Origin of the sequence: Acinetobacter sp. ANC 4910 (genome assembly GCF_004331035.1) — a bacterium.
Taxonomy (GTDB): domain Bacteria; phylum Pseudomonadota; class Gammaproteobacteria; order Pseudomonadales; family Moraxellaceae; genus Acinetobacter.
The window spans coordinates 1-57,671 of the sequence record NZ_SJNT01000018.1 but is presented as its reverse complement, the minus strand read 5'-3'; the positions used below and the strand labels follow the sequence as shown (position 1 = coordinate 57,671).

General features: G+C 40.7%; 57 protein-coding genes (1 of these 57 running past the window's edge). 27 read left to right on the top strand and 30 right to left on the bottom strand.

Going from position 1 to position 57,671, the window contains the following annotated elements:
- Positions 1-27: the 5' portion of a lytic transglycosylase domain-containing protein gene (locus tag E0H82_RS15500; RefSeq protein WP_131265621.1), read on the bottom strand. It extends 465 nt beyond the left edge of the window; only the first 27 of its 492 coding nucleotides appear in the window; the start codon lies at positions 25-27; the stop codon falls past the left edge of the window.
- Positions 28-470: 443 nt separating this feature from the next.
- Here E0H82_RS15500 and E0H82_RS15495 point away from each other — a divergent pair, with 443 nt between their 5' ends.
- Positions 471-992, top strand: coding sequence for a GNAT family N-acetyltransferase (locus tag E0H82_RS15495; RefSeq protein WP_131265618.1), 522 nt, complete (start codon positions 471-473; stop codon positions 990-992).
- 66 nt (positions 993-1,058) lie between these two features.
- On the opposite strand, the gene E0H82_RS15490 is transcribed toward E0H82_RS15495, so the two are convergent.
- Positions 1,059-1,754 carry a TIGR04219 family outer membrane beta-barrel protein gene (locus E0H82_RS15490; RefSeq protein WP_131265617.1) on the bottom strand — a complete coding sequence of 232 codons (696 nt, stop codon included), beginning with the start codon at positions 1,752-1,754 and terminating at the stop codon, positions 1,059-1,061.
- A 780-nt stretch (positions 1,755-2,534) separates the two neighbouring features.
- Here E0H82_RS15490 and E0H82_RS15485 point away from each other — a divergent pair.
- The 3 genes from E0H82_RS15485 to zupT all read left to right on the top strand — a co-directional run bounded on the left by E0H82_RS15485 (position 2,535) and on the right by zupT (position 5,064).
- Positions 2,535-4,013: a sodium-dependent transporter gene (locus E0H82_RS15485; RefSeq protein WP_131265616.1), complete on the top strand. Its 1,479-nt coding sequence runs from the start codon at positions 2,535-2,537 to the stop codon at positions 4,011-4,013.
- A 10-nt stretch (positions 4,014-4,023) separates the two neighbouring features.
- On the top strand, positions 4,024-4,167 hold the full coding sequence (locus E0H82_RS15480; protein WP_131265615.1) for a methionine/alanine import family NSS transporter small subunit: 144 nt from the start codon (positions 4,024-4,026) through the stop codon (positions 4,165-4,167).
- A gap of 87 nt (positions 4,168-4,254) precedes the next feature.
- Positions 4,255-5,064, top strand: a complete 810-nt coding sequence (zupT, locus tag E0H82_RS15475) for a zinc transporter ZupT (RefSeq protein ID WP_131265614.1) — start codon at positions 4,255-4,257, stop codon at positions 5,062-5,064.
- 44 nt (positions 5,065-5,108) lie between these two features.
- Here zupT and rsmB read toward each other — a convergent pair whose 3' ends face one another.
- Together rsmB and fmt are read right to left on the bottom strand one after the other, a co-directional pair.
- Positions 5,109-6,416 (bottom strand): 16S rRNA (cytosine(967)-C(5))-methyltransferase RsmB, encoded by a 1,308-nt coding sequence (gene rsmB, locus E0H82_RS15470; protein WP_131265613.1) that lies wholly within the window; start codon positions 6,414-6,416, stop codon positions 5,109-5,111.
- Positions 6,416-7,375, bottom strand: a complete 960-nt coding sequence (gene fmt, locus E0H82_RS15465) for a methionyl-tRNA formyltransferase (protein WP_131265612.1) — start codon at positions 7,373-7,375, stop codon at positions 6,416-6,418. The genes rsmB and fmt overlap by 1 nt, the downstream gene beginning before the upstream one ends.
- 422 nt (positions 7,376-7,797) lie before the next feature.
- On the opposite strand from fmt, the gene ilvD (E0H82_RS15460) reads away from it, so the two are divergent.
- The 5 genes from ilvD (E0H82_RS15460) to E0H82_RS15440 all read left to right on the top strand — a co-directional run bounded on the left by ilvD (E0H82_RS15460) (position 7,798) and on the right by E0H82_RS15440 (position 14,693).
- Positions 7,798-9,627, top strand: coding sequence for a dihydroxy-acid dehydratase (gene ilvD, locus E0H82_RS15460; RefSeq protein ID WP_131265611.1), 1,830 nt, complete (start codon positions 7,798-7,800; stop codon positions 9,625-9,627).
- Positions 9,628-9,976: 349 nt separating this feature from the next.
- Entirely contained in the window at positions 9,977-11,662 is a 1,686-nt protein-coding gene (ilvD, locus tag E0H82_RS15455; RefSeq protein ID WP_131265610.1) for a dihydroxy-acid dehydratase, read from the top strand.
- A gap of 149 nt (positions 11,663-11,811) precedes the next feature.
- Complete coding sequence (locus tag E0H82_RS15450) at positions 11,812-13,155, top strand: hypothetical protein (RefSeq protein ID WP_131265609.1); 1,344 nt, start codon at positions 11,812-11,814, stop codon at positions 13,153-13,155.
- Positions 13,136-13,423: a chorismate mutase gene (locus E0H82_RS15445; protein WP_131265608.1), complete on the top strand. Its 288-nt coding sequence runs from the start codon at positions 13,136-13,138 to the stop codon at positions 13,421-13,423. Before E0H82_RS15450 ends, E0H82_RS15445 begins: the two co-directional genes overlap by 20 nt.
- Positions 13,424-13,544: 121 nt before the next feature.
- Positions 13,545-14,693 carry a DUF1624 domain-containing protein gene (locus tag E0H82_RS15440; RefSeq protein WP_131265607.1) on the top strand — a complete coding sequence of 383 codons (1,149 nt, stop codon included), beginning with the start codon at positions 13,545-13,547 and terminating at the stop codon, positions 14,691-14,693.
- A 65-nt stretch (positions 14,694-14,758) separates the two neighbouring features.
- On the opposite strand, the gene E0H82_RS15435 is transcribed toward E0H82_RS15440, so the two are convergent.
- The 4 genes from E0H82_RS15435 to ribF all read right to left on the bottom strand — a co-directional run bounded on the left by E0H82_RS15435 (position 14,759) and on the right by ribF (position 19,681).
- Positions 14,759-15,241 (bottom strand): FKBP-type peptidyl-prolyl cis-trans isomerase, encoded by a 483-nt coding sequence (locus E0H82_RS15435; protein ID WP_116763519.1) that lies wholly within the window; start codon positions 15,239-15,241, stop codon positions 14,759-14,761.
- The gene (lspA, locus tag E0H82_RS15430) at positions 15,234-15,776 is read right to left on the bottom strand and encodes a signal peptidase II (RefSeq protein WP_131265606.1); all 543 of its coding nucleotides are present in this window, start codon (positions 15,774-15,776) and stop codon (positions 15,234-15,236) included. The genes E0H82_RS15435 and lspA overlap by 8 nt, the downstream gene beginning before the upstream one ends.
- Positions 15,769-18,615, bottom strand: coding sequence for an isoleucine--tRNA ligase (gene ileS / locus E0H82_RS15425; RefSeq protein WP_131265605.1), 2,847 nt, complete (start codon positions 18,613-18,615; stop codon positions 15,769-15,771). Before ileS ends, lspA begins: the two co-directional genes overlap by 8 nt.
- 64 nt (positions 18,616-18,679) lie before the next feature.
- Entirely contained in the window at positions 18,680-19,681 is a 1,002-nt protein-coding gene (gene ribF / locus E0H82_RS15420) for a bifunctional riboflavin kinase/FAD synthetase (protein ID WP_131265604.1), read from the bottom strand.
- Positions 19,682-19,890: 209 nt separating this feature from the next.
- Between ribF and E0H82_RS15415 the strand changes: the two genes are divergently transcribed.
- Together E0H82_RS15415 and E0H82_RS15410 are read left to right on the top strand one after the other, a co-directional pair.
- The gene (locus E0H82_RS15415; protein ID WP_131265603.1) at positions 19,891-21,021 is read left to right on the top strand and encodes a C4-dicarboxylate ABC transporter; all 1,131 of its coding nucleotides are present in this window, start codon (positions 19,891-19,893) and stop codon (positions 21,019-21,021) included.
- Positions 21,022-21,129: 108 nt separating this feature from the next.
- Positions 21,130-21,699, top strand: coding sequence for a 5'-nucleosidase (locus tag E0H82_RS15410; protein WP_131265602.1), 570 nt, complete (start codon positions 21,130-21,132; stop codon positions 21,697-21,699).
- A 53-nt stretch (positions 21,700-21,752) separates the two neighbouring features.
- Here E0H82_RS15410 and E0H82_RS15405 read toward each other — a convergent pair whose 3' ends face one another.
- The 13 genes from E0H82_RS15405 to ubiG all read right to left on the bottom strand — a co-directional run bounded on the left by E0H82_RS15405 (position 21,753) and on the right by ubiG (position 33,178).
- Entirely contained in the window at positions 21,753-22,376 is a 624-nt protein-coding gene (locus E0H82_RS15405; protein WP_116763198.1) for a TetR/AcrR family transcriptional regulator, read from the bottom strand.
- A 298-nt stretch (positions 22,377-22,674) separates the two neighbouring features.
- The gene (locus E0H82_RS15400; protein WP_131265601.1) at positions 22,675-23,481 is read right to left on the bottom strand and encodes an ABC transporter ATP-binding protein; all 807 of its coding nucleotides are present in this window, start codon (positions 23,479-23,481) and stop codon (positions 22,675-22,677) included.
- Positions 23,482-23,491: 10 nt separating this feature from the next.
- Positions 23,492-24,307 carry an aliphatic sulfonate ABC transporter permease SsuC gene (gene ssuC / locus E0H82_RS15395; protein WP_131265600.1) on the bottom strand — a complete coding sequence of 272 codons (816 nt, stop codon included), beginning with the start codon at positions 24,305-24,307 and terminating at the stop codon, positions 23,492-23,494.
- Complete coding sequence (ssuD, locus tag E0H82_RS15390; RefSeq protein ID WP_131265599.1) at positions 24,307-25,482, bottom strand: FMNH2-dependent alkanesulfonate monooxygenase; 1,176 nt, start codon at positions 25,480-25,482, stop codon at positions 24,307-24,309. The genes ssuC and ssuD overlap by 1 nt, the downstream gene beginning before the upstream one ends.
- A 27-nt stretch (positions 25,483-25,509) precedes the next feature.
- Entirely contained in the window at positions 25,510-26,505 is a 996-nt protein-coding gene (locus tag E0H82_RS15385) for an aliphatic sulfonate ABC transporter substrate-binding protein (protein WP_131265598.1), read from the bottom strand.
- A gap of 17 nt (positions 26,506-26,522) precedes the next feature.
- The gene (locus E0H82_RS15380; RefSeq protein ID WP_131265597.1) at positions 26,523-27,488 is read right to left on the bottom strand and encodes a sulfonate ABC transporter substrate-binding protein; all 966 of its coding nucleotides are present in this window, start codon (positions 27,486-27,488) and stop codon (positions 26,523-26,525) included.
- Positions 27,489-27,923: 435 nt separating this feature from the next.
- Positions 27,924-29,276 (bottom strand): amino-acid N-acetyltransferase, encoded by a 1,353-nt coding sequence (gene argA / locus E0H82_RS15375; protein ID WP_131265596.1) that lies wholly within the window; start codon positions 29,274-29,276, stop codon positions 27,924-27,926.
- Between the two features lie 135 nt (positions 29,277-29,411).
- Positions 29,412-29,774 carry an RcnB family protein gene (locus tag E0H82_RS15370; RefSeq protein ID WP_131265595.1) on the bottom strand — a complete coding sequence of 121 codons (363 nt, stop codon included), beginning with the start codon at positions 29,772-29,774 and terminating at the stop codon, positions 29,412-29,414.
- A gap of 252 nt (positions 29,775-30,026) precedes the next feature.
- Positions 30,027-30,422: an RcnB family protein gene (locus tag E0H82_RS15365; protein ID WP_131265594.1), complete on the bottom strand. Its 396-nt coding sequence runs from the start codon at positions 30,420-30,422 to the stop codon at positions 30,027-30,029.
- A gap of 243 nt (positions 30,423-30,665) precedes the next feature.
- Positions 30,666-30,821 carry a hypothetical protein gene (locus E0H82_RS16580; protein ID WP_165492971.1) on the bottom strand — a complete coding sequence of 52 codons (156 nt, stop codon included), beginning with the start codon at positions 30,819-30,821 and terminating at the stop codon, positions 30,666-30,668.
- A gap of 175 nt (positions 30,822-30,996) precedes the next feature.
- On the bottom strand, positions 30,997-31,743 hold the full coding sequence (locus tag E0H82_RS15360) for a YciK family oxidoreductase (RefSeq protein WP_131265593.1): 747 nt from the start codon (positions 31,741-31,743) through the stop codon (positions 30,997-30,999).
- A 32-nt stretch (positions 31,744-31,775) separates the two neighbouring features.
- Positions 31,776-32,465, bottom strand: a complete 690-nt coding sequence (locus E0H82_RS15355; protein WP_131265592.1) for an HAD family hydrolase — start codon at positions 32,463-32,465, stop codon at positions 31,776-31,778.
- The gene (gene ubiG, locus E0H82_RS15350; RefSeq protein WP_131265591.1) at positions 32,462-33,178 is read right to left on the bottom strand and encodes a bifunctional 2-polyprenyl-6-hydroxyphenol methylase/3-demethylubiquinol 3-O-methyltransferase UbiG; all 717 of its coding nucleotides are present in this window, start codon (positions 33,176-33,178) and stop codon (positions 32,462-32,464) included. The genes E0H82_RS15355 and ubiG overlap by 4 nt, the downstream gene beginning before the upstream one ends.
- Before the next feature lie 177 nt (positions 33,179-33,355).
- On the opposite strand from ubiG, the gene E0H82_RS15345 reads away from it, so the two are divergent.
- Complete coding sequence (locus E0H82_RS15345; protein WP_131265590.1) at positions 33,356-33,973, top strand: thiol:disulfide interchange protein DsbA/DsbL; 618 nt, start codon at positions 33,356-33,358, stop codon at positions 33,971-33,973.
- Between the two features lie 80 nt (positions 33,974-34,053).
- Here the strand turns inward: E0H82_RS15345 and E0H82_RS15340 are convergent, their stop codons facing one another.
- Positions 34,054-34,680 (bottom strand): TetR family transcriptional regulator, encoded by a 627-nt coding sequence (locus E0H82_RS15340; protein WP_131265589.1) that lies wholly within the window; start codon positions 34,678-34,680, stop codon positions 34,054-34,056.
- 193 nt (positions 34,681-34,873) lie between these two features.
- On the opposite strand from E0H82_RS15340, the gene rph reads away from it, so the two are divergent.
- Together rph and E0H82_RS16575 are read left to right on the top strand one after the other, a co-directional pair.
- Entirely contained in the window at positions 34,874-35,590 is a 717-nt protein-coding gene (rph, locus tag E0H82_RS15335; protein WP_131265588.1) for a ribonuclease PH, read from the top strand.
- Between the two features lie 159 nt (positions 35,591-35,749).
- Complete coding sequence (locus tag E0H82_RS16575; protein WP_165492970.1) at positions 35,750-35,911, top strand: hypothetical protein; 162 nt, start codon at positions 35,750-35,752, stop codon at positions 35,909-35,911.
- A gap of 4 nt (positions 35,912-35,915) precedes the next feature.
- On the opposite strand, the gene E0H82_RS15330 is transcribed toward E0H82_RS16575, so the two are convergent.
- Both E0H82_RS15330 and nadC read right to left on the bottom strand, forming a co-directional pair.
- Complete coding sequence (locus tag E0H82_RS15330; RefSeq protein ID WP_131265587.1) at positions 35,916-37,760, bottom strand: LTA synthase family protein; 1,845 nt, start codon at positions 37,758-37,760, stop codon at positions 35,916-35,918.
- 128 nt (positions 37,761-37,888) lie between these two features.
- Positions 37,889-38,734 carry a carboxylating nicotinate-nucleotide diphosphorylase gene (gene nadC, locus E0H82_RS15325; RefSeq protein WP_131265586.1) on the bottom strand — a complete coding sequence of 282 codons (846 nt, stop codon included), beginning with the start codon at positions 38,732-38,734 and terminating at the stop codon, positions 37,889-37,891.
- 148 nt (positions 38,735-38,882) lie between these two features.
- Here nadC and ampD point away from each other — a divergent pair, with 148 nt between their 5' ends.
- Together ampD and murJ are read left to right on the top strand one after the other, a co-directional pair.
- Positions 38,883-39,458: a 1,6-anhydro-N-acetylmuramyl-L-alanine amidase AmpD gene (gene ampD, locus E0H82_RS15320; RefSeq protein WP_131265585.1), complete on the top strand. Its 576-nt coding sequence runs from the start codon at positions 38,883-38,885 to the stop codon at positions 39,456-39,458.
- An 84-nt stretch (positions 39,459-39,542) separates the two neighbouring features.
- Positions 39,543-41,093, top strand: a complete 1,551-nt coding sequence (gene murJ / locus E0H82_RS15315; protein ID WP_171458306.1) for a murein biosynthesis integral membrane protein MurJ — start codon at positions 39,543-39,545, stop codon at positions 41,091-41,093.
- Positions 41,094-41,181: 88 nt separating this feature from the next.
- Here the strand turns inward: murJ and E0H82_RS15310 are convergent, their stop codons facing one another.
- From E0H82_RS15310 to E0H82_RS15290, 5 genes are all read right to left on the bottom strand, one after another.
- Positions 41,182-41,871, bottom strand: a complete 690-nt coding sequence (locus tag E0H82_RS15310; RefSeq protein ID WP_131265583.1) for an FKBP-type peptidyl-prolyl cis-trans isomerase — start codon at positions 41,869-41,871, stop codon at positions 41,182-41,184.
- A gap of 210 nt (positions 41,872-42,081) precedes the next feature.
- Positions 42,082-42,786, bottom strand: coding sequence for an FKBP-type peptidyl-prolyl cis-trans isomerase (locus E0H82_RS15305; RefSeq protein ID WP_131265582.1), 705 nt, complete (start codon positions 42,784-42,786; stop codon positions 42,082-42,084).
- 222 nt (positions 42,787-43,008) lie between these two features.
- Positions 43,009-45,192 (bottom strand): polysaccharide biosynthesis tyrosine autokinase, encoded by a 2,184-nt coding sequence (locus E0H82_RS15300; RefSeq protein WP_131265581.1) that lies wholly within the window; start codon positions 45,190-45,192, stop codon positions 43,009-43,011.
- A gap of 18 nt (positions 45,193-45,210) precedes the next feature.
- Positions 45,211-45,639, bottom strand: coding sequence for a low molecular weight protein-tyrosine-phosphatase (locus E0H82_RS15295; RefSeq protein WP_131265580.1), 429 nt, complete (start codon positions 45,637-45,639; stop codon positions 45,211-45,213).
- A complete protein-coding gene (locus E0H82_RS15290) occupies positions 45,639-46,745 on the bottom strand; it encodes a polysaccharide biosynthesis/export family protein (RefSeq protein WP_131265579.1) in 1,107 nt (368 codons plus the stop codon). Before E0H82_RS15290 ends, E0H82_RS15295 begins: the two co-directional genes overlap by 1 nt.
- A 205-nt stretch (positions 46,746-46,950) precedes the next feature.
- Here E0H82_RS15290 and tviB point away from each other — a divergent pair, with 205 nt between their 5' ends.
- The 11 genes from tviB to E0H82_RS15235 all read left to right on the top strand — a co-directional run bounded on the left by tviB (position 46,951) and on the right by E0H82_RS15235 (position 57,514).
- The gene (gene tviB / locus E0H82_RS15285) at positions 46,951-48,228 is read left to right on the top strand and encodes a Vi polysaccharide biosynthesis UDP-N-acetylglucosamine C-6 dehydrogenase TviB (protein WP_131265578.1); all 1,278 of its coding nucleotides are present in this window, start codon (positions 46,951-46,953) and stop codon (positions 48,226-48,228) included.
- A gap of 43 nt (positions 48,229-48,271) precedes the next feature.
- Positions 48,272-49,270: a UDP-N-acetylglucosamine 4,6-dehydratase (inverting) gene (gene pseB, locus E0H82_RS15280; protein ID WP_016165680.1), complete on the top strand. Its 999-nt coding sequence runs from the start codon at positions 48,272-48,274 to the stop codon at positions 49,268-49,270.
- A gap of 1 nt (position 49,271) precedes the next feature.
- On the top strand, positions 49,272-50,432 hold the full coding sequence (gene pseC, locus E0H82_RS15275; protein WP_131265577.1) for a UDP-4-amino-4,6-dideoxy-N-acetyl-beta-L-altrosamine transaminase: 1,161 nt from the start codon (positions 49,272-49,274) through the stop codon (positions 50,430-50,432).
- A 2-nt stretch (positions 50,433-50,434) separates the two neighbouring features.
- Positions 50,435-51,127, top strand: a complete 693-nt coding sequence (gene pseF, locus E0H82_RS15270; RefSeq protein ID WP_131265576.1) for a pseudaminic acid cytidylyltransferase — start codon at positions 50,435-50,437, stop codon at positions 51,125-51,127.
- Positions 51,127-52,203: a UDP-2,4-diacetamido-2,4,6-trideoxy-beta-L-altropyranose hydrolase gene (gene pseG, locus E0H82_RS15265; RefSeq protein WP_228258674.1), complete on the top strand. Its 1,077-nt coding sequence runs from the start codon at positions 51,127-51,129 to the stop codon at positions 52,201-52,203. The genes pseF and pseG overlap by 1 nt, the downstream gene beginning before the upstream one ends.
- Complete coding sequence (gene pseH, locus E0H82_RS15260) at positions 52,196-53,095, top strand: UDP-4-amino-4,6-dideoxy-N-acetyl-beta-L-altrosamine N-acetyltransferase (protein ID WP_131265574.1); 900 nt, start codon at positions 52,196-52,198, stop codon at positions 53,093-53,095. The genes pseG and pseH overlap by 8 nt, the downstream gene beginning before the upstream one ends.
- Before the next feature lie 23 nt (positions 53,096-53,118).
- Complete coding sequence (gene pseI, locus E0H82_RS15255) at positions 53,119-54,156, top strand: pseudaminic acid synthase (protein WP_131265573.1); 1,038 nt, start codon at positions 53,119-53,121, stop codon at positions 54,154-54,156.
- Between the two features lie 2 nt (positions 54,157-54,158).
- Complete coding sequence (locus E0H82_RS15250; RefSeq protein WP_131265572.1) at positions 54,159-55,361, top strand: oligosaccharide flippase family protein; 1,203 nt, start codon at positions 54,159-54,161, stop codon at positions 55,359-55,361.
- Positions 55,348-56,313, top strand: coding sequence for a glycosyltransferase family 52 (locus E0H82_RS15245; protein ID WP_131265571.1), 966 nt, complete (start codon positions 55,348-55,350; stop codon positions 56,311-56,313). Before E0H82_RS15250 ends, E0H82_RS15245 begins: the two co-directional genes overlap by 14 nt.
- A gap of 465 nt (positions 56,314-56,778) precedes the next feature.
- The gene (locus E0H82_RS15240; protein ID WP_131265570.1) at positions 56,779-57,021 is read left to right on the top strand and encodes a hypothetical protein; all 243 of its coding nucleotides are present in this window, start codon (positions 56,779-56,781) and stop codon (positions 57,019-57,021) included.
- A gap of 67 nt (positions 57,022-57,088) precedes the next feature.
- Complete coding sequence (locus E0H82_RS15235) at positions 57,089-57,514, top strand: DUF6418 domain-containing protein (protein WP_131265569.1); 426 nt, start codon at positions 57,089-57,091, stop codon at positions 57,512-57,514.
- Here E0H82_RS15235 and E0H82_RS15230 read toward each other — a convergent pair.
- Positions 57,494-57,671, bottom strand: a 178-nt coding sequence (locus E0H82_RS15230) for a transposase (protein ID WP_165492968.1), incomplete at its 5' end; no start/stop codon positions are given. The genes E0H82_RS15235 and E0H82_RS15230 overlap by 21 nt on opposite strands.

The following is a 57,671-nucleotide window of genomic DNA, read 5'->3' as shown; positions in this document are numbered from 1 at the left end:
ACCTGAACAGCCTGTGATCATGAACATACTTAATGCAGTAATGCTGAATTTAATTCGGGTTGATTGTTTCAAGGTGGGTAGAGGATTCAGCGATGGTAAGTGCAACAAAATAAAATTCCTGATGTGATTGAAATGTTTAGGATGTTAGGTAGTGCAATATAGGGAGTCAATATGAGTTACTTTAAGGAATAGAAGTATTATGTAATGTTGACCTGATTACGTTTATTCAGATTCTACGGGTTGTATAAAAAGAAAAGCCCCATCATCCTGACAAGGCTTTTCTGTATGAGGTCTTATGTAATTAACTCCTGTCAATTACGATGCTTCCTGCGATTTTTGTTCTTATTTACATCGACTTCCTGTCTCTGCATGTCTTTATATTAATATGACATCTCAGGTGAATATAGGCGAAAATCACGCTGATTGTTGTAAGTTAAAGCCTACATAACAGAATTTTAAAAAGGGATCTTATGCAAAGTAAAAGGCCTGTATGGTCAATTCGAGCTGAGCAGCCTCAAGATATTGACGTCATAGCATACGTGACGATGAGGGCATTCGAATTTGCAGTTTATAGCGATCATCATGAGCAATTTATCGTGCATGCATTACGCCAGTCAGGACAACTCAGTGTTTCTCTAGTTGCCGAATTTGATGGACAGATAATTGCACATGTTGCGATTTCGCCTGTGCAAATTTCATCGGGTACAGATGGTTGGTATGGTTTAGGCCCAGTTTCAGTCTTACCAGCATTTCAGCGGCAAGGTGTTGGCACTGATTTAATCGAAACTGCATTGGCTCAGTTAAAAAAGCAACAGGCAAAAGGGTGTGTGGTGTTAGGAGAGCCTGATTATTATGCACGGTTTGGTTTTCGGGCTCTGAGTCAATTGGTCCTAGAAGGAGTTTCTGCCGAGTATTTTCAAATACTCACATTTGAAAATGAAATTCCACAAGGCAATGTTCAATATCATGCCAGTTTTAATGCCAAGTCTTAACTGGATGGACTGACTAATAAAAAAAGCTGAATGTTTACATTCAGCTTTTGATTGGTACTTCATGAATTAGAAATGTGCATCTAAACCAATATAAGGACCTTTGAAGTCAAGTTTAATGTCATTGTGGTTATAGTCATCTAAATCAACAGTGAAAATTCGATAACCTGCTTTTACACCAACATCGACGAGCATGTTGTCGATAAAATTGTATTGAATTTCTGCCAAAGCATCCGTCAACTGAGCATCGTTAAAGTTACTGTAGGTTAGTTCTGCTTTCGCACTTAAACCTGTAAATGGCAATTTACCACCGACCGTACCATAAAGAATTGGATAGGTTTCATCAATACTGGTACGTTGTCCTGCAAAATTGGTGATATCACCATTCAGAGTGGTCGCACCCGCACCAATATCAAGATCAACTACATTGTCTAAAATTTCGTAATAGAGAATGAAGTCCGCATGATCAAGGTTAACTGCATAATTGGGTTGGCCTACAACGCTACTCTCTGTTTGAGAATCTAAATTGACATAGCGAATTTTGGCATTTGGAATAATTGGAACTGGGTGCTCTAAAGCGACAGAAAATTGGACTGCACCATCATTGTCCAGTTTTTCCTTTGAAAATGGGGCTGTGTTGTTCATTTCGGCATGCCCGTCATATGCCCAATAACTGATATCGCCTTTGAGTGCGACTAAATCTGCTTGAGCTAAGCCACTCAAACCTACGCCTAATGCCAGTAATCCTGCCTGTGCTGCTTTCATGCTTTTTATCCTAATTGTGTTGTGTGTTTGCGTTAAAAAAGGGTTAAAACAAGCGTTATTCAGTTGTATTTTAGAGCATGATATAGCGATGCGAAAAAAGAAACAGTAGTCAAAGTGCTTTTTTACATAAAAGTGCAGATAGATGGTGAGTCTTTTTGAGGTAGATTTCTGATTTAAATATAAAATTTGTTATGAGTTATAAGCATCTTTTTTGATTTTGAATCTTGGTTTGGTTTGACTGGGCTAGATGCTTATGAGTGGTGCTATATAAATTTGAATAGAATCAGGTATTCGGTTGCAAAGTTGCGGCTTAGTCTATGATTGTGACGCTCTATATCTTGATACAGTGGTGAAATAGACCATTTTTTTTTGCATAAAAGGTAAGTGAATAATACTAAATAAATTAAGGGAATTTTCCAGTATATTAAAAATCTTGCATTTTGGGCTTTGTTAATCTATTTTAAAGAATATGATAAAAAAAGAGTTATATTTTGATCAATTGATTAAAAATAGAATACAAAAAGGCGAACTTTCATCCAGAAATTACAGCAAAAAATAACAAAAGTGCGTATTGTTCAATTATTAAGAGGTGAAAACAATCCGAAAGACTTTAACCAAGATTTTGTGTGCATTTCATCTGTTTGCAATTTAGAACGAGACACCCAAAAGGTGGAAGCTAAATCAAACAACAAAAAGATTTTTGAACGGTACTTTTTTGCTAGCCATATTAATCCGTATAACAAGCAGCAATAAAAGTTACCCAAGATTTAGGTGTGTTTCATGGCAGATTCTCGTGAAAACTGGACGTCACGATCTGGTTTTATTATTGCAGCCGTTGGTTCGGCTGTTGGTTTAGGTAATATTTGGCGTTTCCCCTACGTTGCTTATGAAAATGGTGGCGGTGCGTTCCTTATTCCTTATTTACTTGCATTAATTACAGCAGGTTTACCGCTGTTATTTTTAGACTATGCTGTCGGGCATCGTAGTAATAGTTCTCCACCCAAAGCGTATCGCGCTTTATTTAAAGGCGGTGAAACGCTCGGTTGGTGGCAAGTTTGTGTCTGTATCATTATTGGCTTGTACTATGCCAGCGTACTGACTTGGGCAGGAAGTTATGTTTACTTCTCGATTGGCCAAGCATGGGGCAATGATCCAGAAAGTTTCTTCTTTAATACCTATTTACAAACCTCAAAGGCAGCAGGCTTAGATTTACAGTTTGTCAGTCATTTGTTTTGGCCGATTGTAGGTATTTGGGCGCTCACGCTGATCATCTTGTTTGGTGGTGTAAAGAAAGGGGTTGAGCTGTCGAACAAAATCTGTATGCCTTTGTTATTCGTATTGTTTACTTTCTTGGTGATTCAAGCTTTACGTTTACCAGGTGCAGCTCAGGGCTTAAATGCATTTTTTACTCCGAACTGGTCTGCAATGATGGACTATAAGGTGTGGTTAGCAGCATATGGTCATACCTTCTTCTCACTTTCGGTGGGTTTCGGGATCATGGTGACCTATTCATCTTATTTAAAACCGAAAACCAACTTAACAGGTTCGGGCTTGATCGTTGGCTTTGCTAATGCTTCAACAGAAATTTTAGCGGGTATTGGTATTTTTGCTGCATTGGGCTTTATGGCACATGCTGCGGGTACAGACGTTAAAGATGTCGTGAGTGGTGGTATTGGTCTTGCCTTCATTGCCTTCCCGAAAATTATTTCGAGCTTGGGCGCAGGTGCAGATTTATTTGGTCTTCTGTTTTTCTCCTCGCTATTTGTAGCAGGTATTTCTTCGATGGTGAGTATTTTGGAAGTTCCAATTGCGGCCATGCAAGATAAATTAAAATGGAGCCGTTCAAAAGCTGTATCGATTATTGGTGGTGGTAGTGCGCTGGTTTCAATCTTTTTATTCTCTAGCGTAAATGCGATTAAGCTTGTTGATATTATTGACCACTTTATCAACAACATCGGGATTATCGGTGGTGCTTTATTATCGATTATCAGTATTGCATGGTTTAAGCGTTCTGCGTTGATGGAACTGCGTGATCATGTCAACCGTATCTCGACCATTCAATTGGGCAAGGGCTGGGACTTTACCCTCACAGTCATTACTTCATTTATCTTGTTAACGACCTTAACCATGACTATTTTTAGCCTCGTGAAAAATGGTTATGATACTTATAGCATGAGTTTACAAGGCGTATTTGGATGGGGCAGTGTGATTTTCTGCGCTGTGGTTGCCGTTATCCTCAGTAAAATGAAAGATCGCTAGGAGAAGCAGAATGAATACTTCAGCTATCATAATGATGATTATCTCAATGGTATTTCTCTGGGGTGGGTTGGCATTGTCGATTCTCCATTTGATGAAAAACCCTGAAGAATTGGATGACGTACTTGAAGAAGTGAAAGATCATCATACGCTGTAAATAAATTGTTTCAGTAAATACTGAGCATATGCAAATGAAAGCCATTATCATTTAAGATAATGGCTTTCTTATTTAGAGCACCTCGTTATGGGCACCTTATTACCATATCAAGTGTGGATTGCATTTGGCGTGACCTTGCTTGCAGGACTGGCGACAGTTCTGGGGGGTGTTTTGGTGGTGTTCTTTAAACAGCCGAGTTATCGCTTACTTTCTTTTGGATTGGCATTTTCCGCAGGAGCGATGATTTATGTGTCTTTAACTGAAATTTTAAACAAATCCATTCATTCTTTTAGTCTGGCTTTTGATGATAAAACGGGCTATGCCCTCGGGACTGCATCATTATTGCTGGGCGTGATTTTAGTGTTAATTCTCGACCATTGTATTCCCAATCCGCACGAAACCATTGAAAACCAAAATGTGCAGGGGATTAATCAACAACAATTATTACGGACAGGATTACTGACTTTATTTGCCATTACGGCCCATAATTTTCCAGAAGGCTTAGCGACTTTTTTTGCGACGTTGGAAAGTCCTGCACTTGGGGCACCTCTTGCGGTAGCCATAGGGATTCATAATATCCCTGAAGGTATTGCTATTGCTTTGCCTGTTTATATGGCCACGCGGAAAAAAAGTACAGCTTTACTTGCTAGTTTGCTGTCGGGGCTTGCAGAACCGTTAGGTGCGATGATTGGTTATTTTCTTTTGGCACCGTATTTAAGTTTTAGTGTGTATGGCACCGTCTTTGGCATTATTGGTGGGGTGATGGTGTATTTGGCACTCGATGAACTACTGCCGACCGCCAAAAAATATGCACAAGGACATGAAACCGTCTATGGCTTAGTCACAGGTATGGCCTGTTTGGCGCTGAGTCTGGTGATATTTAAGTATGTGAGTTAAGGTTGAAAAACAGAAACCAAAGTTTCTGTTTTCCTTAAAAAGGTTTAGGCTGTTTTTTCGATTAAGCAATAATAAAAACCATCGCCACGCCCTATTTGTGGGAACAATTGGCGACCATGAATCTGCTCAATCCCCCAATCGGCATCAATTTTAATTTCTTTCGCATCTGTATGCTCAGCAAAAAAGTCGACCATTTGCTGTTCATTTTCGGCTTTCAAAATCGAGCAAGTGATGTATAGCAATGTGCCGCCGACTTTGAGTTGTTGCCACATATTTTCAAGAATTTGCTTTTGGAGTTGTACCGTTTTAGCAATATCGCCCGACTGACGCAGTAAACGAATATCTGGATGGCGACGGATTACCCCAATGGCTGAACAAGGTGCGTCGAGAACGATACAATCCGCAAGTTCAGGCGATGTCCATTTCACTGCATCGGCAGTGATAATTTCCACTGGCTCTTCGCTTAAAGCCAAACGTTCTAAGTTTTCGGCGACACGTTTTAAGCGTTTTTCATCTTGGTCGAGTGCGATCAGTTTTCTAGGCTGATATTTCTCTAAAATATGCGCTGTTTTGCCCCCAGGTGCTGCACAGGCATCAATCACGAATTTGCCATTCAAGTCGGGTAACAATGTTGCACAGAGTTGAGCATGTTCATCTTGTACTGAAAAACCACCCGCTTCAAAACCTGGTAGGCTTGGGATATGCAGACTTTCATCGAGGACAATACCGACATTTGAAAGCTCACAGGCGTGTGCTTCAATACCTTCATCTTCTAAAATTTCAAGATATTCATCACGGCTGACCTGTAAGGTGTTAACCCGTAAGGTTAAGGGTGCAACTTGTTTCAGCTCATAGCTGATTTCAGCCAATTGCTCGCCCCAGTCCTTTTTCAAACGTTTGGATAACCAGCTTGGCAAATTCGATGCCTGCTCTAGGACATCGTAGAATTGCTCTGTTTCGCGTGTTGCACGGCGCAAAATGGCGTTGACCACACCACTTAAGCTTTCCATACCCAATTGTTTTGCTGCATCTACCGTTTCAGAAATAGCCGCATGCGCTGCAACACGGGTACACAGCAACTGGTATAAACCCACATATAAACAGGTTTCAACGACTTGGTTTTCCAGTGGTTTAGACAACAACGGTAAAGTCACTTGTTTCAATGCATGCCATTGGCGTAAACAGCCAAGAACTAATTCATGGTACAAGGCACGATCTTTGTCAGACACAATGGCCATGTGTTGCTGAAGCACCGATGCCAGTGATTGACCATTTTGGACAGCCAATAACGTTTTAACAACCTGAGCACGTAAGTTTAAAGTCTTACCAGAGGCGTTGGGAGATTGTCTCATTATAAAATTTGTCCAATATTCAGTTTTTGGGTTTGTAAAATTTGTACAGCATTAAGCGGTTTACCACCCGGCCATTGTAAAGCAGTTAGCGTGATGACTGTATGATTGGCACAGGCAACATGTACACCGTGTTTATCAATCGCAATAATTTCACCGACTTGGGCATTTTCCGTCGTTTCATGCGATAAGACGGAATTCCAGACTCTTAAGTTATTTTGCTCATCCAGTGCAATAAATGCGACTGGCCAAGGGTTAAAAGCACGGATATTACGGTCAATCTGTACTGCATCTAAAGACCAATCAATTTGTGCTTCAGCTTTGCTGAGTTTATGTGCATAGACTGTGAACGCTTCATCTTGTACTTCACGTTCGGCTAAATACTGTTGTAAAGTTTGTTCAGAGTGCAACACGGCAACAATTGCTTCTGCCCCTTGCAGCGCCAGTTTGTCATGCAATGAGGCTGAGGTATCGGTCGCTTCAATCGGACAGTAAGTCTTATACATCATATCGCCCGTATCTAAGCCTGCCGCCATTTTCATAATGGTGACACCCGTTTCAGCATCTCCTGTGGCAATCGCACGTTGAATCGGTGCTGCACCACGCCAGCGTGGTAACAAAGAACCATGAATATTCAGACAGCCGTATTTAGGCGTATCGAGCACCACTTGCGGCAAGATTAGACCATAAGCAGCCACCACCATCACATCGGCATTTAAATCTTTTAATTGTTGTTGTGCTGCTAAGCCTTCCTCAGTGGAAGATTTGAAGTGTAAAGGTTGATACACTGGTAAATCATGTTCCAATGCCAACTGTTTGACCGCTGAAGCCGTCAGTTTTTGACCACGACCTGCTTTGCGGTCGGGTTGGGTGTATACCGCCACAATTTCATGTTCTGTTTTCAGTAACGCTGCCAAAGCACATGCAGCAAATTCAGGTGTACCGGCAAAGATGATTTTCACACATCAAATTCCATAGAAACTTGTGTCTATTATATGTCAAAAGCAACGCTAAGCCGAATCTACAATATGCGCTGTAACAATCACGCTATTGGTTGAATATGCAACGCAAAAAAATGGCAAGGGTATCGGTATTTGAAAACTTTTAGTTATGCAAAATTAAAAAAATATTCATGAAAGTTTTATATTTAATTTCCTGTGCTCGGTTTATAGTAGGTTCGTACAGTTTTCTTTGAGATCATTTGTCGAAATATAGCCTGTATATCGTGATGCAGGAAAGAGAAAAGCGGGTTGTCTGTTAAACACATAGCTGTAGTATTATGATGTTGCCTATGTTTCGATTGATTCATGCTCAATGATCAGTCTTCTTTAGCCAGAATGAATCGCAGATTCATATCAAGCACAAATTTTGTTGGAAATACACAATGCCTGACTATCGTTCAAAAACATCAACACATGGAAGAAATATGGCTGGCGCACGTGGTTTATGGCGTGCAACAGGTATGAAAGATGAAGATTTTGGCAAGCCGATTATTGCGGTGGTCAACTCTTTTACTCAATTTGTTCCTGGTCATGTGCATCTTAAAGACTTAGGTCAACTTGTGGCACGTCAAATTGAAGCGTCAGGCGGTGTAGCAAAAGAATTTAATACCATTGCAGTAGATGATGGAATTGCGATGGGGCATGATGGCATGCTGTACTCATTGCCTTCACGTGACTTAATTGCAGACTCAGTGGAATACATGGTCAATGCACACTGTGCTGATGCCATGGTCTGTATTTCAAACTGTGACAAAATAACCCCAGGCATGTTGATGGCGTCTATGCGCTTGAATATTCCTGTGGTTTTCGTTTCTGGCGGGCCGATGGAAGCGGGTAAAGTGAAAATCCGTGGCAATGAACACGCGATTGACCTTGTCGATGCCATGATTGTCGCAGCGGATGACAACTTTACCGATGAAGAAGTCGCAGCATACGAACGTTCAGCATGTCCGACGTGTGGTTCATGTTCAGGCATGTTTACTGCAAACTCAATGAACTGTTTAACCGAAGCTTTGGGTCTGTCCCTTCCGGGTAATGGTTCTACGCTTGCAACACATGCCAACCGTAAAAAATTATTTGAGCGCGCAGGTCAATTGATCGTTGAAATTACCAAACGCCATTACGAACAAAACGATTACAGCTTATTGCCACGTTCAATCGCCACCAAAGCAGCCTTTGAAAATGCCATGACGCTTGATATTTCAATGGGTGGTTCAACCAATACTGTTTTGCACTTGTTGGCAGCGGCGCATGAAGCAGAAGTTGACTTTACCATGACCGACATTGACCGTTTGTCACGTAAAGTGCCTGTGCTGTGTAAAGTTGCACCTGCAAAACAAGACGTGCATATGGAAGATGTACACCGTGCAGGTGGCATTATGTCGATCTTGGGTGAATTAGACCGTGCAGGCTTGTTGGATACTTCTGTACCGACTGTGCATGAAAAAACCTTAAAAGATGCTTTAGACAAATGGGACATCATCCGTACTGAAGACGAAGATGTCTATCAATTCTTCCGCTCAGCACCGGGCGGTGTACCGACGCAAACGGCATTTTCACAAGACCGTTACTACTCTCGTTTAGATGGTGACCGTGACAATGGCGTGATTCGTAATGCTGAGCATGCCTTCTCTCAAGATGGTGGTTTGGCTGTTCTGTATGGCAATATTGCCCTTGAAGGCTGTATTGTAAAAACCGCAGGTGTGGATGACTCCATCTTGAAATTCAACGGTACAGCACGTGTTTTTGAAAGCCAAGATGCTGCGGTAGAAGCAATTTTAGGTGGCAAAATTACTGCTGGCGATGTGGTGGTGATTCGTTACGAAGGTCCGCGTGGTGGTCCGGGGATGCAAGAAATGTTGTATCCAACCAGTTATTTAAAATCGAAAGGCCTTGGTAAAGACTGCGCTTTACTCACCGATGGTCGTTTCTCGGGTGGATCATCTGGTCTTTCGATTGGTCACGTTTCGCCTGAAGCAGCTGAAGGTGGTGCGATTGGTTTGGTTGAAGATGGTGACCGTATCGAAATCGATATTCCAAACCGTACGATTCACTTGGCTGTGGACGAAGCAACCATGGCAGCGCGCCGTGAAGTACAAGAAGCCAAAGGCTGGCAGCCTGCTGAACAGCGTCCGCGTAAAGTCTCTAAAGCTTTAAAAGCCTATGCGATGCATACTACCAGTGCTTCGAAAGGTGCGGTACGTGACATCTAATGTGTAGTTTTACCGATTGAAAAAAGCACTCCAAATGGGGTGCTTTTTTATGTTGCTAGAAAATGTCACGATCACATTTTACAGTACGGTTTGCACTGTTATTACGTAGACGAGGTTTTACTTTTGATGGCACAAAAGTAACAAAACACCTTTGTTTCCCTGCCATACAGTGAAACAGCGACATCCATGTCGCTTCATCATGTGACCTGACTTGGGTAGAAAAACAATAAATGGGCTCATGTAATACCCAGCGAGTCGCTTTCATGTGTAGTTTGCTTTCTATACAATAAAAACAGAAAAATTGCCAAGACTGTAGAGCAATACGCAGCCATCGCCAAGGACAAATACAATGAGTAAAGACAATATCCGCGAACATTCAGCCCCCGTTTATGAAGGCATCGAAAATGCGCCTGCACGTTCCATGATGCGTGCCACAGGCTTTAAAGATTCTGACTTTACTCGTCCCTTTGTTGGTATTGCGTCTACTTGGGCCAATGTTACGCCGTGTAATATGCACATCGATGGTTTGGCGCGTGAAGCTGAAAAAGGGGTCAATCAGGCAGGCGGAAAAGGCATTATTTTTAATACCATCACCATTTCAGATGGCATTTCGAATGGTACCGAAGGTATGAAGTATTCATTGCTGAGCCGTGAAATTATTGCAGACTCGATAGAAGCTGTGGTGGGCTGTCAGGCCTATGATGGCGTGATTGCGATTGGTGGCTGTGACAAAAATATGCCGGGTTGTATCATGGGTTTGGCGCGTTTGAACCGTCCGGGTTTGTTTGTTTATGGCGGAACCATTAAACCGGGTGCAGGGCACACCGATATGATTTCAGTCTTTGAAGCCGTAGGTCAGCATGCCAAAGGTGAAATCAGCGCTATTCAAGTCAAACAGATTGAAGAAGTGGCCCTGCCAGGACCGGGTTCCTGTGGCGGCATGTACACTGCAAACTCGATGGCCTCTGCGATTGAAGCCTTGGGTATGAGTTTACCGGGTTCATCTGCCCAAGAAGCGGTTTCTGATGACAAACGGATCGACTGTCAAAAAGCAGGCGAAGCGGTGATGAATTTGCTGCGCTTAGACCTGAAGCCGCGCGATATTATGACCAAAGCTGCATTTGAAAATTCAATTAAAGTGCTGATTGCCTTGGGTGGTTCGACCAATGGGGTGCTGCACTTACTGGCAATGGCACATACCGCTGGAGTTGAACTGAGTTTGGATGATTTTGTCCGTATCGGGCAAGATATTCCTGTAGTGGCCGATGTACGTCCATCTGGCAAATATCTGATGTCTGAGCTGATTGCGATTGGAGGTATTCAACCACTGATGAAGCGGATGTTGGATGCTGGCATGCTCGATGGTTCATGTCTAACTGTGACAGGAAAGACCTTGGCGGAAAATTTAGCCGAGGTTGAAGACTACCCTGAAGGTCAACAGATTATTTTACCGTTTGATGCCCCAATTAAAAAAGACTCTCACTTGGTGGTGCTCAAAGGTAATTTGTCTCCAACGGGTGCCGTGGCTAAAATCACGGGTAAAGAAGGCCTGTATTTCGAAGGGCCTGCGCGAGTCTTTGAAGGTGAAATTGGCGCAATGCGTGGGATTTTAGATGGCGAAGTTCAAGCGGGTGAGGTGGTGGTGATTCGTGGCGAAGGGCCTAAAGGGGGTCCGGGCATGCCAGAAATGCTGAAACCGACCTCAGCGATCATTGGTAAAGGTTTGGGCAAATCTGTGGCACTCATCACCGATGGTCGTTTCTCTGGCGGTAGTCATGGCTTTGTGATTGGGCATGTGACCCCTGAAGCCTATGAAGGTGGGCCAATTGGTTTGGTTCAAAACGGAGATCGTATCTCGATTAATGCCGAAACACGGGAAATGACATGGCATGTTTCTGAACAGGAAATTGCCGCACGTCAAAACCGTTGGGTCAAGCCAAAACCAAATTATACCCACGGTGCGCTGGCGAAGTTTGCTAAACTGACCACCGGAGCCGAAAAGGGTGCAGTGACTGATTTAAACTTAGAGCTGTAACCGATCGGGAAGGATTGAACATTTTGTCTTGAATTATGTTACGTTTTGCTCAAGACTTATTGTATTTTAAGACATTCTGTTCATCGTATTGGTCATTTTCTGCGGGTTCAAAACAACATTACCCGCTCTTTCTACATTAGAGGCAATTCATGTCACTGTTACGCCGTTGGTTCGATCCGATCCGATCGAGATGGTTTTATCAAAAGCCAACTCGTCAAGAGGTATTGCCTACGGAGCATGGGCTCAATATTCATTTACGTTTAGACGATGTTTATAGTTATTTGGCTGTGCAGCAGTTGCCACAATTAGAAGAAATTTTGAGTGATGAACTCAAACCTCTCAAAGTGATTATTTCCAGTCAAGCTCCCGAGCCACCGAATCAGATGTCAGCGCAAGAATGGCAACACTATTGCCTGAACGATGCACAGATTCTCTCTAAACAACATCGCTTCAGTTTCCACGAAACCCCTGAACAGCCACCACAAGAAGCCTTGGTACAAGCGGAGACCATTTTAAGAAATACCCCATTGCAAGGTCAGGACTTTCTGTATTTGCTGGAAGATGTATTTCATATGCTGTGGCAGAAGCAGTATGGCAAATTACGAACTTTGTATGCCATGGCGAGTAAACATCATCAGGAACAGCAGTTTCCTGAACGGATATTTAATGATGATGCTATTCTTGCGAGTTATTTTGAATTTTCTGACCGTAAATATCATGCTGTCGATGATTTACTGCGTTTAACCCGCCGTTTAAAACAACAAAAATTACTGACAGGCAATCCGATATTCCTCATCAATCATATTGAATGGCGCGAGCATTTAATTAGTGATGCAGAAGAACTAAATGAAATTCAAGCACTTGATCCAAAGTTAGATTTATATATTGCGCTAGAAGACCCAGTTTCATGGCTGTTATTGGCCTATATTAAAGAGGAATTGGCAGATTATTATAATATTCAGTTAACCGTATACCCACTGAGTTATCATGGGCGAGATTGGTTTGACTGGAGTTTGGCAACCCGTTTATCTAAACGAACTGAAGTGGCATTTACCCCATTTTGTCGTCCGACTAAAGAAGCCACTTATGCGATGGCACAATTGTATTATAGCGTGCCTGAAGCGCAGCGGATTGCAGCCATGCACCGTATTTTGCAAGCGGTATGGACCCAAGGCAAAGATTTATCGTTTAAGGCACATTATCAAGAATTGCAACGTGAGTTGGAACTAGAGTTGCAGGATGTGAAACAAGAGGATATTCAAGCCAAACTGAAAGAAAATGATGTATTGTGTGAAATGAAGTCACAACCTGATTTTCCAGTGCTCGAATTACGTCTTGATGGACAACGTTATACCTTTAATAGCTTATATCGAGTCTGGATGATTGAAAGTATTTTCAGTAATGTGTTAGAAGAAAAATATAAAATTGAAAACGAAGCGGATCACTCCAACTTAACACCAGAAGATAAAACCAATGCAGAAAGAGAAATGTGAGTCGCTCGAGCAAGTTCGAGATAAAATTGATGGGATTGATCAGCAGTTGATTGAGCTCATTACCACCCGACAGTTTTATGTCGATCAAGCAGTGCGTTTTAAGCGCACTGAACATGAAGTGCAGTCTCCAGAACGGGTAGAACAGGTAATTGCCAAAGTTCGAAAACAGGCGACAGAACAAGGTACCGATCCTGATTTAATTGAACAGATTTATCGGGAAATGATTCAACACTTCATTCGTCGCGAACTCAAAGAAATTCGTCCATAAACCGTATTTTTGCCTAGTCAATTTTAAAACTCGTGGCCCACTCAGTTGGGCTTTTGAGGTTTCTTTTGGGTTCAAAAACGCATAGTATATGTAATATTATAACATATCTATTTATTTCATCATGTCTGCACTTTCTCAACGCCTACAGGCGATTGATGCACTTCGTGGTCTAGTCATTTTAATTATGATGGTCGACCATGTCCGTGAAACCTTTTATTTACATCATCAAGTTCCCGACCCCATGCGTATTGAGGAAACGGAAGCCAGTTTGTTCTTCAGCCGAATTTTGGCACATTTGTGTGCTCCAGTTTTTGTGGTTTTGACGGGATTATCGGCGTATTTATACCAAGCTAAACACAACAGTTTGAGCATGACGCGCGAGTTTTTGCTTAAACGTGGTTTATTTTTAGTGATACTCGAGTTGTTGGTGATTAATTTTGCATGGACAGGACATTTCCCACCGCAAGTGATTTATCTGCAAGTGATTTGGGCCATTGGTATCAGCATGATTGTTTTGGCGCTGCTGATTGGGTTGCCACAGAGAATTCTATGGTTGATTGCTGTATTGATTATTTTTGGGCATAACCTGTTGGATCAGGTTTCCTTACAACAAATGCCAATTTTACAGCCGATCTGGTTGATTTTACATGAGCGTGGTTGGATCGAATGGGGGGAATTCCTCAAACTACGAACGTCTTATCCTGTACTGCCTTGGCTTGGAGTAATTTTGCTGGGTTATAGTATTGGGGCAACTGTTTTTCAAGCGCAGATGACGCCACAACGAAGAAGTACATATTTATGGGTATTTGGCTGTGGCAGTATCACCGTGTTTCTGATACTCCGAATGTTAAATTTTTATGGTGATAGTGCATGGTTAGAAATGTCGACGCCACTGCAAACCTTGATGAGCTTTTTTAATCTGACCAAGTATCCGCCATCCTTATTATTTATTTTATGGAATGTTGGGTTGGGGTTGTTACTGCTTGTGGTATTGGAAAAAGTGCAACAGCGGGCATGGGTACGTCCCTTAATTATTTATGGCTCAGTACCGATGTTCTTTTATATTGTGCATTTATTTGTTTTAAAGCTGCTGTATCTATTTGCCGTGGCGCTTTGGGGACAGAATCATGGTGACTACTTTGGGGTAAATCAGGTATCCACGCTTTGGTGGATTGCGATTATCCTGTGCATCGTACTTTATCCTTTGATGCTGTGGTTTTCTCAATTTAAGCATCAGAATAAGCAGATTCGATTATTAAAATATCTTTAGTTTTCTGTACGGCATAAAAAAACCCTTCACAGTTGAAGGGTTTTTTATGTTGTAAAAGCAGGCTTTTACATGAATTTCACGCCTTGTTGACCCGCAGGAGTCACTTTGAAGATTTCCACTTCAAAAGTAATGTTTTTACCTGCCAATGGATGGTTAAAATCCACTTCAGTAATATCATCACCGACAGTTTTGACCACGCCATACAGGCTTTGCTTGGCTTTATCTTCAAACTCGATCATGTGTCCTTCAATAGGACGTTGCTCGAATTTCACCGTATCAAATGTTTGCACATTTTCAGGGTTCCATGGCCCAAAAGCATCTTCTGGTGGAAGGCTGACGGTACGACGGTCACCTGCACGTAGACCAAATAGGGATTTTTCAAAACCTGGGAGTAAACTGCCATCGCCCATCACCAAGCTGACCGGTTCAGCACGGCTACGGGTATTGTCAATTTCTACGCCATTTTCAATGGCAACAGAAAAATGAAGATCGACTTTTGAACCGTGTTCAATACGGGTTTCTTCATTTGGATTAATAATTTCATTCATGGTGTTGCATATCCGCACGTTGAATTCGATGTTTTTCTAAGAAAAACGTATCTATAAGCAGCAGAATGGTGCCCAAGGTAATGGCACTGTCGGCAAGGTTAAATGCAGGGAAGTGGCTATTGTTGTAATAGACATGAATAAAATCGACCACATAACCCAAGGTGACGCGATCAATTAAATTTCCTACTGCACCGCCTAAAATCAGGGCAATTGCCATGGGTAAAATCGTGATGTGTTTTGGCATGCGCATCAGCCAAAACACGAAAATCACTGAAACCAAGGCTGCAAGTGAGGTAAAGAAATAACGTTGCCAACCGCCTGCATCGGACAAGAAACTAAAGGCTGCGCCATAGTTATGTAACAAGGTCCAATTTAAAAAAGGCAGTACAGGTACCGGATCTGCATAATTCAGGTGCGTAGACGCAATCCATTTGGTCCATTGATCTAGAACAATCGCCAAAATAGATAATCCTACCCACAGTAAATTGTGTGGGTAAAATTGAAACAGGCCCGCTTTCTGTTGTGGATTAGGCATATTTTCTCTCTTCGCCTTGACCAGTAGGGAGGTTAATAATACAACGTGCACATAGCCCTGGATGTTCGTGATGTGTATTCACATCTGGTAGAACATGCCAGCAACGCGCACATTTTTCACCTTCCGCAGCAGAGACTTTCACGCGTAAACCCGCTAGATCGGCTTCCTGACCTTGAGTTGCATCAAAGGCATAGACCTGTACTTGTGAAGTAATCAGTACGAAGCGAAGTTCATCACCTAGGCGATCTAGTACCGCTTTCAACTCTTCATTTGCCCAAAGTTCGATTTTGGCAGAAAGATTTGAACCCACCAATTTTTCGTTGCGTGCAACTTCAATCTGCTTGTTCACGGCAGATTTAATCGTGATCAAGGTTTGCCAGTCTGCTTCTGACAACAAGTTTGCAGTCGATGACATAGGAATGTCATACCATTCCGCAGTGAACACATATTTCTCAGTTTGTTCTGGAATCAGTGGCCATGCTTCTTGCGCGGTAAAGCTTAAAATTGGTGACATCCAACGTACAAAGGCTTGAACCAAATGATACAGCGCAGTTTGAGCCGAATGGCGCGCTTGCGAATCTGCTTTAGTGGTGTACTGACGGTCTTTGATGATGTCGAGGTAGAAACCACCCAAGTCGTTGATACAGAAGTTGGTCAAAGCATTTGCCACGATATGGAAGTTCATATCTTCATAGGCTTGTTGAATGGTTTTCTGTACCTCTGCTGCACGCTGTAAAATGTATTGATCCAGTGCGATCAATTGATCTACAGGCAGGGCATCAGTCGATAGTGTGAAACCATTTAAGTTCGCCAATAAGAAACGCAACGTGTTACGGATACGACGATAGCCATCTGATGCACGGTTAAAGATTTCTTTACCTGCGGTCATTTCATAACGGTAATCAGCCGATGCAATCCAGAAACGTAAGCCATCTGCACCCATATCTTTAATGATGTCTTGTGGAGTGATGATGTTGCCCAAAGATTTTGACATCTTACGGCCTTTTTCATCCACCACGAAGCCGTGGGTCAGTAAGCCTTTGTACGGTGCACGTTTATTAATCGCAATTGAAGTGAGCAATGAAGACTGGAACCAACCACGGTGCTGGTCTGAACCTTCAAGGTATAAATCAGCAGGATCGGTGAGTTCTTCGCGTTCACGCAGCACGGCATAGTGCGTTGTGCCTGAGTCGAACCACACATCTAAAGTGTCACGCACACAGTTGTACTGTTCTGCTTCGTCCCCGATAAAATCTTTGGCTTCACGGTTATACCAAGCGTCAATGCCTTCTTGTTCGATCAGTTTCGCAACTTCTTCGATCAACTCTGCTGTACGCGGATGGAGCGCATTGGTGTCTTTATGCACGAAGAATGGGATTGGCACACCCCAAGTACGTTGACGTGAGATACACCAGTCAGGGCGACCTTCGATCATGGCTTGAATACGGTTTTTACCCCAATCCGGTACAAAACTGATCTCGTTTTCAATTGCATTTAAAGCATTTTGACGTAGACCTTGTGCATCCATGCTGATAAACCACTGTGGTGTGGCACGGAAGATAATTGGCGTTTTGTGGCGCCAGCAGTGTGGGTAGCTGTGCTTGATTGGTTTATGCGCCCACAATTTGCCTGCTTCGCTTAAAGCGGCAATGATTTGTGGGTTGGCTTTATAAATATGTTCGCCTGCAAAAATTGGAGACGTTGGTAAGTAGACGCCGTTGCCACCCACTGGGTTTTCAACTTTTAAGTTGTACTGTAAGCCAACTTTATAGTCGTCTACACCATGGCCAGGTGCAGTGTGGACTGCGCCTGTACCGCTATCAGCAGTCACGTGTTCACCTAAAATCACAGGCACGTGGCGATCTGCGATGAGTGGGTGTTGTAAGCTTAAATGCTCAAGTTTATTCCCAGTGAATTCAGCCAATACTTCAACACTGTTAAAGCCATAACGCTCAGTGGCAGATTCAACTAAGTTTTTCGCCAAGATAAAGTTTTGTTCTGCTTTTTCTTCACCGCGTGCTTTGACCAATTGGTACTCAAGTTCAGCGTGTAAAGCTACTGCTTGGTTCGCAGGTAAAGTCCACGGGGTGGTGGTCCAGATCACAATGTCTGTCGTATCTTGAACGTCAATACCTAAACGGGCAGAAAGATCCGCCAAATCAACAACACCGAAACCCACGTCAATCGCATCCGATTTTTTGTCTTCGTATTCCACTTCGGCTTCAGCCAAAGCTGAACCACAGTCCAAACACCAGTTGACAGGTTTTAAGCCCGGTTCAATATGACCTGCTTTTGCAATTGCGCCCAGCGAACGAACGATGTCCGCTTCCTGCTTGAAGTTCATGGTCAGGTAAGGATTGTCCCAATCGCCAAATACGCCCATACGCACAAAGTCTTTCTTTTGCAGTTCAACTTGGGTGTAGGCATATTCACGGCAGGCTTTACGGAAAGTTGAAGCATCTACCTTCACGCCCACTTTACCGACTTTTTCTTCCACTTTTAATTCGATTGGCAGACCGTGACAGTCCCAACCCGGCACGTAGGGTGCATCAAAACCATCCATGATACGGCTTTTGATAATGATGTCTTTTAAGACTTTATTGACCGCGTGACCTAAATGGATTTGACCATTGGCATACGGAGGGCCGTCATGCAGGACATATTTTTTCTTGCCAATACGCGACGCACGAATCTGCTGATAAATGTTGTCGGCATACCACTCTTCTAACCATTTTGCTTCACGTACTGCAAGATTTGCTTTCATTGCAAATTCAGTACCTGGGAGGTTTAGTGTGGCTTTATAATCCACTGCATTTTCAGGAGTTTGCTTATCGCTCATGCAAGATGTCTTCCAATTTAATCAGCGGCTCGGCTGACGCGTTTTACATAAAATTGATTGGTATTTAAAAGGGAAATGTGGGGGTGTTTTGGCGAAACTCTAGTAGTTTCACCACATCATCATCAATTCCCGCTTTAAGTGCTTCCAGCGAAGGGTAGTTCTTTTCACCATGTAGGTAGTTTAAGAAAGTGACCCGCATTAACAAGCCATACAGATTAGCAGAAACATTGGGAAAATGTACTTCTAATCGCCATTCTGGATGCGCTTGTTGTATGGCAGGTCGTGTTCCGACATGCCCTGCACCAAACAAAGCTGTTGCTTGATAACCCAAAATTCCTTTTTGTTCTGAATTCTCTTGCACAACTTTGTCTTGTAACGACGTGGTTTCACAAATGACATCGACACCATAAATGCCGTTTAAACAGGGTTTATGACGGTTAAGGCGTACATTGATAGTTGGAAAATCTAGGGTTCGTCCAATTTGGTCGCCATATTGCACTCGACCTGTGATGCTATAAGGTCGCCCTAATAACTGTGCTGCGAGTGCTAAATTACCTTCTGCGAGGGTTTGACGAATACGGGTTGAACTGACCCGTTCACCTTCAAGTGCAATGGTTTGTAAATTATGAACATCAAAACCATAATTTTTCAGAAATTCACTGTTGCCTTGACGGTTTTTGCCAAAGTGAAAGTCATCGCCCAATATCAGGCTTTGTGCATTCAGTTGGTCTTTTAAAATACTGGCAAATGCTTCTGCGCTTAAGCTGCGGAAGGTATTGTCAAACTTGGCCACGGCAATATAGTCCACGCCCAATTCAGTTAAGTATTCGACTTTTTCGCGAAGTGAACTGATGCGTGGCGGAGCCTCATAACCTTGAAAAAACTCTAAAGGCTGTGGCTCAAAAATCATGACTAACGATTTGAGTTGTTGTTGTGCAGCAACCTGTTTCAGTTGCTGAATCATCGCTTGATGTCCCAAATGGACGCCATCAAAATTACCAATCGTCACAGCGGTTTTAGGTAATTGAAAGTCTGGCGCTAAAGCATTCAGGCGGAGCAGCTTCATGGGCTAATCAATAAATGAAAAATAATCAGGCTTATATATTGCCATATTCTTGAGCATTCGTCTTGCTGTTGTGTTTTTACCCAGAAAAATTTATTGATCTATTGCATTAATATCAATAAAAATGATTTAAAAAATAAAAAAGAATCAATTTTTCTTATTTTAAATGGGTTGTAATATCAACATAACTTCTTAATTTGGGTTGATGCCACATGAACAAGCCCTTTCATCAATTGCCACAATGGCATGATGTGATCCGTCAGTTTACACCGAACTGGTTTACCGTCTGTATGGGGACAGGCATTCTGTCGATTGTATTGGCGGAGTTTAGTCTTGTGCATCCTATTTTCTGGCAATTGGGTGCGGGGTTGTGGGTGTTCAATGGGCTGCTTTTTATCTTATTTAGCAGTTTGTATGGTTTGCGTTGGCTATTGTACCCACTGGAAGCCAAGCAGATTTTTGCCCATCCCAGTATGAGTTTATTTTTAGGTACGATCCCAATGGCATTGGCGACGCTGATTAATGGCGCTTTGAAATATGGTGTACTGTTGTATGGTGCAGCCGTAATAGGTGTTGCTGAATGGTTGTGGTATGTCGATGTATTGATAGCATTAATGGTGGCGTTTGTGGTGCCATTTTGCATGTTTAGTTGTCAGCGCCATCAATTGCAACAGATGACCGCAGTTTGGCTTTTACCCATTGTGGCGTGTGAAGTGGCGGCAGCCTCGGGCGCGGTGTTGTTGCAGCATTTGCCAGTAACTCCTCATGCCGTGGGTATTTTATTTGGCAGCTATATTTTGTGGGGCATTTCGGTTTTTCCTGCCATGCTGATTTTGGGTATTTTATTTTTGCGTTTGGCCTTGCATCAATTGCCCAGTCAGGAATTGGCCATGACAGGCTGGTTAGCAGTTGGACCCATTGGCACTGGGGCATTGGCGTTATTACTTTTGGGGCAGCAGGCTGCTCGCGTACTACAGGCAACACATTTTACGGGACTGGGTGAATTTCTGCATCATGCAGGGTTTTTGAGCAGTTTGTTACTGCTTGGTTTTGGGGTGTGGTGGTTAGGAATTGCGATCATGATTACCCTGAAACATGCGGGTTCACATTTGGTTTTTAATTTAGGCTGGTGGGGTATGACTTTTCCCTTAGGCGTATTCAGTTTGGCCACTTTACAACTTGCCCAGCAATTGCAGCTTCATTGGTTGCTGAATATCGGCTATGCCTTGGCAATATTGTTGATGCTGTTATGGGGATTGGTCATGAGCAAAACCGTGGCTGGGTTTTATGCAGGCCGGCTTTTCTTTTCACCGTGTTTAAATCTGTATCTGCAACAAAAATAAAGTTGCACAGCACGGGTTAAAAAACTCATTGAGAGATAGATGACGGGAGAATTTGCACACAGGGTGGTTTTGATTTTTAATAGCACAATTCTGATTTTGAGTAGTGCAATGAAATCTTCTTTGGCGCTGATTATGGCTCTACCAAATGAGTCGAAAGGTTTATTTGAGCAAGCACAGATTGATGTGCATTACAGTGGCATTGGTAAAGTCAATGCGGCATTTAAAGCCTTTGAAGTGATTCAGGCGACAGGCTGCAAAACTTTATTAAACCTTGGTAGTGCGGGCAGTTCGCACTTTGACCGTCATGCATTGGTTGAAGTCACCAGCTTTGTACAGCGCGATATGGATGTTTCACCGCTCGGTTTTGCCGTGGGGGTAACGCCTATGGATCACGACCATCCTGCGGCAATTGATCTAGAACCCTATTTTGCCCATTTGCCGAAGGGTGTGTGTGGAACAGGGGATAGCTTTGAAGTGGGTCAACCGAAAGTCCCATGTCATTTGGTTGATATGGAAGGCTATGCCATGGCCAAAGTCTGTAAAAAACTGGGGGTACGTTTAATTTCAGTCAAATATATTACTGATGGTGCAGACGATAGCGCGCATCTTGATTGGGAAGACAATTTAATGCTCGGGGCGAAAAAGTTATTGTCGTTATATCAGTCTATTACGACTTAATTGGCTCGGCGACCATAGGCGTCTATGGTCGTATGCCAAAATCAATATAGGGCTTAGTTGTGTTGCTCACGCGGTAGAATGCCGTATAGCATCATATGAACGGTATGTTGAATGACGCGTTGTTGCATACTGCGGTTGCGTAAAGTTTTACCTGTTACCATTTCCATTTGAGTCGCAAAGTCGGCGTAGTTTTGCGTCACAGCCCAGATATTGAGAATGAGCAATTCAGGATCGATATCTGCTGAAATTTTACCTTGTTCTTGCCACATGCTAATGACTTTGGCTTTGCGCTTGACCAGTTTCTTAAGCGGTCCTTTGAGAATTTCTAAGATATGCGGTGCACCTTGGATAATTTCTAAGGCAAACAAACGTGATGCTTTGGGCTGAGTGCGCGACAGCTCAATTTTTTGCATTAAGTAATTGGTAATGGCTTCTGTCGGCTCAAGCTCTGATTCGAGCATTTGCAGAGGCGCTAACCATTTTTGTAAAACAGTGGTTAGCACTTCAACATACAGTGCTTCTTTATTTTCATAGTAGTAAAAAATGTTCGACTTATGCATTTCTGCAAGTTGAGCAATTTCATCTAAACTAGCCCCGTTAAATCCATATAAGGAAAAAACATCAAGTGCGGCATTCAGCAATTGATGGCGCTTTTGAGTACTCTTTTTTTGTTCCATTCGTAGCTTTAAAAAATTCAGGGAAGCTCAAATTGTACGGCAAATCATCAGATTTGTGCATCAACAAATCAGGTAATTTGATGAAATCGTGCATTTTACAGATAAAAAAACAGTGCGCGATTTCACATTCATTCCATTAAAAAAATCAAAAGGATAGCGGAGCTGGAAAATGCATCAATTTGGGTCATTTTTTATTTCAAATATTACAGTTTGATGACAGTGTGGCGAATGTGATTGATCCCTTTCACTTAGCATTTTTGCTCCAATCTTGGTTTTAAGCTTGGAGCAAAAATATTATTTAAGTGGCGAGTACGGCATTCAAGACTTGCTGTTCAAGTTCAGCAAAACGCAGATTTTTTTCACGTGGGCGTGGTAGGTCTACCTGAAACTGACGGGCAATATGGCCTTTGTCGAGTAGAATAATACGGTCTGCCAGTTGTACCGCTTCACTGACATCATGGGTGACTAAAACGGCGGTAAAGCCTTGTTCTCGCCATAGCTTTTCAATCAGATTTTGCATTTCCAGTCGAGTTAAGGCATCGAGAGCACCAAGCGGTTCATCTAATAACAACACGCGGGGTTGATGGGACAATGCACGTGCCAGCGCCGTGCGTTGGCGCTGTCCGCCTGAAAGTTGTGCAGGCCAAAGAGGTGCTTTTTCTTTTAAACCGACTTTTTCTAATAATGCAGTGGCATGTGCATGCGCGTCTTTGTTGAGTCCAAGCTGCACATTCTGTTCAATACTGCGCCAAGGCAGCAGACGTGGGTCCTGAAACATAACCCGAATATCGTCACTGGTAATGCCTTCACGCAAATGGCGAGCGGACTTGAATTTAATTTCGCCGTAGCTCGGTTGTTCTAAGTCAGCAATCAGTCTTAATAAGGTACTTTTGCCACAACCACTACGCCCGACAATTGCAAGAAACTCTCCAGGTTGAATATGGAGATCTAAATCTTCAAGAACTTTGACATCACCATAAAACTTATAGAGTTGTTCAATCAGAATTTCCGCACCAATCAAGGCATTCGGTTGGATATCTGCCTGTGGTGATTGTGGGTGTTGAATCTGTTCAGCAACATGCTGGCCTATACTGAGATCTGTCATTTTCGGCTCCTTATTTTTGATAGCCTGGGTGCCAGCGCAATAAGTATTTTTCTAAACTGACTGCTAGCACATCTGCCAGTTTACCTAATAGGGCATAGAGTAAGATGCCGACCAGAACCACATCGGTCTGTAAAAATTCACGTGCATTCATGGTCATATAACCAATACCCGCTTGGGCAGAAATGGTTTCCGCGACAATGAGTAAGACCCAAACCAAGCCGAGTGCAAAGCGTAAGCCAACTAAAATGGAGGGCATTGCCCCAGGTAAAATAATATTTTTATATAATTCCCAGCGGCTGAGTCCGTAGCTTTTGCCCATTTCAATCAATTGAGGATCGACCGAGCGAATGCCGTGGTAGGTGTTGATATAAATCGGGAAAAATACCCCAACCGCCACCAAAAACAGTTTTGCGGTTTCATCGATCCCGAACCAGAGAATGACCAATGGAATTAGCGCAAGGGCAGGGATATTTCGGATCATCTGCAAGGTGGTATCGAGTAGGGTTGAAGCTATTTTGGAAGAACCGTTGAGTAAGCCCAGCAATAAACCTAAGCCACCACCAACAGCCAGTCCTAATAAGGCACGTCCTGCGCTAACTTTGACATGATGCCAAAGTTCACCACTGATCAGTAAATGCCAGAAGGCACTGATGACCGTAGTCGGTGCAGGTAAAATTCGACTTTGTAGCAAACCTGTACTCGATGCAATTTGCCAGATTAGAATCAGTAAAAAAGGGAACAACCAAGGCAGCAAACGCTGCCCAAAGTTTGTTCCACGTGAAACTTTCCGTTTTGGGAAAGTTTCAGCCGCAGTACTTTTGGACATTAGGCAGGCTCCTTAATTGGACGCGAAACTGGGGTCTGATTCGGCACATAATTGTTGGCGACAATTTCTCCAAAAGGTCCAGTCAGATTTGGTTGCGTCAATTTTTTTCGTGTTTCTAAAGGCAATAAAGGGAACACCAGTTCGGCAAAGCGAATCGATTCTTCCAAGTGCGGATAGCCAGAAAAAATAAAGGTGCTGATGCCCAAATCGGCATATTCCTGAATTCGATCTGCCACAGTTTGCGGGTCACCTACCAAAGCTGTACCCGCTCCGCCACGTACCAGTCCAACCCCTGCCCATAAGTTTGGTGACACTTCAAGTTTGCTGCGATCACCATTATGCAGTTCAGCCATACGACGCTGCCCCACAGAGTCCATTTGTTTGAACTTTTGTTGTGCCGCTTCAATGGTCGTATCATCGACATACTGAATCAGCTCATCGGCTGCTTTCCATGCTTCTTCGTTGGTCTCACGCACAATCACATGCAGACGAATACCGTAGTTAAGTTGGCGTCCTTTTGCAGCGGCTTTAGCGCGGACATTTTCAATTTTTTCTTTGACTGCTACGGGTGGTTCACCCCATGTTAAATAGGTATCGACCTGTTCGGTTGCCAGTTCAATGGCTGCTTCTGAAGAACCACCAAACCATAAAGGCGGGTATGGCTGTTGCACAGGTGGATAGAGTAGCTTGGCATCATCAACTTTTAAGTGTTCTCCATGAAAACTGAAAGATTCACCTGTGTGTGAACGGGTCAGAATCTCACGCCAGATTTTGGTGTATTCGCTGGCAGTTTCATAACGGGTGGCATGGTCTTCATAAATGCCATCACCTTTAAGCTCTTGTTCGTCACCACCCGTCACTAGATTTAACAAGACACGTCCATTGGATAAACGGTCAAAGGTTGCTGCCATACGCGCCGCTAAAGCAGGTGTGGTTACCCCTGGGCGTAGTGCCACTAGAAACTTCAGATTCTTGGTTGCATCAATTAAACTGGCCGCAGTAATCCATGGATCTTCACATGAACGTCCCGTTGGGATCAGCACACCTTCATAGCCTAAATTGTCCACTGCAACTGCAATTTGCTTCATATAAGCATGATCGACTTGGCGCGCGCCTTTGCTGGTTCCTAAATAACGACTGTCACCATGTGTGGGAATAAACCAGAAAATTTTCATTATCAATATCCTTACAATTTCTACAGATTAGTGAGTTTTAGGTGCTGCCCAAACGGTGGTTTGAACTTGAATGTTTTTCGGAATCAATTGAACCTGTTGGAACAGATCTGCGATTTGTTGCTGCGCTTGCACCACTTCAGGGGTTAAGGTATGAATCGGCGATGGTTTCAGGCGCTTATCAATTACGCGTTGGGCAATCGAAGTTTGTAATCCCGTACTTTGGGTATAGACGCTTAAGGCTTGCGGCTGATTTTTTAATACCCATTGATCGGCCTGATTCAAGCCATGTAAAAACTGTGCAGTTGCTTGAGGATGTGCCGCGATGAATTTTGGGTTACCAATATAAAAGGAGTAGGTTTTTGGGAAGGCGGTCCCATCAATCAGCACTTTGGCGTGTGCATCTTGCTCCGCCGCGCTAAGGTAGGGTTCCCAAATGGCCCAAGCATCAATCGACTGTTTGTCAAAGGCGGCGCGTGCATCCGCAGGGGGTAGCCAAATTGGTTGAATGTCCTGCCAACTTAAATCCGCTTTTTGCAAAATTTTGGCGAGTAACTCATGTGCACTTGAACCTTTCTGTACCGCAATGCGTTTGCCTTTTAGCTCTTGAATGGACTGAATGCCACTGCTTTTGGGAATCAGTAATGCCTGAGAGTTGGCAGGCACTAGCTCATAACCGACATAACTTAAGTCTTTACCTGCCGCTTGAGCAAAAATGGGGGGAGTATTGCCTACGGCTCCAAAATCAACAGCACCTACCGCTAGAGCTTCTAACATTTGCGGACCCGCAGGGAACTCTTTCCATTCAATTTTGGCGTGAGGAAATTCCTGTTCAAACAACTTTTGCTGACGCGCCACTAACAAATTTAGGGAAGATTTTTGGTAGCCAATAGAAAGTGTATCTACCGATTCCACTTTATTTTGGGTGGCAGCTTGGGTCTGACTCGATTCAGATTTTTGGCAAGCACTCAGCGCAAGGCTCAGTGCAGTAATGCCAACGAAAGTTATTGTTTTAAGTGAGTTCACTTTGCTGTTCCTCATTATTATGGTGTCGTTTTTAAGAGCGCAGTTTGAATGTCAATTTTGTTCGGAATCAGCTTTTGTTGATAAAAAGCATCTGCGACAAATTGCTGTTGTTTTGCCACTTGGTCAGAAATGGGTTGAACTCCCAATCCCATGCGAGAGATCGAACGGTTTAAGACTTCAACGGGCAAGCCTGTCGGTTGTTGTAGCAACTGAGCCGCCTGTTGTTGATGCTGTGATACCCACGTGGTGGTCTGATTTAATTCATTCACCACCGTTTTTAAAATGTCAGGATGTTGTTGTGCAAATTTGCGATCTGCCAAATAAAACTGATGATTGTTGACTAGATTTTTACCCGTAGCGAGTACACGTGCCCCAAGCTGTTGCTCGGCTGCGGCAAAGAATGGGTCCCAAATGACCCATGCATCGACTGCACCACGTTCAAAAGCGGCACGAGCATCCGCAGGTGGCAGGTACACTACGTTAATATCGGAGAGTTTGAGCTGATTGGCTTCAAGCACTTTTAACAGTAAATAATGTACGTTGGAGCCTTTGTTCAGCACTACACGCTTACCTTTCAAATCTTGAATGGTTTTAAGGTTCGAGGTTTTCGGCACAATCAGGGCTTCTGCTTGTGGTGCGGGTGGCTGATTGGCGAGGTAAACTAAATTCGAGTTGGCAGCTTGGGCAAAAATGGGTGGTGCTTCACCTGCTTCGCCCAACGCTACACTGCCAACATTCAGCCCTTCCAGTAATTGAGGACCTGCTGGAAACTCGACCCATTTCACCTGTACGCCTTGTGCTGCCAAAGCTTGCTCTAAAGTGCCGCGGGCTTTCACAATCGGTAAGATGCCGTACTTTTGAAAACCAATATTTAAAGTGGTGGTTTCAACTTTTTTCGGGGTACAGCCCGCCATGAGCATGCTGCCAGCCACAACAGTCAAAAGAATCCATGGACGTGTTGAAGTAAAAGATGGCTTGCTCATGTTCGACGTGCTCCGTTGTAATTTAAGTTGCGATAAGCTTGAGCAGATACGCTATAGCGCTTTCTTTTGCGGAAAAAATAAAAAAAAAGGGATTGGTCATGAAAAAAAAAGATAAATAAAAAAATGCAAAACTTAGCGTTAAAGTTGATTTATAAGAAAAATAGAATATCAATTTGTATTTATTTAATTGATTGAAATTATTGGATTTATTTTATAATTAAGATATCTGTATAAGTTTATGCTGTAGCGGAATATAGCATTCAACCTGAATTAGCACGCTAAACGATATAGATTGCATAAATGCTACTAAGGCAATCGCACATGGATGGATGCTCAGGTGAAAAGATCAATCTCAGATAGACTTTACTTCGCCTTTTGTGAGCTAGGTAAAGTCATCGTGATCCATGTGAATGTTGTTGAAATGGCTAAAGCGACTTAAATCCGCTTTTTAAACACCAATGAATTGCGCTGATAGTTATACAATGCCTGACGGGCATTGGGTAAATCATCAACATTAGCGGTTTCAAAACCATGTTCTAAAAACCAGTGTGCAGTACGCGTGGTCAGAACAAATAACTGTTGTATGCCCATGCTGCGGGCTTTGCCTTCCAAATAGTGCAGGATTTGACTACCACGATTGGATTTTCGGTAACTCGGATGCACGGCCACACAGGCAATTTCAGCACAGCGTAATTCGTGTTCTTGTGCAGGAATAGGGTACAGGGCTGCACAGGCCAGAATCATGCCATCGCGTTCAATCACCGCAAATTGTTCGATTTCGGTTTCCAGACGTTCGCGTGAACGGTAGACCAAGATGCCATCTTCCTCGAGTGGGCGTAGTAAATTGATCAGTCCACCGACATCTTGAATATTGGCCATGCGTACATCTTCATAATGTGCATCTGTGACCATGGTGCCTGAACCATCACGGGTAAACAGTTCTTCGAGTAAAGCCCCATCATAGGTATAGGAAATCAGATGCACGCGATGCACGCCTTTGAGTGAGGCATTTTGTGCACTGCGGAGTTGCTGTGCCAGTTCAGGATTGTGTTCTTGAGATTGCAAAATATACTGATCTAAGCGTTGTGGGGTAATTTCACGTTGTAATTGGCCTTGTGCATTGAGTAGACCATGCTGTTTACCTAGGAAAATCAATTTATCTGCTTTGAGGCTAATGGCGGTTTTGGTCGCCACTTCTTCGGCAGGTAAGTTAAAGACTTCGCCCGTTGTCGAATATCCTACTGGACCCAGCATCACAATATTGTGTTGTTGCAGATGTTTTTGAATGGCATCGGTATCGACACTGCGGACTTCCCCCGTCAGTTGAAAATCAATGCCATCGCGGATGCCATACGGTTTAGCAGTAATAAAATTACCTGAAACGACATCAATACGCGCACCATACATGGGCGAATTGGCCAATCCCATAGACAACAAAGCTTCGATTTGTAGGCGGACTGAACCCACGGCATTCATGACACAGCCCAAAGATTCTCGGGTGGTAATGCGACGATGTTGATGAAATGGGGTACTGAGTCCAGTACTTTTTAAATTCTGATTGATTTGTTGGCGAGCGCCGTGTACCAGAATTAGCCGAATACCCAATGAATTGAGCAAGGCAATATCGTGAATAATATGTTGGAAGTTTTCGTGCAGAACCGCTTCACCATCAAACATGATGACAAAGGTTTTGTTACGGTGTGCATTGATGTAGGGTGCAGAATGTCGAAACCAGTGCACATATTGTAAGGTTGTGCTTTGTGAAACATCGTTCGAATTCGCTTGCATGCCTATCTCAAAAAAACTGATCAATAGTAGATTCTAATCAAAAAACTGACAGGCGAACAATCTTAGATAAAAAAACACCTTAACTTTCGTTAAGGTGCCGAGGGGGGAAGGAATTTATATGGAGGACCGTAAGCATTAACTCAAAATATGAATAATGCGGTTGTTGCGTTCGTTGACTAAGACATAATCACCATTAATTTTGTACCACTGTTGATTACGGGCAGGTTTGTGTAAGCGTTTTGCATCACGATAATCGACGGTATAACGTGAAGAATCATAACCACGAGGTAACGTTTGACCTACACGCCAATCGCGGCTTGGGTTAATACGTTGATAGCGCTGATCGTTCCAACGACCATCTTCTTTGTGCCAATCATGATCATGTTGTTCTGCATAGTGGCGCTCATCGTAACGATGTTCATAAGCGGGTGCTGCGATGGCTGATGCCGCAATTGCACTGCCTAAAGTAAAAACGAGAGCAGAAACGATTTTTTTCATGTTGAACCTCAATGTATCTTTATGTCTTTCGATAGGCTTAAGGTAACCAACAACAGCAGAGAAACAATGAGAGCAGTATTATGCAAATGTGAATTTGATGAAGAAAAAACGAAGATTGTAAACAGGGTCTAAGCGTTTAGGTCTAAGGCTTATGACGCTGTGAATTATAGAGCTTCAGAAAAATACAGTCATAAAAAAACCAGTCTAACTGGATGTAAGACTGGTCAAAATAGAATGGTTAAAGTGGAGTACTTAATCATTCACAATACGTAAAATACCATTACTGTCTGAGTCGATTAAAATGTAGTCATTGTTGATTTTGTACCATTGCTGATTACGTGCGGGTTTCGGTAAGTTATGTTCTTTATATCCGACTTTATAGCCGTTACCACGATAATGTTGTGGCATGACATAACCAGTTTGCCATTGATGCTGCTGTAGACGTTTTACCCCACGCTCTTCACGCATGCGGCGTTTATCTTGCATGCGTTCATCATCTTGATCAAAATCACGAAAGTCGCGCCCTTTACCTTGATTGCCGCGTGGATGGTCATCCCCACGATGATCAAAGTGGGGGGCAGCAGAACTCAGGCTGCTTGCCATCAATGCACTGAAAGAAATGGTCAATATCGCCATCGTCTTTTTCATGTTGACCCCTCGTTATAGATGTATTCATTTCACAGTTCTTAATGTACGAAAAAAATGCAGAGAAACTGTGAAGGAATTAGATTAATTCTTTAAAAAAATAGATAAATTAAGAATATTATCCATGAAATCATCCATTTTGGAAATCTCTCTGTATGGGCAATTTTCTCCGTTCAATAGATTTATACGGCAAGAACCCAGCAAATTTTGAGTGGTAGACATTTCTATACAGGATCAGTTCATAGTCTAATTCCACTGTTCGACCCAGTGTTGTAAATAGTCTATTGCTTCAATCACGCTCGGCGCTTGTTGTGCATCATCCAAGGCGTGTACCAGCGTTTCAGGCAGTTGCAGGGATTGGATTGAACGAATCAATTCACCTTTGTGCTGTAAATCGGTCATGAAAATAGCCTCCTAAATCTGTGGTTGAGCATGTCGATAGAGTTTAGGAGAGATGTTTTAATTTATAAAACCGAATATTTTTATTAATTTAATAAAATAAAACGATTATTGAGCTATAAAAAAATCCTTTGTTAAAAACAAAGGATTTTTGATTCGGGTTTAAACAGCAAAGAAATTAATCTTGAGCATCAATACTTTGCCCACTAAGATGCAGACTGTCATCGCCCATCAAATATAAATAAGCAGGCATAATGGATTCTGGCGTGGCTAAGGTTTTTGGATCTTCATCTGGATAGGCTTTGGCACGCATCGCAGTACGTGTTGCACCAGGGTTAATACAATTAAAGCGGACATTCGGATGTTGATTTTCTTTGGCAAACAATTGGCTCACCGCTTCAATCGCAACTTTAGAAACCGAATAAGCTCCCCATTTTTCCCGAACCTGACGTCCAACCCCAGAACTGGCAAAAACCACCGAGGCATTGTCTGACTTTTGCAGCAGAGGTAACAGCTCCTGCGTTAAAATGAAAGGAGCGCGAAGGTTGACGGCCATGACATCATCCCATACATCAATCGGATAATGCTCAAGTTCGGTGCGCTCACCTAAAATGCCTGCATTATGCAAAATACCATCCAGCCGACCAAACTGCTTTTCTAAAGTGTCGTACAACAATTCATAATCGCGCGGTGAAGCACTGGATAATTGTAGTGGCAAAATTGCAGGTTGTGGTGCACCCAAACTTTCAATTTCATCATAAATGACTTCCAGTTTGTTTAAGGTGCGACCATGCAAGACTACAGTTGCACCATGTAAGGCATAGCTGAGTGCTGCAGCACGACCAATGCCATCGCCAGCCCCAGTAATTAAAATAATGCGATCTTTGAGCAGATCTGGGCGAGGTTGATATTCAGAATGTTTCATGGTCACCTCCTTTTTATTTTATTTCATCAAGTTTATGTATTTATCGTGCGATTGAGCGTGAGTTTTTGTTGAATAACCTGTTGTAATTCGGTCACAGTGTTCACAATACAATTGGCTTGCCATGCCGCGAGGTCATCTTTGTGCGCCAACGGTAAATAACCATACGCCGCCAAGATGGTGTACATCTGAGCATGGCGACCCGCATCGATATCCCGTGGATGATCACCCACATAAATACATTGTTCTGCTGGCAGTTGCAATTGTTGTGCTGCAAGATACATTGGTTCAGGATCAGGCTTGGTTTTACTGACATCTTCAGGGCAAACCAATACGGCACAACGTTCAGTCAGGTTCAGCGCAGCCAGTAAAGACTCACTGAGTCCGCGGGGTTTGTTGGTGACAATGCCCCATGGAATATTGTGTTGCTCTAATTCTGCCAAAAGCGGAGACATCCCCATAAAGAGGTCAGTATCCACTGCAATCTCAGCGCCATATAAATCGAGAAAGCGTTGGCGGTGCATCAGAAAAATGGGATCATCCACTTCAAGTTCTGGATAGACCAGTTTGACCATGGCGCGCGCGCCTTCAGACACTTGGGTACGAATGAGCGCAGCATCGACCACTTCACGACCTGCATCACGACACATGCCTTGAATAATGCGAATAAAGTCCGCAGCAGTATCAATTAAAGTACCATCAAGATCGAACAGAACGGCTTTCATTCTGCACCTGCTTTTACGGTGTAGACCATATAGTTCACATCGACATTTGGTGCCAGCCAGTAGCGTTTCGTGAGCGGGTTATAGTGTAATCCTGTCATGTCTTTCAGGTTTAAGCCCGCTTGACGAATATCATGCGCCAATTCAGATGGTTTAATGAATTTATGATAATCATGCGTGCCTTTGGCCAACATTCTTAAAATATATTCTGCCCCGATAATGGCAAATAAATAGGCTTTTGGATTACGGTTAATGGTCGAGAAAAACACTTGTCCACCCGGTTTTACCAACGTTTGGCACGCTTGAATAATCGAGGCAGGATCTGGGACATGTTCCAGCATTTCCATACAGGTCACCACATCGTATTGACCTGTATGTTCTTTGGCTAATTCTTCCACTGGAATTTGGCGATATTCGATATTTTGCACGCCTTCCTGTTCTGCATGAATACGTGCAACATTCAGTGGCGCCACGCCCATATCAATGCCGAGCACTTGTGCTCCACGACGCGCCATGCTTTCTGCCAAGATACCGCCACCACAGCCCACGTCGAGCACTTTTTTTCCCGCAAGACCATTGGCGCGTTCATCAATCCAGTTGAGGCGTAGCGGGTTAATTTGATGGAGCGGTCGGAATTCAGAATGCTGATCCCACCATATAGCAGCGAAGGCTTCAAATTTGGCAATTTCTTGCGGATCAACATTTAATTGCGACATCTGCGCCACCTCAATCAAGTTGTTTTCGTATAAAGATCAATACGGCTAGTGTAGCGTTAATTCTAAAAAAAGCGATAAAAGCAGTAAAAAAGTTCACAGAAGGAAAACGAAATCGACTAAATTGTTTTATAGTTTTCGCATAAGCTCATCATAATGATTTAGAGGACAACAAACGCAATGAAAAAATTCCTTTTGGGTAGCCTTGCAACAGTCGTATTGGCATTTTCTGGTAGTGTTATGGCAGCAGATTTTGTTGCAGGTAAGGACTATACGGTAGTCGCTAACCCAGGCAAAGTTGAAGTGCCAGGAAAAATCGAAGTGCGTGAATTCTTTTGGTATGGTTGCCCACACTGCTTTAAATTAGAACCGCATATGCAAGCATGGTTGAAGAACATTCCAAAGGGCGTACGTTTTGTGCGTACCCCAGCCTCCATGAACCCAGTGTGGGAGCAGGGAGCACGTGGTTACTATGTTTCTGAAGCTTTAGGTGTACGTCAAAAGACCCATTTACCCTTATTCCATGCGATTCATGTGAATGGTCAACAGATTTTTGATCAGCAATCTCAAGCGAAATTCTTTAGCAAATATGGGGTTTCTGAAGCTAAATTTAACAGCATGTTTAACTCATTCATGATTACCTCTAAAGTCGCACAAGCCAATCAACTGGCAAAACAGTACCAGTTAACGGGTGTACCTGCGGTGGTGGTGAATGGTAAATATGTGGTGCAAGGCGAAGATGCCAAAGTAACGCAAGTCGTAAGTTACTTGGTTGAGAAAGAGCGTAAAGCCAAATAATTTGTGACGTGTTAAAAAACCTGCATTTTTTGCAGGTTTTTTTATGAGATTTTCTAGCGGTTTGCAATCTGTATAGCCGCTTATTTTTTATGGGTGATGCCCCGAAACAGCAACTCTATTTGTTGGACGGTTTGATTTTTAAAACTTAGGCGTTGCTGTATCAGTTGAGGGGTGTCGGTGCTAACCATTAAATTAATCCAAGACATTGCCCAGTTAAAAGATAAATTAATCAACAGATTAGATAGGACTTGAAGGTCTTGAACAGCATAAGTCGGCTCGACTTCACTCAGTTCATCACTCAAATCTTCAATGAGATATTCAATTTCTCGGGCAATTGCATAGCGTAATAAAGCACTTCCACCCCAACGCTCAGCACTAATAAAAATCCACCATTCAGGATGTTGCTGTACGGCTGTAAAAAACTGATCTAGGCGAGGTTCTATGTCAGTATGTTGTAGTAGCAAGGAGGCTAACTTGAGTTCATGCAAGACCCGTTTATGTTGTAGGGCAACCTGATCAATTAACTCTAACCCGAGCTGATTTTTATCTAAGAAGTGACGATAAAACGCCGTTGGAACCAAACCAACATGACGCGTAATTTCGCGTAGGCTCATGCTGCTAAAAGACATTCCTGATGAACTTAAACTTAAGACAGCATCCAGCAGGGCTTGGCGGCTTTGTTGTTTACGTTCATCTCTAATCGACATAATAGCTCTCGACTGGTTTTGATAGAGTTTAACAAATTTTTTGTCCAAAAAAACAGCAGAAATTGGGGGTAAAAAGTCGTGGCATGTTATTCAACGGAGTTTTTTGATGACAGGATTGTGGATATCCCATTTGACGAGATTGCATCTGGTATACTTGTGCACAACGAATTCCTGTCAATATTAAAGGCGAATTATGCGTATCGACCAACGTACTCTAGATCAATTACGTGATGTAAAAATTACCCGCAATTACACACGTTATGCTGAAGGTTCTGTGCTGGTTGAATTTGGCCACACCAAAGTGCTATGTACTGCCAGTATTGATAATTCTGTACCGCGTTTCCTAAAAGGTAAGGGACAAGGTTGGGTAACTGCAGAGTACGGTATGTTGCCACGTTCAACGCATACTCGTAGTGACCGTGAAGCGGCACGTGGCAAACAGTCTGGGCGTACTCAAGAAATCCAGCGTTTGATTGGTCGTAGCTTACGGGCCATGATCGATCTAAAAAAACTGGGTGAAAATACCATTACCATCGACTGTGATGTGATTCAGGCCGATGGTGGCACACGTACTGCTGCGATTACGGGCGCGGCTGTGGCATTGGTAGATGCCATGAATGTCTTGCTTGAACAAAAGAAAATTAAGCATGATCCATTAAAAGGCTTAGTTGCGGCTATTTCTGTGGGCATTTTTAAAGACGAAGTATTGTTAGATTTGTGCTATGAAGAAGATTCAAACTGCCAGACCGACTTGAATGTTGTCATGACACAAGCCGGTGAGTTTATCGAAATTCAGGGCACGGCGGAAGACAAACCATTTACCCGCACGCAAACCAATGCGATGTTAGAAATGGCTGAACAAGGTATTCAAGCGCTGATCCAGAAGCAGCAAGAAGCTTTGGGCTGGTAATACGCTTAATCATGTAAAAAATAAAAAATGCACCCTGATGGGTGCATTTTTTATTACAAAACCTAATCAAATCAAGATCAATCCATAACATGCGCTCAATTTTATGGTCATGATCACTAGGTAGACTACATGTCATTCATTTTATTGGAGCATATGTTTATGGCTCAATTTTTTATACTGTTCTGTGCAGTGGTAACCTTTGCACTCATGGCGTGTGATCCGCGTCCGACTGAATTAAAACAAACAGCATCTGCTTGGAATCAAACCTCTCATACTTCACAACAAGCTCAACACAACGCTAAAGATCAATCAGCCTCATAAAAACTTAGGAGGCCTTTTGAGTCAGCAGTTGATAGCTATGGTTCTTCCCATTCAATACATCCATATTTAAATCTTTGTATTGGTTTAACAATTGTGGATGAGGATGTTTACATTCAGGATTGAGTTCGACTCCTGTTTGATGAATGGCGCTGTAGCAAGAATTTACTTCCTGAATAAATTGATAATAGGGCGGAAGTGGCAATTGGGCTGCCGTGAGCACTTTAGGCGCAAGAAAATGTGCGGGGATATTGCTTTGCGTAAACAGTTTACGGTCTATTGGATAATTACTCCAGACCGCTAACGGTGTGCTAAAAAACTTTACATCTTTCTTCTCAGCTTTTTCCTGAGCTGAAGCGAAGAAATGATAGTCATCATAGACTTGACCTAAATTAGGTAAATGATCACCAAAGAAAATTACAATGGTTGGGCGTTCTAGTTGTTTTAAATCTTGCAGCAATTGTTCAACATGTTGATCCGCACGCTGTAAGCCAGTCAGATAGGTATTGAGTTGACGTTTTGAACTCGCACTCAGTCCTGGCTGATCAATCTGGAAATGATCTTTACCATAGCGATCATCATTGTAGTTAAAGTGATTTTCGACCGTAATGGCATAAATAAATTGCGCTTGTTCTGTGTGTTTTAGTTGATTGCGAATGGATTGATAGAGTAAATCATCGCTTGCCCAACCCGCCTGATTGATATATTTGGCACGATCTTGTGCACTGGTCATGTTTTCCAGCGAAGTAAAACGATTGAAACCTAAGTTTTGATAAACCGTGTTGCGGTTGTAAAAAAACTTACCACTGTTGTGCATGGCAGTGGTGTCATAACCCAAACTATTCAAATAAGTGGCCAAGGAATAAGTAGGGCGTTTCAGTTTGGATACATACATCAATTCATTATGATTTAAATAGATATTCAGACTGGTCAGGACTTCAAATTCTACGTTGGCTGTACCGCCACCAAAACTTGGCGAAAGCAAACTTGAGGTTTGATAGCGATCAAGTGTTGGGGTGATGTTCTGTGGAATACTTTTGCCCAACTGACGCGCATCCCAATGTGCCTCGCTCATGATCATTACAATATTCGGCTGTTGCTGTTGCGCCTGCTTGAGCACAGGTGGGCTTGTGCTAAAAGGTGTATATAGCGCTTTGATGGTGGGTTCAGGAATATTTTCGGTATTAAATAGCCGAGTATTCAGACTATCCATCGACTTTGAAAAAAAGAAGGGAATAAAACCAATTTTTTGAATGGTGAGATGATCACCGATCCAATCACCTTTAGTGTTGGGAAAAGCTTGTCGATATTCGCATAGCCAGCCGAGCTGATTTTGTTTACATAACTGACCAAAGTTATTGCTAAAATTTGCGCTAACAAAAAGTCCTAAACCCAAAAGAGACAGTAATGCATTCGAGAAAAATAGGCGTTTTTTCTCAAGCTGTTCTCTACGGTAGAGAAAAACTATAAGGGCAATACATACAGCAACTCCTGATAGGACCGAAAACTTAAGTAGCCCAGGCGCGACAACAAAGGTTTCTTTAATCAATAAGAAATCACTAGGCACCAAACTGGCGGATAAATATTTTTCTTTTTGTGTATTGATAAAAATCAGCAATAAAAAAATAAACTGACTAAAAAAAATGGTAATAAAGGTTTTTCTGAACAATAAGTAAATAAAGGAAATCAGGGCGTAATTAATCAGCACTGAAATGACAATTTTTGCGCCATTGAGTTGAAGATACTGCTCGGGATTATTCAGGATGCGAGGAAGGGCAGGATACAGGCAGAAAAAGGCCACAGACACGAGGGCAATCAGCAAAAATAAAAGTTGCTGTTTCCAGATATTCATAACAGATGTTGAGGGAGGAGAAAGGCAGCTCAGGATTATAGAACTTTCAAGATTATTTTCAATGCACTTTATATAGATTCAAAATTGGTGATCACGTTTAACGGTGATCACCAGAATCGGATCAATCATTAGCCATTAAAACGCATCGATAAATCAATGGCTTTGACATCTTTGGTGAGTACACCCATGGAAATATAGTCAACGCCTGTGGTGGCGACTTGGCGTAAATTATCAATGGTGATGTTACCCGAGGCTTCTAATTTACAACGACCTGCGACATGTTGGACGGCATCAATCATTTGTTGCTGACTAAAATTATCCAGCATCACAATATCTGCTTTGGCTTCAAGGGCTTGATTAAGCTCATCCCAAGTTTCGACTTCAACCTCGACAGGTTTACCCGGTGCAATCTGATGGGCTTTGGCAATTGCTTCGGCAATGCCACCTGCTGCCATAATATGATTTTCTTTAATTAAAAAGGCGTCAAATAAGCCTAAGCGATGATTTTGTCCGCCGCCTACTGCAACAGCATATTTCTGTGCAATGCGTAAACCAGGTAGGGTTTTGCGAGTATCAAGCAATTTGGTGTTTAAACCATCAAGCTGTTTGACATAATCAGCAGTTTTGGTCGCAACCGCAGATAAAGTTTGAATAAAGTTCAGCGCAGGGCGCTCGACGGTCAGTAGACTGCGCGCTGAGCCTGCAAGCTTTAAAAAAGCTTCATTGGCTGCAACTTTATCGCCGTCTTGTTTTAACCAAGTGACTTGAACTGTAGAATCAAAAGCCTGAATTAAGGCATCCACCCAAGGTTGACCTGCGAGAATCATATCTTCACGACTAATGATGGTCGCCGTTGCTTGCTCATCTTCAGGGGTTAATAAGGCAGTAATATCCCCATCACCAATGTCTTCTTGGAGTGCTTGTTGAATGTTGATCTGAATTGATTGTTCAAGCAGCGTTGGAGAAATGCTCATAGTCTTTCCGTGTCTTTTTAACCCATGAAAATTGCGCGTTATCTTAACATTGTTCTAAACAGTTTATTGCGTAGATTTGAGATTTTATGATGAAAGTTTTAGCATGGTGTACTTATAAATAAAGCTTCAATATAGCGAGGAATGGATTATGCAGCAGCGCTCGTCTTTTCAGGTTGTCGATGGTCAACTCATCGGTGCGAAGCAAATTCCATCGCCCAATTTTAATCAGCGACCAGAAGAAGCGAAAATTGAATTGGTGGTGATTCATAATATCAGTTTGCCGCCATCGCAGTTTGGGGGAGGTTATATCCAGCAGTTTTTCCAGAACCAGCTAGATTCAAAGCTACACCCTTATTTTGAAACCATTCAAGACTTGAAGGTTTCGGCACACCTGCTGATTTTACGTACTGGAGAAGTACTACAATTTGTGAATTTTCAGCAACGAGCTTGGCATGCAGGACGTTCCTCATATTTAGGACAGCAGGAATGTAATGATTATTCCATTGGAATTGAGCTAGAAGGCAGTGATGACTGTGCCTTTGAAACCCAGCAATATCAAGTCTTAGCGCAAGTGATGGTGAGTTTGCAACAAGCTTATCCAACGATACAACAGCATGTAGCAGGGCACTCGGATATTGCGCCGGGGCGTAAAACCGATCCCGGTCCTTACTTTGATTGGGTGAAGTTCAGAACCTTGGTACAACAGATAAAGAACTCAAAATAAAGAGACATTTCCGTTGAGGTTAATCATTTAACAACGATTTTTCTTCACAAGTTTCATTACAATAGCGACTAATTTTTTAACTGGGTGGATACGATGGCGCTTTGGCGATCGACCTTTATTGTCAGTGCAATGACCATGTTGTCTCGTGTACTCGGATTAGTACGTGATATCGTCTTGCTCAATGTCTTTGGTGCAGGGAAGGATTTCGATACATTTGTGGTTGCTTTTCGTATCCCCAATTTTTTTCGGCGCCTATTCGCGGAAGGGGCATTTTCACAAGCCTTTATTCCTGTACTGACCGAATATAAAACCAGTAAGGCACATGCAGAAGTTCAGATTCTCATCAGTCGTGTATTTGGTGGTTTGCTGACGGTAATGACCTTGCTGACATTTATCGCGATGGTTGCAGCGCCAGCAATTTTGTATATCTATGCGCCGGGTTTCCATTCAGATCCAGAGAAATTTGATCTGGCCGTGAGCATGTTCCGCCTCACCATTCCATATTTAATGTTCATGTCACTGACTGCTTTTGCCAGCAGTATTTTGAACAGTTATGGTTCATTTGCTTCGCCCGCATTTTCTCCAGTACTGCTCAATGTAGCAATGATTGCAGGGGCGTGGTGGCTCACACCGTATATGGCTGAGCCGATTATGGCCTTGGGCTGGTCTGTCGTCGTGGCGGGGGTGTTACAGCTAGCTGTTCAAATTCCTGAACTTTGGCGTAAAAACTTGTTGATTCCCCCTAAGGTCGACTTTAAGCATGAAGGTGTAGATCGCATCATGAAGCTGATGTTGCCTGCATTGTTTGGGGTATCTGTGACGCAGATTAACTTACTGCTGAATACCATTTGGGCTTCATTTATGCAGGATGGCTCTGTGTCATGGCTATATAGTGCAGAGCGTATGACCGAGTTACCGTTGGGCCTGATTGGTGTTGCCATCGGAACGGTCATTTTACCGTCATTGTCGGCACGACACGCGGAACAAGATCAACATAAATTCCGTGGCATGATGGACTGGGCCGCGAGAGTCATTGTTTTGGTTGGGCTGCCTGCCAGCATTGCACTTTTTATGCTGTCGACCCCGATTATTCAAGCCTTATTCCAACGTGGTGAATTCACGATAGAAGATACGCGAATGACGGCGCTGGCTTTACAGTGTATGAGTGCTGGGGTCATTGCTTTCATGTTGATTAAAGTCTTTGCACCTGGGTTTTATGCCCAGCAAGATACCAAAACCCCAGTACGCGTTGGTTTAATGGCGGTAGCAGCAAATGCTATTTTAAACGTGTTATTTATTGGTTTCTTTAAATTAATTGATTGGCATGCTGAACACATGGCGTTGGCAATGGCATCTTCTGGTTCGGCTTTAGTCAATGCAGGCATGTTGTACTTCTATTTGCATAAACGCCATATTTTCCGCTTTGGTCCGCATTGGAAAAAACTGTTTTTACAATACGGAGTGTCCAATATCGTCATGATTGCGGCATTGGCTTATGGCTTAACTTGGTATGATGGTAGCTTATCCCAATGGTTGCGCGTGGCCGAAGTGATTGGCTTGTGTGTGGTTGGCGTTGTGGCTTATCTGATTGCGTTAATTGTGATGGGTTTTCGTCCGCGTGATTTACGCCCATAAGCCTGATTTTAAATTGAAATCTAGACTCAATGGTTGCTCTGGTGAATTGATTTAGAATGAAAAAAGGGACTGTGATCAGTCCCTTTTTTTAAGGTAAGACTTGTAATAATTCGACATCAAAAATCAGCGTGCTGTTCGGCTCAATAATATCGCCAGAACCAATCTGACCATAGGCGAGATTCGCTGGAATAAAGAAGCGATATTTAGCCCCTTCTTTCATTAATTGTAAGCCTTCAGTCCAGCCTTGAATGACTTGATTGACTTGAAATTCAGCAGGGTGTTGGCGTGCAATCGAGCTATCGAAAACGGTGCCATCAATCAGGCGACCTTCATAATCCACTTTAACTTTTGAGCTGACTTTAGGGGTTTTTCCTGTACCTGCTTTAAGCACCTGATATTGTAATCCTGATGCGGTGGTTTGCATGCCGGCCTTTTTGGCATTCTCTGCTAAAAAGGCTGTCCCGATCTTGCTATTTTCTTCAGTTTTTTTTCTTAATTCAATCAGTTGTTGGGCTTCTGCCTGTTTTTTGTATTGGGTTAAGATGCGTGCCATTTCTTCATCTGTTAATGAAGCCTCTTTGCCCTGAGCGGCTTCTCTTAGCCCTTGAATGAAGGCTTCAAGATTTAAATCTTTCATTGATTCGGCATTGGTACGACCCATTAAATAGCCAAAACTATACCCAACCTGTTCTGAGCTTGAACTGCTGGTGGTAATGGGTTTTGCAAAAGTAGTCGCACTGAATAACAGCGTCGATGCCAAGAGAATTTGTATTTTCATTCAACCTTCCTAAAGTATTTTTCGTGTCGGAATATCCACAAGTTTGGGGAATACCGATGACAGTTCTTTTTTATTTTTTGCGCGTTAGATTTAAATCAGTCTCACGTTAAAATCATTTTGAGTCGATCTGCTTGTTCGATTTAAACCTATATATTGTGCAAAATTTAATATTGAAAGTGAAAGAAGGAGAGCCGAGCTCTCCTTCATTTTTTACTTTACTTTAATCAATTCAACATCAAAGATTAGTGTACTGTTGGCTGGAATCGTACCCGGTACGCCTTGTTCGCCATAGCCCAATTTAGCTGGAATAAATAAAGTGGCTTTACCACCTTCCTTCATCAATTGTAAGCCTTCGGTCCAACCTGGAATAACTTGGTTCAGTGGGAACTCAATTGGCTCACCACGTTGGATTGAGCTATCAAATACCTTCCCGTCGACCAATTTACCTGTGTAGTGTACCGTTACGACTGAGTCAGCCGCTGGCTGCTTGCCAGTGCCTTCTTGAGTAATAATATATTGCAGTCCAGAAGCTGTCGTTTTCACTCCTGGTTTTTTGGCATTTTCGGTCAGGAAGCTGTCGCTTGCGCTCTGTGTGTTTTTAGCTTGATCTGCCTGTTTTTTCTGCATTTCTTGTTGGAATTGCTGATAAGCTTGCTGTAATTCTTGTTCGGTGTATGCAGGTTGTGTACGAGCATGACCTTCACGTACGCCTGTTACAAAGCTATTGATGTCAAGTTCAGGAGGTGTTTGATGTGCAACTTCATAACCTAAAGCATAACTAATTTTTTCAACAGCAGAAGCATTTTTAGAGGCTTTTGATGTGATTGCTTCTGGATGTTTGGTGGCATAATAAACTGGAACAAGTGCAGCACCGCCTAAAATTACAGCAACAGCGATGGGTAAGGCTTTACTCATAGGGTTTTCCAAAATTCATTGTAGTAATCAAAAATTTGCTGCTATTTTAGCAAATTTTTTAATGCTTAGATGGTATTTCAACCGACCATATATTTGGATATTACTATATGCCTGTATAGGCAAAGAAGCTATAACAGACTGATTACCTAAAACATTTTTTATACAAATAAAAAGGACCAGCATTATGCTGATCCTTTTAGGTGAAAAATAAGTGCTAAATGATCAATCGTCTTTCACATTTTTATAGGCATAGGCGTAGTTATAGCCATAACTTGTACCTGCCGTACGTTGAATATCGTTTAAGATAATCCCTGTTACTTTAACGCCCGCTTGTTCAAAGCGGTTGGCTACCAACTCAAGTTCTTTAATTTGGGTTTTACCATAACGGGCAATCACAAGGTTAACACCTGCATATTGGGAAATGATAATACCATCGGTAACTGCCAAAATAGGTGGCGTATCGACAATGATATGGTCAAATTGGGTAGATAGCTGTTCCAATAAGTTTTTAAAGCGTTCAGTACTGAGTAACTCAGATGGATTTGCGGGACTCTTACCACGAGTAATCACTGATAAATTCTCAACTTCTGTGGTTTTGAGAATGTTCTCGAGTGGATCTTGACCATTGAGGTATTCAGCAAGCCCTGCTTGGTTATCTTGATGGAAATACTTATGTAAATAGCCACGACGTAAGTCCGCATCAATCAACAATACACGCTTATTACTTTGTGCCAAAATAACCGCAAGGTTGGTTGATACAAATGATTTACCAAGTTCTGGTGCAGGACCTGAAATCATAATAATGTTATTACGCGCATTATTGAGGGCGAAATGAATTGCAGTACGCATACTACGTAAGCTTTCAATCGCAATATCATCACTATTTTTAACGGCAAGAATAGGAATGTGCTTCTTCTTCTTGATAATGTTAATACGACTTTCTTGCATAGGCGAACGTGGCACCGTGGCATAGACAGGAAGATCGAGTTCAGTTTCAATTTGACCAGAATCTTTAATACCCGTACGTAGCATATTTCGCATTAATGCGACTAATACACCTATAAACCCACCGACAAAAATCGATAACAACAGGACCAACAATTTTTTAGGCTTAATTGGCTCAATCGGCAAGACTGCTGTATCAACAATACGGACATTACCAATTTCACCCGCTTTGGCAATACGTAACTGTTGATAAGAGTTCAATAGTGTAGTGTAGAGCTGTTGTTTAACTTCAACTTCACGATATAACTGTAAATAACGACGTTGCAGGTCGGGTAATTGTTTCAGCGTTGCATTCAGCTCTTTAATTTTAGTGTTAATGGCTGCCAGTTGAGCACCGATTTGTTGCATGGCTGGGTGTTCAGCAGTGTATTTTTCTGAAAGTTCAGCCTGCTTTTGTTCCAGTTCAATTTTTTGAGTTTCAAGACTAATACTTTGAGTGAGATAAAGTTCAGATTCTTTCGTAACATCAACAGTGTTGTACTGTTCACGGAATTTGTTGAATTCACGTTCAGCCACATCGAGTTGTTGTTTTAACTCTGGTAATTGTTCATCGAGGAACTTTAAGGTTTGTGCTGTTTCGGCAGAACGACGTTCAATATTCTGTTTGCTATAGGCAACTAAAATAGAGTTCAGAACTTTGGTAATGTGCTCTTTATCTGCCCCTTGATAATTAAGTCCAAGTACGCCAGTAAGTTTGCCTTTTTCTGCGACCGAGTAGTTTTCAAGAATACTATCTACTGCTGCAGGTAAAGACATCTTGTGCACAGTATAACTTGAATTCAATGAATCACGGCTAAAAATGCCAATATTCCAAGTACCAACAGAAGAGCGACTTTGGTTGACTTGGTTTAATGTCCCTTTAAAAACCACTTCATCCGTCTTTTGATCGGTCAGGGTAAATTGCTTATCCTCAAAACTTAAAAGCAGCGGTTTATCGAGGTATTCAGCTGGGACATCAAACTTTCGAACTTGAAATGATTGTTCATTATTGTGAAAAGTTACAGCCTGTGGCAGATACTCAGTTTGAAAACTATCTTGATTCAGTAAACGATGAAAGGTCGTATCATCTGTTGATGAAATACTAAAATCTAAATGCAGTTGTTGAATAACTTGCCCTAAAACCAAACGCGATCTCAGAATTTCAATTTCAGCTTGGGCAGGGGACTTCTGGTCGACCATTGACGATAAGTCACCCAATAAAGCTGCGGTACCCGCACCTTTGCTATCTTCAACCTGTATGAGTGCATCAACCGCATAGATATCTTGAGTTGTTCTTAAATAGAGTAATGCACACACCAAACTTAAGATGGTACATAATGCAATCAGTTTCCATTGAGCAATTAACGAAAAGAACAGCTCTTTTAAATCAATTGTGTCTTCTGTATTGGTATTTTGGCTCATAATTTTGCTATCAATGGGTTAAATATGTTTCTTCCAGTCATTTATACAGTTTTGTATAAGCTGACAGGTATCATCAAAAACGGCTTGTTCATGTTGGTAAGGGTCAGGGACATTCTTACCTTGCCAGTGTCCTAATCGGAAGGTTTTTCCTTTGGAAAAAGGCCATGTCTGCTCAATATGTTTTTGCTGATTTTGACTCATGACTAAAATTAAGTCGGATTTTTTTATTAGGTCGGCATTTAATTTTTTTGCGATATGTGTCTGCATATCAATGCCATGTCTTTGCATACATAAAATGGCTTTATCATCAGCATTATGACCAATTAAACCAGAGATTCCAGCTGATTCAACATGAAGTTGAGGAAATTCCTGCTTTAAAAAATATTCAGCCATCGGGCTACGACAAATATTTCCAATACAGACTACGAGAATATTTTGAATATGCATTATTGCCCCAAACGGTCGATATTATATAAAGCATTTGAGAAAGGTAGAATTTGGGTCACAATACGTTGCCAACGAGCTAAACCAGTAGAATCTACATAAACAATGTCATTACGGCGCATTTTAAACTGATTGGCTAAACCGAAATCACCCAAACTGAGTAAATTCATATGGTACAGCTCAGTTTGTTGCGTTTGTGCATCGCTACGTAACACATAAATCCGACTGGCACTGGCGGTATTTGGATTTAATCCGAGGCTTTCACCTAAGACATCGCTTAAGGTCATGCCCTGATCACGCATCAATAAGGATTGATTTTTACCAGATTCACCCATCACATAAATTTTCTGATTTTCTTTTGAATTTACATAAAGTGTATCGTTGGGTTGAATTAAAAGATTGTGCAGTGAATAACCGGCTTTCTCTAAATCAATACTATTTAATTGAAAGGTGCGACCCTGACGAACCAAAGTAATGGAGGTGTTATCACCGAATTGTGTGTTAACGCCACCTGCTAAGCCAAGTGCTGTATAGACACTCACAGGTTGATCGCTCAGGAAGAATTGTCCACCTTTCATGACATTGCCTTGCACAGAATAACGCTGCCCTTGGTAAGACAGTACACGTGCAATCACGTCAGGGGTTTTTAAATAGCGTGAAAGTTGACTACGTAGTTCCTGATTGACTTGGGCGAGTGATTTCCCTGCAGCTTTGTAACGGCCAATAATCGGAAATTGAATATAGCCTGTTTGATCAATTTGGAAGCCGTTGGCTTGAATTGATTGATCATTATTAACCGCTGTATTAATTGGTGGCGTAATTTCAGGATAAGCCCATAAATAGATAGACAGAATGTCGCCAGGACTAAGTTTGTAGTTAAGTTGAGAATGGCGAAATAAACTTGAAATATCTTGTATATCAGTATTTTGGTTTTGCTGTAAATGACGCAAAGTGTTTTGGTTTAACTGGATAACATTTACAGAACTTCCAAGTTCGGTTTGATAGATTCCTTGTTCAGGTAAATCATATGTCTGTAGGCCGGGCGCTAAAGCACAACCGACAGTGCTGAGTGTGAACCCCAAAAGGCCAATATATTGTAGAAATTTCACTCTGAACCCTATTATAAAAATAATTCAATCTTTGGATGAGATTGAGTGTATCTATTCAAAATTTAGCTAACTATAACAAATTGTATAATTTATTTATACGCATTTACGTTAAGACAAAATGTATTTCTGTTATATTAGCCAAAAGCCAATTAAATGGCTTTTAATTTATTCCAAAGTCAATGAACACGGGCATCAAGGCAAACACATGTTGCAGAATTCAGAGTTAAAAATAGCCATTATTGGTCTGGGGTATGTGGGGTTGCCATTGGCGGTAGAGTTTGGGAAAAAAGTCCCTGTTGTGGGATTCGATATTCATCAAAAACGAATTGATGAATTAAAAAGTATGCAAGATCATACACTAGAAGTTACTCCTGATGAACTATTGGCTGCAACGCAATTAAGCTATTCCGCAGAATTAAAAGATTTAAAACACTGCAATTTTTTTATTGTGACTGTTCCAACGCCAATTGATGATTTTAAACAACCTGATTTAACACCATTAATTAAAGCATCCGAAAGCATCGGTAAAGTATTAAAAAAAGGCGATATCGTTGTTTATGAATCAACCGTTTATCCTGGTGCAACAGAAGAAGTTTGTATTCCTGTATTAGAGCAAGTATCGGGACTTAAATTTAATCAAGACTTTTTTGCGGGTTATAGCCCAGAGCGCATTAATCCTGGTGACAAGTTACACCGTGTGACTAATATTTTGAAAATTACTTCAGGCTCTACACCTGAAACTGCTGACTATGTCGATCAGGTTTATAATTTAATTGTTGAGGCAGGTACACATAAAGCCCCCAGCATTAAAGTGGCTGAAGCTGCAAAAGTCATTGAAAATACCCAACGTGATGTGAATATTGCGTTAATCAATGAGTTGGCACTTATTTTTAATAAATTAGATATTGATACAGAAGATGTTCTTAAGGCTGCTGGAACCAAATGGAACTTTTTACCCTTCCGCCCAGGTTTAGTCGGAGGGCACTGTATTGGGGTTGATCCGTATTATTTAACGCATAAAGCTCAATCGATAGGATTACACCCGGAAATTATTTTAGCCGCACGTCGATTGAATGATCGCATGGGTGAATATGTAGCGACACAACTCATTAAAGAAATGGTGAAGAAGCGTATTCAGGTTGTCGGTTCAAAAATCTTAGTGATGGGTTTGAGTTTTAAAGAAAATTGTCCAGATATTCGAAACAGTAAAATCATCGATATGGTTAATGCACTCAAAGATTATGACTTGGATTTGGATATTTATGACCCTTGGGTTGATCCAGAAGAGGTGAAACAAGAATATGGTTTGGCCCCTGTTAAAAATTTAGAATCAGGGCAATATGACGCCATTATTCTTGCAGTTGCACATGATCAATTTAAGGCAATGACCTCACAAGAAATGCATGCATTGGGTAGACAGAATCATGTCTTATATGACTTGAAATATATATTAGACAAAGAAGAATCTAATATTCGGTTATAATTAACGAAATTTTATATTTAGCTTAAAAAAGTTCGAGGAAATAATGCTACAAGGCTCTACAATATTAGTAACAGGCGGCACAGGTTCTTTTGGGAATACATTTATTCCAATGACGCTAGAAAAATATAATCCTAAAAAAATAATCATTTTTTCTCGTGATGAAATGAAACAATGGGAAATGGCGAAAAAATTTAAAGATGATAAACGTGTACGTTTCTTTATTGGTGATGTAAGAGATAAAGAGCGTTTATATCGTGCTTTAGATGGTGTGGATTACGTTGTTCACGCGGCTGCAACAAAAATTGTACCGACTGCTGAATATAATCCTTTTGAATGCATTAAAACAAACATCAATGGTGCAATGAATTTAATTGATGCATGTATTGATAAAAAAGTAAAAGGTGTAGTTGCACTATCAACAGACAAGGCTAGTAGCCCAATTAATTTATATGGTGCAACAAAACTTGCATCTGACAAATTATTTGTTGCTGGTAATGCCTATTCTGGCGAGCACGGTACGAAATTCTCCGTTGTTCGCTACGGTAACGTAATGGGTTCTCGTGGTTCAGTTATTCCTTTCTTCATGTCAATTAAAGATAAAGGTATTTTACCAATTACAGATGATCGTATGACCCGTTTCATGATTTCTTTGGAACAAGGTGTGGAATTGGTTTGGCACGCATTTGAAGATATGGTCGGTGGAGAGATTTATGTGAAAAAAATCCCTTCAATGAAAGTTACCGATTTAGCAACAGTTGTAGCACCAGAAGCTAAACAAGAAGTAGTAGGTATTCGTCCAGGTGAAAAGTTGCATGAGCAAATGATTAGTGTTGAAGATGCTTACTATACTTACGAGTATCCAGAACATTATAAAATTTTACCTGTAATCAATGATTGGGCGGAAACTCAAGAACGTATTAAAGATGGTACAAAAGTGCCAGAAGGCTTCCATTATTCAAGTGATAACAATGCTGAGTGGATGAGCGCTGAAGACTTACAAGCTTGGTTAGTAAAAAATGCAGAGAAAGTAGGTAATATTTAATATGTTTATTCCTTATGGTAGACAAAATATAAATCAGGCTGATGTTGATGCGGTTGTTCAGGTTCTTCAATCTGATTTTTTGACACAAGGACCACAAGTTCCTCTGTTTGAAAAATCGGTCGCAGAATTGGTAGGTGCGGAGTATGCCTTTGCCATGAATAGTGCGACTTCAGCTTTGCATGTAGCTTGTTTGGCATTGGGATTAAAGAAAGGAGATGTCCTTTGGACATCTCCCATCACTTTTGTAGCATCAGCAAACTGTGCATTGTACTGTGAAGCGGATGTTGATTTTGTAGATATTGATCCAGATACCTACAACCTTTCAGTCAATGCTTTAAAAGCTAAACTAGAATTTGCAAAACAAAATAATAAATTACCAAAAATTGTGGTGCCAGTACATTTGTGTGGGCAGTCCTGTGATATGGAAAAAATTTATGCTCTTTCACAAGAGTATGGATTTAGCATTATTGAAGATGCATCTCATGCAATTGGTGGGAAGTATAAAGACCATTATATCGGCTCCAATCAGTATTCTGATATTACAATTTTTAGTTTCCATCCAGTCAAAATTATTACAACGGCTGAAGGTGGAATGGCGCTTACCAATAATGAAGAGCTTGCAAAGAAAATTGATTTGTTACGTAGTCATGGAGTAACCAGAAACCCAGAATTTATGACTAAACCGTCTGAAGGTCCTTGGTATTACCAACAGGTTGAATTGGGTTATAACTATCGTATGACTGAATTGCAAGCGGCCTTAGGAGTTACACAATTGACGCGTTTAGAAACTTTTGTTGCTAAACGACACGAGATTGCTAAAAAATATAATGAGTTATTAAAAGATTTACCTTTAATCACACCATATCAATTGCCAGAAACTTATTCGGGATTACATTTATATGTGATTCGCTTAAAACTGAATGAATTGAGTAAAAGTCGTAAAGAGGTTTTTGAAGCATTACGAGAAAAAGGAATTGGAGTGAACGTGCATTACATTCCTGTACATACTCAACCTTATTATCAGCAATTTGGCTTTAAACAAGGTGATTTCCCTGAAGCGGAAGCTTACTATGAAGCTGCGATTAGTTTACCAATGTTCCCTGATTTAACAGTTGAGCAACTTCAGTACATTTACCAAACCTTAAAAGAGGTTTTGGTCTAAGAATGCGATTGGCTGTGATTCCAGCACGAGGCGGAAGCAAAAGGATTCCTCGTAAAAATATAAAAGATTTCTTTGGCAAACCTATGATTGCATGGTCTATAGATGCTGCTCTGAAAAGTGAATGCTTTGATGAAATATGGGTATCTACTGATGATGCAGAAATTGCAGAAATTGCTTTGAAGTATGGGGCAAAAGTTCCTTTCATGCGTCCAGCTGATTTATCAGATGACTATGCAACCACCGCAGATGTGATGCAGCATGCGACTCAGAAATTTGAAAACTTAACAGGTCGGCGTCCAGAACATGTTTGCTGTCTTTACGCGACAGCTCCTTTTGTTCAAGTTAATGATTTAAGAAAGGGATTGCAGTTACTTAAGAATGATTCGATTGATTATGCATTTAGTGCTACAACATTTCCGTTTCCAATTCAAAGAGCAATAAAGCTGAATAAAGAAGGGACTGTTGAAATGTTTAATCCTGAAAACTTTAATATTCGATCTCAAGACTTAGAGGAAGCTTGGCATGATGCAGGGCAGTTTTACTGGGGTACAGCACAGGCATGGTTGGATAAATTTCCAGTTTTCTCAAGCAATTCTCGAATTGTAGAGCTTCCTAGGACACACGTGCAGGATATTGATACTTTAGAAGATTGGCAATTGGCAGAGCTGTTATTTGGGGCCTTGAAGTTATGGTAATGCGGATAGGCTTTAGAGTTGATGCTGCTGAACATATTGGAACTGGTCACTTGCATCGGTGTTTAACTTTGGCTTATTACTTAAAGGCTAAAGGGCATGAATGTATTTTCTATTGTAGAGATTATGGACAAGGTTTTTATTACTTAGTATTGGATGCAGGTTTCCAACTAGAAATTTTGGGTCAAACAAAAATTGGCAGTTTGCCAAAATCTGAAAAAGACTGGTTGGGAGTAACTGTAGTACAAGACAGTCAAGAGTTTATCGAAAAATTAAAAGAGAATACAATAGATATCTGTATTGTAGATCATTATGCATTAGATATTCGGTGGGAACGAATTATTCGTAAATATGTTCCAAAGCTGATCGTTATAGATGATTTAGCCCGTAAACATGAATGTGACATCTTATTGGATCAGAATTTTTTTCCGAACTATAAACAACGCTATGACTTTATTACCCCCTCAACAACTATCAAACTGTTGGGGCCAGAGTACTGTCTTCTTAAAAAAGAATTTAGTTACTTTAGATCGTCGAAAAATAAAGAAAAAATTAATAGTAATAGGATTTTGATTAATTTTGGTGGTGTAGGAAACTTTGTACTTTTACAAAAAGTTATCACTGTTATTAAACATGTAGATAAGTATGATTATATTTTAATTACGGGAATGTTAGAGAAAGATCGATTTCAGTATCTGGAAAGTTTGGTTGCCAATAAGGCGAATATCAGAATTATGCAGTCGTCAACAAAGATGGCTGAATTAATGAACAGTGCAAGTTTTGCGATAGGTGCTTGCGGTTCAACGGTTTGGGAGCGTTTTTGTTTAGGGCTAAATGCCGCTCTGGTACAAGTCGCAGATAACCAACGTGTCTTATTAGGATATTTGGCTGAGGAAGATTTGATTGATAATTTAGGTGATTGGAATGACTTATCTGAAAATCAATTATTCAATTTTTTAAATAAATTAGACATCACTAGTACTTATTACCACCAAAGAAGAATCAAAATAATGGAACTTGTTGATGGTCTTGGTGCTGTGAGAACATGTGAAAAAATCTTGGAGTTAAGTAATGTTTAAAGGAATAATAAGACCTGTTCAATTGACAGATGCAGAAATGATTTTAACGTGGCGTAATCAAGATTCTGTCCGTATGAATATGTATAACCATGATGTTATTGAGTTGGATGCTCATCTGAAATGGTTTAATTCTATTTTAGTCAATGATTCTTGCCGCTATTTTATTTACGAACAAAATAATACGCCACTCGGCGTACTTTCTTTTAATGATATAGATTTAAAAAATAAGAAAGCATCTTGGGCTTTTTACTCTGGGGATACCACTGTAAGAGGTATTGGATCTGAGATGGAGCAACTAGCGTTAGATTACGCTTTTAATGAATTAAACTTAAACAAATTATGTTGTGAAGTTTTAGAATTCAATTTTGCTGTTGTTAATTTTCACCGTAAATTTGGCTTTAAATTAGAGGGTGTTAAGAAACAGGATTACCATAGAGATGGTAAATTCTATGATGTTTATCAATTGGCTTTGTTCAAAAAAGATTATCAAAAAATACAGGCACAAGCTTATAGTCCGATAGAAAAAAGCTATGTGTGGAATTTTTCAATTTCAGAAGAGAAAATTGATCAATTTGCCACTTTATCTGGTGATAAAAATCCAGTTCATTTAGATAAGAATGTTGCGATTTCATTAGGCTTTGAAAATAGGATTGCACATGGTGCTTTGCTTGTTGCTGAGATATCAAAAATTGCCGCTATGGATTACCCAAGCAGAAATGCAATTTATCTTGGACAGAACCTTGAATTTAAAGCCCCAATTTATCCAAATGTAGAGCTTACAGGAAAGGCAAAGTTAAAAACACAAATAGGTCGCTACGTTATTATTGAGTTTGCTCTTTATCAGGATGATAAGCTTGTTGCTCAAGGCGAATCTGAGTTTTTGTTAAGCTAATGTCCATAATATAGGTAAAAGAAATGCAAATAAATCAGAGAAATATTGGTATTCAGTATCCACCTTATGTGATAGCTGAGCTTTCTGCAAACCATAATGGGCATTTGGAAACCGCACTTAAAATTATTGAAGAAGCCAAGCGTTGTGGTGCAGATGCGGTCAAGTTACAAACTTATAGTGCTGATACCATTACGTTGAATAGCCAAAATGAAGAATTTATGATTCGTGGCGGTCTATGGGATGGTCAATCGCTCTATGAGTTGTATGAGAAAGCGCAAATGCCATGGGAATGGCATAAACCACTTTTTGAATATGCCCGTACTTTAGATATCACAATTTTTAGTTCGCCATTTGATCGTACTGCTGTTGATTTATTAGAGGATTTAAATGCACCTGCATATAAAATTGCTTCCTTTGAGGCGGTCGATTTACCTTTAATAAAATATGTAGCTGCTACAGGCAAACCTATGATTATTTCTACAGGTATGGCGAATAAAGAAGAAATAGCGGAAGCAGTTCAGGCTGCTTATGATGGTGGTTGTAAGGAATTAGTCATTTTACATTGTGTGAGTGGCTATCCCGCTCCAGCTGAAGATTATAATTTGTTAACTTTAGCGGATATGGCATCATCATTTAATGTCCCTGTTGGTCTGTCTGATCATACACTGGACAATACTACTGCGATTGCAGCTGTAGCATTGGGTGCATGTGTAATTGAAAAACATTTCACATTAGATAGAAGCGGTGGAGGACCTGATGATAGTTTCTCGCTTGAGCCTAAAGAGTTACAACATTTATGTCAGTCTGCTAAAACAGCATGGCAGGCCATGGGGCGTGTAGATTACGGTAGAAAATCAAGTGAGCAAGGAAATGCTCAATTTAGGCGTTCGCTGTATTTTGTGAAAGATATGAAGGCAGGCGATGTTATTGATGAGTCGTGTATTCGTAGCGTCCGCCCAGGATTTGGTTTAGCACCTAAGTTTTATGATGAAATAATTGGAAAAAAAGTAGTGCAGGAAATTTATTCAAATACACCTGTTAAGCTTGATATTATTAAATAAGCATGCGTGTTATTAAAGATAGTTTAATATATCTAATAGGGGAGCTTTTCGCTAAAAGTCTCCCTTTTCTCATGTTGCCATACCTGACAAGGAAGTTAGGGCCAGAAGGCTTTGGTGAGCTTTCATACTATTTGACAATGTTATCTCTCTTTGGAATTTTTGTTGGCTTAAGTCAAGATGGTGCAATAACCCGTTATTTCTATTTTTATGGAAACAGAGCATTAAATACTGTAGTTAAGGCTGGCTATCTCTTTAATATTTTAGTTTCGGGTTTACTTCTTGTTGGTTGTTGGTGGTTCCACTCAGAAATTATGGCGTATATCGTATTGGCCACAATGTTTCAGTCCTTTGTAAGTGTGCAATTGGCATTAAGACAATGTCAGAAACAACCATTAAAATATATTACGATTCAAATTATTCTATCTCTAACGAATGTTATATTTACAGTTGCTGCATTAGAGTATTTCAGTGATGATTTAGTTGTCTACCGAATTTTAGCAATAGTTCTGGCTAATGTAACGACATTCATTATTGCGAGTCTTGTACTTGGTAACTTATTTAAAAATGAATATAAGTTAACTTGGAGCAGGTTACGTTTAGGTTTCTTATATATAGTTTCATTTGGGCTTCCATTAGTTCTTCATCAATCAAGCTTTTTTATTAAGGGGCAGTTAGATCGTATCCTCATATATCAACAATATTCAAAAACAGAATTAGGTGTGTATTCTGCAGGTATACAAGTTGCGGCAGTATTACCTATTGTGCTGATGGCATTAAATAAGGCTATTGTCCCTTACTATTACCAAGGGCTAAAAGATAATAGATTAACGATTGAAAAAATTAAAAAATATGCATTGCTCTCGATGCCAATAGGTTTATTACCTGCTGGTATAGCATGGCTATTTCCTGAAAATTTCTATCTTTGGTTTTTGGGTGGGAATTACATTGGAGCAAAGTACTATGTAGTAATGTATTTGCTTGGATTTGGTATGAACATAACCTACCTTACGATGGTTAATTATTATTTCTACTATGCAAGGAATAAGCTCATATCAACATTAAGTGCAATATCCTCTTGTATTTATTTAATATTGCTTTGGATTTTATGCTCAATAAATATTTCTTATATCCCTTTTGCATTGATTTTAAGTAATTTAGTGCTAGTTTTTGGTTTGTGGTGGAGTGTAAAGTATGTTAAGGGATAAGGCGTTATTTATATGTATGACACCACTTCAAATACTGATAGCAAAAAGTATTATTTCTGATAAAAAAATTGAAAACTGTAGTTTCCTAATTTTTTATTATAATGATAATAGTAAATATAAATATTATATTGATTTATTAGAAAGGAATGGTTTCGATTATGATTTCTATGAAATAAAATCAAAAACTAAAGCAGGAAGACTGCTTGAATTATTTAAGATTAAAAATTTTATAAATAAAAGTAAGAATAGAAAATTTGAAGATATATATGTGTCCAGTATTAATAATGCATTAATACATACTGCATTGCAGGAATTGAATTTTTATCGGATCTTTACATTTGATGATGGATTGGCAAATTTATATAAAGATAGTGGCTATTATATTGATAAAGAAGCAAAGATCCAGAAATTTATTAAAAGAATATTGGGTGTTAGTTGGTCTTTAAAATTAATTAAAAGTAGTAGCCAAATGCATTATTCTATCTATAGAGATAAGGATAACATTATTGATGAGGTAACTTATATAAATTTACAAACCTCATCTAATATATTGGATTATAAGGGTAAAAAAGACGTTTTAAAGATATATATAGGTCAACCACTGTATGAGGTTGATGAGTGCTTTACACAGGAATTTTTAATAAAAGTGTTGAGTGAAATTGGTGTGGATTATTATTTTCCACATCCTCGAGAGAGCTTAAATGGTAATTTTAATTACATAGAATCAAATTTGATTTTAGAAGATTATTATGTCGAAATTTCTAGAAATTATGAAGTACATTTCTATACATTTTTTAGTACAGCAATTATAAATATTGGAATGATGGATGAAAACTTAAAGTCTTATGTTTTATTTAATGATTATTTAATGAAAAAATATAAGAGCGTGTATCATGTTTTTGATTTTAAATCTTATATAGATTTTGTAAATATTGGTGAAATTAATGAATAGGTTTTTTTGTATTTATTTTAACTTTCATTGTTAATTTCATATTCATTGGAGTATTGTATTTTTTCAACTAAGTAATGCGATATATGTAATTAGTTTTTTATCATTAATTTTGTTAATATGGTGTTTATATAAGCACAATCCAAACTTTATATATGTGTGTGCTTATGCTTTGTTGGCAATGGTATCAATGTTGTTTATTAGTATCTTGCTGGAAAATGGAGTTTTTCTTGATTGAAATAGGTCAAGTATCTTATTCTATTGATTTACCAGTAAAAGCTACGATTCAATTATCATCATTTTTATTGCGAGCATTCCTATTATTTAGTTTCTTGAGTAGGAGCTTGTTAAGAGCAATAAATTTAAATGAATCATTGAATCAAATAATAATCTGGTCATGTAGATCCCTTGTTATTATTATTTCTATACCATATTTAATAGCGATTAAATATGGTACACCAGTAAGTCATGAGCTTCATAGAAATGATTGCTGGACATTTGTTGCTCCATCATGGGGGAGAATTAGTATACTTCTTGATTCAGTTTAATTTTATTTTTGGTTTAAATTATTCAAAAATAAAATCGAAAATTGATGTGATTTTATATGGAACTGTGATTTTAACAATTATTCTTATAGGAGAGCGTTTTACAGGGATTCTTTACTCCTTCTTCTTTTTCTTTATGCCAATATTAGTAAATAACAAAAAATAAATATTAAAATTAGTGCATTTAAAAAACAGTTTTTTTAATATGTGCATTATTTATACTTGGGATTACTGTGTTGAAAAGTTTCTCAGCAATTGATCAAAATACAAACCCTGTTGATAATGTAGTTATGCGTGCAGCATTACAACCACAAATGTGGTGGGCTTTAGATGAGCAATCTGGAGCTTATCCAAGAGATTTAGGAACATTTTTTGATAGATATTATGGTTTCTTTGTGAGTGACAGGGTTTCGGGTGCTTATTACTTAATGGATCAAGTAACGAGTAAGTCATTAGTAGATGCAAGATATGAAACCAAAAGTAAGTTTACGATGTCTGGTTTTTTTAATAATGTATATTTTTTTGGATATTTTTTAGGTGCATTAATAAATTTTTTATGGGGCTTATTTTTTGGACTTTTATGTTATTTCTTGCTATTGGGAATACAGTGTAGAAATATATTAGATCTCTTTCATAACTCATTTTTCATTCAATTCTAAGTTGTAAATTCCAGCAATTAAATTGAATCTTAAACCGAGCCTTTTCCCTCTATTTCGATAGCGCTCTGAAAGTATTTTGAAGGTCTTGAGTACACCAAATACATGTTCAATTCCTATTCTTCTTTTATTGATTTCACGGTTGTGTTGTTTTAATACA

What these genes read in the sequence shown, in the direction of transcription:
- rph (WP_131265588.1), top strand. Translation starts at nt 34,874, where the DNA reads ATGCGTATCGACCAACGTACTCTAGATCAATTACGTGATGTAAAAATT.
- E0H82_RS15245 (WP_131265571.1), top strand. Translation starts at nt 55,348, where the DNA reads ATGTTAAGGGATAAGGCGTTATTTATATGTATGACACCACTTCAAATA.
- E0H82_RS15405 (WP_116763198.1), bottom strand. Translation starts at nt 22,376, where the DNA reads ATGGAACAAAAAAAGAGTACTCAAAAGCGCCATCAATTGCTGAATGCC.
- E0H82_RS15295 (WP_131265580.1), bottom strand. Translation starts at nt 45,639, where the DNA reads ATGCATATTCAAAATATTCTCGTAGTCTGTATTGGAAATATTTGTCGT.
- E0H82_RS15410 (WP_131265602.1), top strand. Translation starts at nt 21,130, where the DNA reads ATGAAATCTTCTTTGGCGCTGATTATGGCTCTACCAAATGAGTCGAAA.
- E0H82_RS15240 (WP_131265570.1), top strand. Translation starts at nt 56,779, where the DNA reads ATGAGCTTCATAGAAATGATTGCTGGACATTTGTTGCTCCATCATGGG.
- ileS (WP_131265605.1), bottom strand. Translation starts at nt 18,615, where the DNA reads ATGAGCGATAAGCAAACTCCTGAAAATGCAGTGGATTATAAAGCCACA.
- pseB (WP_016165680.1), top strand. Translation starts at nt 48,272, where the DNA reads ATGCTACAAGGCTCTACAATATTAGTAACAGGCGGCACAGGTTCTTTT.
- nadC (WP_131265586.1), bottom strand. Translation starts at nt 38,734, where the DNA reads ATGAGCATTTCTCCAACGCTGCTTGAACAATCAATTCAGATCAACATT.
- ssuD (WP_131265599.1), bottom strand. Translation starts at nt 25,482, where the DNA reads ATGAAAATTTTCTGGTTTATTCCCACACATGGTGACAGTCGTTATTTA.
- pseH (WP_131265574.1), top strand. Translation starts at nt 52,196, where the DNA reads ATGTTTAAAGGAATAATAAGACCTGTTCAATTGACAGATGCAGAAATG.
- E0H82_RS15340 (WP_131265589.1), bottom strand. Translation starts at nt 34,680, where the DNA reads ATGTCGATTAGAGATGAACGTAAACAACAAAGCCGCCAAGCCCTGCTG.
- ssuC (WP_131265600.1), bottom strand. Translation starts at nt 24,307, where the DNA reads ATGTCCAAAAGTACTGCGGCTGAAACTTTCCCAAAACGGAAAGTTTCA.
- ribF (WP_131265604.1), bottom strand. Translation starts at nt 19,681, where the DNA reads ATGAAGCTGCTCCGCCTGAATGCTTTAGCGCCAGACTTTCAATTACCT.
- E0H82_RS15355 (WP_131265592.1), bottom strand. Translation starts at nt 32,465, where the DNA reads ATGAAAGCCGTTCTGTTCGATCTTGATGGTACTTTAATTGATACTGCT.
- E0H82_RS15380 (WP_131265597.1), bottom strand. Translation starts at nt 27,488, where the DNA reads ATGAGCAAGCCATCTTTTACTTCAACACGTCCATGGATTCTTTTGACT.
- E0H82_RS15370 (WP_131265595.1), bottom strand. Translation starts at nt 29,774, where the DNA reads ATGAAAAAAATCGTTTCTGCTCTCGTTTTTACTTTAGGCAGTGCAATT.
- E0H82_RS16575 (WP_165492970.1), top strand. Translation starts at nt 35,750, where the DNA reads ATGGCTCAATTTTTTATACTGTTCTGTGCAGTGGTAACCTTTGCACTC.
- E0H82_RS15250 (WP_131265572.1), top strand. Translation starts at nt 54,159, where the DNA reads ATGCGTGTTATTAAAGATAGTTTAATATATCTAATAGGGGAGCTTTTC.
- E0H82_RS15435 (WP_116763519.1), bottom strand. Translation starts at nt 15,241, where the DNA reads ATGAATGAAATTATTAATCCAAATGAAGAAACCCGTATTGAACACGGT.
- tviB (WP_131265578.1), top strand. Translation starts at nt 46,951, where the DNA reads ATGTTGCAGAATTCAGAGTTAAAAATAGCCATTATTGGTCTGGGGTAT.
- E0H82_RS16580 (WP_165492971.1), bottom strand. Translation starts at nt 30,821, where the DNA reads ATGACCGATTTACAGCACAAAGGTGAATTGATTCGTTCAATCCAATCC.
- E0H82_RS15305 (WP_131265582.1), bottom strand. Translation starts at nt 42,786, where the DNA reads ATGAGTAAAGCCTTACCCATCGCTGTTGCTGTAATTTTAGGCGGTGCT.
- E0H82_RS15310 (WP_131265583.1), bottom strand. Translation starts at nt 41,871, where the DNA reads ATGAAAATACAAATTCTCTTGGCATCGACGCTGTTATTCAGTGCGACT.
- E0H82_RS15490 (WP_131265617.1), bottom strand. Translation starts at nt 1,754, where the DNA reads ATGAAAGCAGCACAGGCAGGATTACTGGCATTAGGCGTAGGTTTGAGT.
- E0H82_RS15345 (WP_131265590.1), top strand. Translation starts at nt 33,356, where the DNA reads ATGAAAAAATTCCTTTTGGGTAGCCTTGCAACAGTCGTATTGGCATTT.
- pseC (WP_131265577.1), top strand. Translation starts at nt 49,272, where the DNA reads ATGTTTATTCCTTATGGTAGACAAAATATAAATCAGGCTGATGTTGAT.
- E0H82_RS15440 (WP_131265607.1), top strand. Translation starts at nt 13,545, where the DNA reads ATGTCTGCACTTTCTCAACGCCTACAGGCGATTGATGCACTTCGTGGT.
- E0H82_RS15480 (WP_131265615.1), top strand. Translation starts at nt 4,024, where the DNA reads ATGAATACTTCAGCTATCATAATGATGATTATCTCAATGGTATTTCTC.
- ampD (WP_131265585.1), top strand. Translation starts at nt 38,883, where the DNA reads ATGCAGCAGCGCTCGTCTTTTCAGGTTGTCGATGGTCAACTCATCGGT.
- E0H82_RS15445 (WP_131265608.1), top strand. Translation starts at nt 13,136, where the DNA reads ATGCAGAAAGAGAAATGTGAGTCGCTCGAGCAAGTTCGAGATAAAATT.
- pseG (WP_228258674.1), top strand. Translation starts at nt 51,127, where the DNA reads ATGCGGATAGGCTTTAGAGTTGATGCTGCTGAACATATTGGAACTGGT.
- ubiG (WP_131265591.1), bottom strand. Translation starts at nt 33,178, where the DNA reads ATGTCGCAATTAAATGTTGATCCGCAAGAAATTGCCAAATTTGAAGCC.
- E0H82_RS15400 (WP_131265601.1), bottom strand. Translation starts at nt 23,481, where the DNA reads ATGACAGATCTCAGTATAGGCCAGCATGTTGCTGAACAGATTCAACAC.
- E0H82_RS15485 (WP_131265616.1), top strand. Translation starts at nt 2,535, where the DNA reads ATGGCAGATTCTCGTGAAAACTGGACGTCACGATCTGGTTTTATTATT.
- E0H82_RS15450 (WP_131265609.1), top strand. Translation starts at nt 11,812, where the DNA reads ATGTCACTGTTACGCCGTTGGTTCGATCCGATCCGATCGAGATGGTTT.
- argA (WP_131265596.1), bottom strand. Translation starts at nt 29,276, where the DNA reads ATGCAAGCGAATTCGAACGATGTTTCACAAAGCACAACCTTACAATAT.
- lspA (WP_131265606.1), bottom strand. Translation starts at nt 15,776, where the DNA reads ATGCCTAATCCACAACAGAAAGCGGGCCTGTTTCAATTTTACCCACAC.
- E0H82_RS15360 (WP_131265593.1), bottom strand. Translation starts at nt 31,743, where the DNA reads ATGAAACATTCTGAATATCAACCTCGCCCAGATCTGCTCAAAGATCGC.
- zupT (WP_131265614.1), top strand. Translation starts at nt 4,255, where the DNA reads ATGGGCACCTTATTACCATATCAAGTGTGGATTGCATTTGGCGTGACC.
- E0H82_RS15300 (WP_131265581.1), bottom strand. Translation starts at nt 45,192, where the DNA reads ATGAGCCAAAATACCAATACAGAAGACACAATTGATTTAAAAGAGCTG.
- E0H82_RS15365 (WP_131265594.1), bottom strand. Translation starts at nt 30,422, where the DNA reads ATGAAAAAGACGATGGCGATATTGACCATTTCTTTCAGTGCATTGATG.
- rsmB (WP_131265613.1), bottom strand. Translation starts at nt 6,416, where the DNA reads ATGAGACAATCTCCCAACGCCTCTGGTAAGACTTTAAACTTACGTGCT.
- pseI (WP_131265573.1), top strand. Translation starts at nt 53,119, where the DNA reads ATGCAAATAAATCAGAGAAATATTGGTATTCAGTATCCACCTTATGTG.
- ilvD (WP_131265610.1), top strand. Translation starts at nt 9,977, where the DNA reads ATGAGTAAAGACAATATCCGCGAACATTCAGCCCCCGTTTATGAAGGC.
- E0H82_RS15495 (WP_131265618.1), top strand. Translation starts at nt 471, where the DNA reads ATGCAAAGTAAAAGGCCTGTATGGTCAATTCGAGCTGAGCAGCCTCAA.
- E0H82_RS15415 (WP_131265603.1), top strand. Translation starts at nt 19,891, where the DNA reads ATGAACAAGCCCTTTCATCAATTGCCACAATGGCATGATGTGATCCGT.
- ilvD (WP_131265611.1), top strand. Translation starts at nt 7,798, where the DNA reads ATGCCTGACTATCGTTCAAAAACATCAACACATGGAAGAAATATGGCT.
- E0H82_RS15330 (WP_131265587.1), bottom strand. Translation starts at nt 37,760, where the DNA reads ATGAATATCTGGAAACAGCAACTTTTATTTTTGCTGATTGCCCTCGTG.
- pseF (WP_131265576.1), top strand. Translation starts at nt 50,435, where the DNA reads ATGCGATTGGCTGTGATTCCAGCACGAGGCGGAAGCAAAAGGATTCCT.